This is a genomic window from Bacillus bingmayongensis (assembly GCF_000299035.1).
GTDB classification, from domain to species: Bacteria; Bacillota; Bacilli; order Bacillales; family Bacillaceae_G; genus Bacillus_A; species Bacillus_A bingmayongensis.
The window spans coordinates 917,177-974,847 of record NZ_JH921518.1 but is presented as its reverse complement, the minus strand read 5'-3'; the positions used below and the strand labels follow the sequence as shown (position 1 = coordinate 974,847).

Genomic DNA, 57,671 nt, shown 5'->3' with positions numbered 1-57,671 from the left:
AGAAATGTATTTTATTTCTCTTCTTTTTTATTTTATAGGAAATATTGATTATGGAATATTTGTATAAAAGGAAAGTATACGTTGCGTTTTAAAACCACATGATATATGGTGCGAAATGGCGCTATTTTACGGTGTAACGTATAAGTTGCGTGCTCATGCAACTACAACTATCTTTACTCTTCATCATTCCTTTACTCATACTAGAAATAGAGAGAGGTGATGAACTCATTATGATTTTTAGTGAACGTTTAAAAGAAGAAAGAGAAAAAAGAAATTGGTCGCAAAATGATTTGGCTGAAAAAATTCATGTAAGTCGTCAGTCTGTTTCAAAATGGGAGACTGGAAAGAACTATCCAAGTATTGAAATAATCACTCATTTAAGTGATCTATTTGGCATTACGATTGATGAGTTATTGAGGAGTGATGATGAATTGAAACAAAAAGTAATTCAAGATAGTAAACAGTTAGCGCATCCAAAATGGAAAATGATTTTTGATAGTGTATTTATGTTGGGGTTATTTTTGTTAATATCAAAACTCATTATATTTATGCTAAATAAGTTTGCTGGAACAAATATAACAATTTTAGAAGGTGCACCGTATGTAATGAATTTTTTACCGTTACTACTTATGGTTATAGGCGGTGCGGGATCTGATAAGTTGAAAAAAATATATCAATAAAAGCTACCCCTGAAGTGGGGGCAGTTTTTTATACCGGCGGAAATCATATATATATATCGGCGTTTTGACATAGGATATTGACCGTTCGACAAGGTGCGTCGATGAAGAGAGCTAAAAATTTCTCCTACTAGCTGTTCTTTTTGCCTAAATTGTGTACTATAAAGGGTAGGATGACGTAAAGAAGGGGACTTTTTGAATGGAATTTCATGAACAAAAGATTTTGCCAGCTGTTCGGCAAATAAAAGACTTAGAAAAGTTACTACATAGTTCTTATGAGTATATCGTTATTTTAGATATTCATATCGGTCAATTGAAGAGTGTGGTCGCACTTGCGAAGCAGCATTGTAAAAAAGTGTTCTTACATGTTGATCTTATTCATGGTTTGCAAAGTGATGGTCATGCGACAGAGTTTTTATGCCAAGAGTTTAAGCCATACGGGTTATTGTCAACAAAGGCAAGTGTCATTATGAAGGCGAAGCAAAAGGGTGTTGTTGCAATTCAACGTATCTTTTTAATTGATTCTAGTGCGATGGAGAAAAGTTGTAATCTTTTAGAGAAGACAAAACCTGATTATATTGAAGTGCTTCCAGGCGCTTTAACAGGTGTGATTGCCGAAGTGAAGGAACGGACGGGCGTACCGATTTTAGCAGGTGGTTTTATTCGTACAGTTGAGGATGTAGAAAGAGCGTTAGCAGCTGGTGCGACAGCGATTACAACATCGAAAAAAGAACTCTGGAAACATTACCAAAAAAAGTGACGAAAATGTGAAAAAATTCTGTTGACACCGCTTTCATTTGAGGTTAACATTATAGACAAGTTAATAAACGTGACGGAGAAAAGTAGAGATCCACATTTCATTGTTTCTATATTGTTATATAGAAACGTGCTAGCTGTGGGTCTTTTTCTTTTGAAAAAAACGAATGGCCATTCATTTTATCTCTATCACATTGAAAGCGTTTAAACTGATTGTGGAGGGATTTTATGTCAGCATTTTTAGGTGAGTTAATAGGGACAGCGTTGTTAATCGTTCTTGGTGGCGGCGTTTGTGCTGGTGTAAGTTTAAAGAAGTCGTTTGCAAAGGATTCAGGTTGGATCGTAATTACGATGGGATGGGGCTTAGCCGTTGCCATCGCAGCATATGCAGTTGGATCAATTAGTGGAGCACATTTAAATCCAGCTTTAACAATTGGACTAGCATTTAAGGGAGCGTTCCCATGGAATGATGTACCAGGGTATATCGTAGCCCAAATGATTGGGGCAATCATCGGTGCAATTATCGTATATTTACATTACTTACCTCATTGGAAAGAAACAGAAGATCCATCTGCAAAATTAGGTGTTTTTGCAACAGGACCAGCAATTCCGAATACATTTGCAAACCTTTTAAGTGAAATGATTGGAACATTCGTTTTAGTATTTGGTATATTAGCAATTGGTGCAAATAAATTTGCAGATGGTTTAAATCCATTTATCGTAGGTTTCTTAATTGTAAGTATTGGTTTATCATTAGGTGGAACAACAGGATATGCAATTAATCCAGCTCGTGATTTAGGTCCACGTATTGCACACTTCTTCCTTCCGATTGCAGGAAAGGGCGGATCAAATTGGAAGTATGCATGGATACCGGTTGTAGGACCGATTTTAGGTGGATCACTTGCAGGTTTATTCCATCAGGTTGTATTTGAAGGAAAACAAAATGCAGCACTTATTTATGTGATAATTGCAACTGTGATTGTACTAGCAATCTCTTATATGACAAGCAAAAAGAGCGGAAACGATACAAATAGTAGAAAAGTAGCATAAGGGGGAACCGAATATGAAAAAATATATTCTTTCATTAGACCAAGGAACTACAAGTTCACGCGCCATTCTTTTTAATAAAGAAGGTAAAATTGTTCATGTAGCTCAAAAAGAATTTACACAGCATTTTCCAAAGCCAGGTTGGGTAGAACATAACGCACAAGAAATTTGGGGATCTATTCTAGCTGTTATTGCAACTTGCTTAAGTGAAGCGGATGTAAAACCAGAGCAAATCGCTGGTATCGGGATTACAAACCAACGTGAAACAGCGGTTGTATGGGATAAAGAAACTGGTAAGCCAGTTTATAACGCAATCGTATGGCAATCTCGTCAAACAGCTGAAATTTGCGATGAATTAAAAGAAAAAGGCTATAGTGAAATGGTTCGTGAAAAAACAGGTCTTTTAATTGACGCATACTTCTCTGGTACGAAAGTAAAATGGATTTTAGATAACGTTGAAGGTGCAAGAGAAAAAGCAGAACGCGGCGAATTATTATTCGGAACAATTGATACATGGCTTGTATGGAAATTGTCTGGTGGTAAAGCGCACGTAACAGACTATTCAAATGCATCACGTACATTAATGTTTAATATTCATGACCTGCAGTGGGATGATGAGCTTCTAGAAATGTTAACAGTGCCAAAAAGCATGCTTCCAGAAGTGCGTCAATCTTCTGAAGTATATGGTCATACAGTTGATTATCATTTCTTTAACCAAAACATTCCGATTGCAGGTGTGGCTGGTGACCAACAAGCAGCGTTATTTGGACAAGCTTGCTTCGGTGAAGGTATGGCGAAAAATACATACGGAACTGGCTGTTTCATGTTAATGAATACAGGTGAAAAAGCAGTTGCGTCTGAGCATGGCCTATTAACAACAATTGCATGGGGTTTAAATGGAAAAGTTGAATATGCACTAGAAGGAAGTATTTTCGTAGCAGGTTCAGCAATCCAGTGGTTACGTGACGGAATGCGCATGTTTAAAGATGCAAGTGAGAGCGAAGAATACGCCAATCGCGTTGAATCAACAGATGGCGTTTACGTTGTTCCAGCGTTCGTAGGACTTGGAACACCATATTGGGATAGTGAAGTACGCGGAGCTGTATTTGGTGTAACGCGCGGTACAACGAAAGAACACTTTATTCGTGCAACGCTTGAGTCATTAGCATACCAAACGAAAGATGTACTATGCGCAATGGAAGCAGATTCAGGTATTAAGCTGAAAACATTACGCGTTGATGGCGGAGCAGTTAAGAACAACTTCTTAATGCAGTTCCAAAGCGATATGTTAGATGTGCCAGTAGAGCGTCCAGAAGTAAATGAAACAACAGCTTTAGGAGCAGCATATTTAGCAGGTCTTGCAGTTGGATATTGGGAAAACCAAGAAGAAATTAAGGCGCAGTGGAATATGGATAAAAGCTTTACACCAGCAATGGAAACGGAAACAAGTGAAGAGCTATATGCTGGTTGGAAAAAGGCAATTGAAGCAACAAAAGCTTTTAAATAATCATAAACAGTGTTATAATGATGATAAGTTAATAATTCGGTAGGAGATATGGAGAGACCACAACACGCTATAGAAGCGATTTCTATAGTGATGTTTGTGGTCTCTTTTTTCGTATCAAAGGGAGGAATTACCATGAAATTTTCAAGTAAACAACGTAAAGACGTATTAAACGGAGTAAATAAACAAGAGTTAGATGTGATCGTAATTGGTGGAGGTATTACTGGTTCTGGTATTGCATTAGATGGGGCAACACGTGGTTTATCAACAATTGTGTTTGAAATGCAAGACTTTGCAGCAGGTACATCAAGTCGTTCAACGAAGCTTGTACACGGTGGTTTACGTTATTTAAAACAACTTGAAGTGAAGATGGTAGCAGAGGTTGGGAAAGAGCGTGCAATCGTATATGAGAACGGTCCCCATGTAACAACACCAGAGTGGATGTTACTTCCATTCCATAAAGGTGGTACATTTGGTTCATTCAGTACATCAATTGGTCTTCGTGTATACGACTTCCTAGCAGGGGTAAAACGAAGCGAACGCAGAAAGATGTTTAATCGTGAAGAAACAATGAAAAAAGAACCGCTTGTGAAGCAAGAAGGATTAAAAGGCGGCGGTTACTACGTAGAGTATCGTACAGATGATGCTCGTTTAACAATCGAAGTTATGAAAGAAGCAATCGAACACGGCGCAAAAGCAGTTAACTATGCAAAAGTAGACGGTTTCTTATATAAAGATGGAAAAGTATGCGGTGTACGCGTTATTGATTTATTAGATGGAGAAGTATATGAAGTATACGGTAAGAAAATTGTAAATGCAGCTGGACCTTGGGTAGATACACTTCGTGAAAAAGATAACTCGAAAAAAGGGAAAGTACTACAATTATCAAAAGGTGTTCACTTAGTAATTGATCAAAAACGTTTCCCACTTGGGCAAGCAATCTATTTTGATACACCAGATGGCCGTATGGTCTTTGCGATTCCGCGCGGAGGGAAAACATATGTAGGTACAACAGATACGTTCTATGATAAAGATGCGGCAGTACCACAAATGACAACAGAAGATCGCACTTACATCATTAATGCGATCAACTATATGTTCCCAACTGTGAAGATTACAGAAAAAGATATTGAATCAAGCTGGGCTGGTGTACGTCCATTAATTTATGAAGAAGGAAAGAGTGCATCTGAAATTTCTCGTAAAGATGAAATTTGGACGTCTGAATCTGGTTTAATTACAATTGCTGGTGGGAAATTAACAGGTTATCGTAAAATGGCAGAAATGGTAGTAGATTATGTAACGTCTCTATTACAAAAAGAAGGGCATAGTGCGTATCCGAAAAGTGAAACGAAACATATGCCAATTTCAGGCGGTCATGTAAGTGGATCAAAACAATTCCCAACATTCGTTGCGAAAAAAGCACAAGAGGGAACGAAATATGGTTTAACGACGCAGCAAGCAGAAGAGTTTGCGAAATTCTATGGTTCAAACGTTGATATTCTCTTTAACTTAGCAAAAGGGCTAAAAGCAGATGCAAAAGAATATAACATGCCATTAGACGTGCTTGTACCGCTTGTATACGCAATGGACTATGAAATGACAGCAAAACCTGTTGACTTCTTCGTACGCCGCAGAGGGGCTGTATTCTTCAACATTCACTGGGTATACGATTGGAAAGAAAACGTAATTGCGTATATGGCAGCGAAATTAGGCTGGAGTAATGAAGAACAAATGAAATACACAGCTGAATTAGAGAAAGCATTACAGGACGCTGTAGTACCTGTAGATCAGCAGGAGCAAGCAGCAGCATTAGCATAAACAAATCAACAGTAAAAAGCGCCTAAAGGGAAGAGAGAACCTTTAGGCGCTTTTTCAGCTTGTAAAATATTCAAAGGATATCTTCGTGCATAGAAAGTACATGATGCCTTTGTAAGAAACTAAAATAAGCTGTCAGGAAAGACCTGACAGCTTATTTTATATGAATTATTTTGTCGCATTTTCTGCTTTTGGAGTTTCAAAGATATCTTTTAAGTCTTTATCTTCAATTTTCACGTCAGCTTTTTTAATTTCTTTTTCTTGAAGCTCAGCCATGAGTTGAGGATCTTGTAGTTTCTTCTCAACTAGCTCTTTCTTGATGTTTGCCTTTTCTTCTTCAAATGGTTTTTGTTCTTTAATATCAGTTACTTTAATGATATGGTAACCAAATTCTGATTTCACAGGTTCACTTACTTCATCTTTTTTCAATTTGTATGCAGCATCTGTGAATTCTTTTACCATTTTACCAGGTCCGAAGTATCCAAGATCTCCGCCTTTTTCTTTTGAACCTGGGTCTTCAGAGTATTGTTTTGCTAACTCTTCAAAAGATTTACCTTGTCCAAGTTCTTCTTTTACTTTTTTCGCAGTTTCTTCATCTTTTACAAGGATGTGGCTTGCTTTAATTTCAGGTTTATAATTTTCTTTTAATTCTTTGTCAGTGATACTGCTTTCAATAGCTTTTGTCATTGCTAATTCAGCACGAATGCCCTCTTTAAATGATTTCTCTGTATAGCCTTGTTGTTTTAGAGCTGCATCAAATTGATCGCCAAGTTGCTTTTTGTATTCATCGAATTTTTTGTCAACTTCTTTATCCTCGACTTTATAATTCTTGACAAGTACTTTCTCAAGTACCATGCCACGTAAAATTTGCTTACCAGCTTTGTCTTTCATTTGTGTATAAAGGTCTTCTTTTGTAATGTCACCAGCTTTAGATGTAACAATTTTATCAGCTGATCCACATGCTGATAAGGCAATCAAACTTGTTGCTGCTAAGGCAAGCATAGCTTTCTTCATTCAATAAACACTCCTACTATTATGTATTTTTAATTTATCCCGCACAAATGAACAATCGCCTCATTTGAGGTTATGATTGCTCATAAAAGCCCGATTAAGTCTCACTGGTTTCGCTTCTCTTATAAAGTGAAAAGCCTGCTTAACAGGGCTTACCGAGGCTGAGGATAAAATTCAGCTGAAGGTAATTTTATTCTTTAGTATAAGCAATATGTACAAAATTTAATATATCATATTTCGACGTCTTTTCCTATTGATAAAGAAAAATTGTCCATTTGGTTATAAAGAATGTCAGATTAAAGAGAGAGTACCATAGTAGGCGAATGTGCATATATATATATCCAATTTGATTTTTCAACATTTAAATTGCTGCTATGAAGAATAGAAGGAGACTTCCTCTCATTTTTTCCTTCTGTTTTCGCATGGCATGAGGCTAAAAAGGGTACTGACCGCTTCTATCCATGAGCGGATTTTCTCTTCCACCTAAAAGGAATAGTTTTATATCGGTCTTTCAATCTGTATTTATGATAGAAAAGAGGAGAAGGGATGAGATGGGCGAATGAATTCATCACTTATTATTTTATTGCTTGTACTGTTTATTTTATTAGTTATAATAGGTATAATTTGTTTATAGAGGAAAAAAGTGAGGAAGGGGCTTCCCTTCCTCACTTTCCATGAAATATAATTTCTATATAACTAGAAATTAATAGAATCGTAATACATACATTAATGACTCGAAAAGCGCTCGTTTGGCGTCTCTCGGATAGTTGTTTCCGCTCACACAGTGTATGAGTCAAGAAATTCGTGTAGAATAGAACAATAAGTGCAAATGTGACAAAAACAATTTCTATAAGAGTCACGAGGAGATACCTCCTTTTGGCCAAAATACATATACTTTTATATATTGTATCATACGATATTTTGTTCGTGTTATAAAATTCAGAAATAGAAGACATTGCGTTAGAAAGTGAGGGAGAAAATGGACGTTGTAAAACGACTAGAGCAAGCGGAATATTATGTAGAATTACTTTTTCAAATGATCGACGAAGATAAGTGTCCATTTTATTCTTTAATTATAAAGAAAAAAGCTCGAAAAAAAGATATAGAACGTATATTAGCTTTATGTGAACAGTTGAACAAACAATACATAGTAGAAAAGCAAGAAGGCTTACTTTTGTTTGATGCTCTTTTGGAGCAATTTGAAAAAGCGCTTCCACATCAGCTCGAAGTAAACGAGACTGCAGAAGCGCTACATAAACAAGGTTTATTTCAGCCAATTATGCAAGAATTTTTACGCATAACAGCGAAAAGATAATCGGTATTATTTTTTAACTAATTTTTGATCGTGTTCCGTAAAATTTTCCTCAATATTTTCTAGTGATTTCTCAAAAATATCGATAAAATCTTGTCCATAAATATTTCTTAAAATCGCGATTAATTCGATATTTTCTGGGAACTTACCATAAAAATTGCGAAGAGCAAGAGCGCCATTAAAGACAGAATTATTTTCAGGGTCATACTCCTCCATTAATTGCAGCAGCAATTCTTCCCCTTTTGGTGTAATTTCAATATACGTATTTCGCTTATCATCTTCTTTTTTTGAGAATACAAGATAGCCGCGCTCTTCAAGTTTTTTCGAAAAGTTAAATGCCGTTGATACGTGCATCACGCCAAACTTTGCAATCTCAGAAATAGAAGCCCCTTTTAAATGATAAGCAATGGATAAAATATGGTGCTCATTAATGTTTAGATCATATGGTTTGATCCACTGTTGCCAATCTTTTTCTACACATTTCCATAATGCCTTCGATAATTGAGCAATGCGTTGGCTGAAAATCATTGCTTCTTTGACCGAATAATCTTTTTCTCCACTTTTCATGTACTCACCCACTTTTACATTCTTATTCATTAGTATCTATTATGCCAGTAAAATAAAAATTAATAAAGTCTTTTTGTAAGAATTGTGAAAATTTTTCGGAAAAATTATAATCTTAACAGATCATGCATAATTGTGGAAGCGTTTTAGATGTCATAACTATATGTGTTATCCCCACGTAGTAGAGGATAACATATATTGTAAATGCATAAAAACACGACATATCTATGTGATATGTCGCGATAAGAGAAATATTTATAAAAAATATTTGTTATATGCAAAAACTAAGAATGGAACATCGTTTACGCTTTTTCTGGAACTGTTTGTTGCAATTTTTCAATTGATTTTTGAATGTCTAAAATTTCTTGTTCAATATGACGTTTGTTTTGAGAAATATCTTGTTTCCATGTGGAAAGTGTATCTTGCATATCATCTTTCAATTCTTGAAAAACTTCTTTACCTTCTGAAGCCGTTTCAACAATTTGACGTTTTAATAATTTTGTATCAGCTGTAATATCAGCTAAAGTCTTTTTAATATCATTTCCTTTTTCTTTTAGTTTACTCCGCATATCTTTACCGGAAGAAGGAGTGGAAAAAAGAACGGCTAGTCCAGCGACAGCACTGCCGCAAATTACACCTGTTACAAAGGATTTAGCTTTTGACATAAAAGGAAACCTCCTTATTTTTTTGCTCTTATTCATGATGTATAAAAACATGCATATGCTTAAGACAAGGGGGGAGAAAAGTGAAACTTGTGACAACCATTTGTTTTATCGTAAGTCTTTTCTTTCTTGTACGTGCTATGCATTTACTGTTATTTGTAAAACAAAAAAGATCATATCCTCCAGCATTTTGGGTGAAAAAACAAGCCATGCAGTATATGTCTTTTGGAGGAGTAGGCTTGTTATGTACAATCTTACTTTATATGCTGCTATAGTACATTTTACGTTCCAGCATATGATAAATCGTATTCTTACTCTTATTTTACACCATTTGCAATGGTACTTGCGATGTTTTGTAAATTTTCCGTCGTATATTCATTTTGATGTGATTTCCAAACGGCACCAAAACCATCGTTTTCACCGTAGCGTGGAATTAAATGAAGGTGGAAGTGGAATACAGTTTGTCCAGCTTTTTCACCGTTGTTATTTAATAGGTTAAAGCCGACTGGATTAAATTCAGATTTAATCGCATTTGAGATTTTAGGAACGACAGAAAATATATGTGATGCAATTTCTGGCGTTAAAGCAAAGATATCTTGTTTGTGCACTTTTGGAATTACAAGTGTATGTCCTTTTGTCACTTGGCTAATATCTAGAAATGCAAGTACATGTTCATCTTCATATACTTTTGAGCAAGGAATTTGTCCCTCAATGATTTTACAAAAAATACAATTATCCGCTGTATGATTCATGGTTCTCATCCTTTCAAGTAGGTCTTAGCCGTATTTTACCATAATTACATAGGAGAACAAACACGAAAAACAGGAAGCTGACTCAGCTTCCTGTTTTCTGAAGAGGGATTGAAAAAGCATTTAATTTAATCTACCGTTCACAGACACCTCATTTATTTAGGAATGTGTGGTAATTCGGCTAGTATTCTGCCGTAGACACCTCATTTACAATAAAATGATATTGCAATCCTTTATGAAATGAAATTGTTTATTTTATAAAACAGTATATACTCTCCTCGAGACACCCCGTTTCTAAAATAAAACAAACTATCTGGTTTCGTGTAAATTTTCTTTGTCCATTATGGACACCCCATTTCATGATGATTTTACTTAGTTGTATTCATCAATTTGGTGGTTGCTTTTTCAATGTATTCCTTCTTCACTAATTATGATGTCCCGTTGTGTAAAAGATATGTAAAGAAATTATTTTTTTTTGAAGAAATTCGGTACTATGTAGTATCTTTTATTTTTTGGTAAGATGAATATATACATTTTAATAAAAGATACGCTTATACAAGCGGATGAATATAACGAAGAAAGTGGTGTCATATGGGACAGTTATTACGTGTGGAAAATGTCACAGGAGGATATACGAAGCGGCCGGTGCTGCAAGATGTTTCATTTTCTGTTAATAAGGGTGAGCTTGTTGGCTTAATCGGTTTAAATGGAGCAGGTAAAAGTACAACGATTAAACATATTATCGGTTTAATGGAACCAAAAAAAGGTACTGTAACAATTAACGGAAAAACAATTCGAGAAGATATGACAGCGTATCGCTCTAGCTTTTCATTTATTCCGGAAACACCTGTATTATATGATGAGTTAACTTTAGAAGAACATTTAAAGTTAACAGCGATGGCGTATGGTGTAGATGAGAAACAATATGAAGAACGTGTGCAGCAGCTGTTAAAGGAATTTCGAATGACAAATCGTTTAAAATGGTTCCCAGCTCATTTTTCAAAAGGAATGAAACAGAAAGTAATGATTATGAGTGCCTTCCTTGTTGAACCATCACTTTATATTGTGGATGAACCTTTCGTTGGGCTCGATCCGCTAGCGATTCAATCACTACTGCAAATGATGAACAAAATGAAAAAGAGTGGCGCCGGTATTTTAATGAGTACCCATATTTTAGCGACAGCAGAGCGTTACTGTGATTCCTTCATTATTTTACATCAAGGTGAAGTTCGGGCGAAGGGAACACTATCTGAGTTGCAGTCGCAATTTAATATGCCTGGAGCGACGCTAGATGATATCTATATTGCATTAACAAAGGAAGAAGATTATGAATAGCAGAGCATTGTGGAAAGAACGATTTAGGCATTTTTTAAAAGAAGTTCGTGCATATAGTAAATATGTTTTTAACGATCATTTAAAATTCATTTTCGTATTTATTATTGGAGCCGGTGCGTATTATTACCAGCAATGGTTACAAACATTGACTCCTTCATTTCCGGCCGCGCTTGTTATGGCGGTTTTACTTGGACTTGTATTAACAGCAGGATCCATCCAAACGTTATTAAAAGAAGCGGATCTTGTGTATTTGCTTCCAGTTGAAGAGAAATTAAAGCCGTATTTTACAAAAGCGTTTCTCTTTACGTTTATGATTCAGCTGTATGTGATAGCAATTGCAGCGGCCGCACTTGCTCCGCTATATTTCCAGCAAATGAAGCAAACGGGAGGGACTTACATATGGATTGTGGCCGCGCTTATTTTAGTAAAAGCATGGAATTTATTTGTAGCATGGGAAAAATCATTTTTAACAGATCAAAGTATGCAGCGCGCGGATTGGTTCATTCGCTTTATATGTAACGGATTATTTGTCTACTTCCTTGTAGGGCGCACTTCGGTGATTTACATAGGAGTAATTCTATTTGTAATGGTTATATACCTCGCATTCATGTATCAAAAGGTAAAAGGAAAACCGTTAAACTGGGAATACTTAATTGCAGAAGAAGGCAAGAAAATGATGCTTTTATACCGCATTGCGAACATGTTTGTCGATGTACCGGCGTTAAAGGAACGGGTGTCACGCCGGAAATGGCTTGATTTTGTACTTTCCATGATTGGTGAAAAACGTACATATTTATATCTATATACCCGTACATTTTTAAGATCGGGTAACTATTTTGGTTTATATATTCGTTTACTTGCCATTGGCGGGGTCATTCTTTACTTTATACCATTTTTATATGGTCGTTTTATTGTAAGTATCGTATTTCTATACTTAATTGGTTATCAACTATTAAGCCTTTGGAAACACCATCGTTTAAAACTATGGCTTGATTTATATCCAGTGACTGTAGAAGAAAAGAAAAAGGATTTTCTTCGCCTGTTAAATGCAATTCTATGTATAGGCAGTATTGTATTTACAATCATATTTGTTTTGGCAACAAAAGATATCATCATGACTTGTATTTTATTCGCCGCTAGCATAGCTTTTAGTGTTGGTTTTGTTTATCAATACGGTGCAAAGCGCATCGAGCGTTTAAGCTGAAAGGAATGAACTTATGACTGAATATGAAGAAAAGGTCATAAAAGAATTGCAGCAGTGGAAATATACGATCATGAAAGATTCTTCTATGATGACCAGGTTTTCCAAAAAGGTACAAACGAAAGTACAGCAGCTAATTCCAGAAAAAGTGCAAAATGTATTAACAGAAACAATTAAAAAAATGGTGCAAGGTATTAGTGCAGGATCTCATTTTATAAAACCAAAGTTAAAAGAAACAGATTGGTCCTTGCAAAGAAGAGATGAAGAAGTATTAAAGAAAATGGATGAGTATAAAAAGATTGCCGCAGCAGAAGGCGCTGGAACAGGAGCGGGCGGTTTTCTATTAGGACTTGCAGATTTTCCGCTCTTACTCAGCATTAAAATTAAATTTTTATTTGATGCAGCGACTATGTATGGATTTGATACAAGCAAAGAAGAAGAGCGTTTCTTTATCCTTCATGTATTTCAGCTTGCTTTCTCAAGTGATGATCATCGAAAAGAAATATGGAAAGCACTTGAAACGTGGGATACGCAGAAAGAAAATCATATTGACTGGGAGAAGTTTCAGCAGGAATATCGTGATTATATCGATTTAGCAAAGATGCTCCAGCTTGTACCAGTGATTGGAGCGCCAGTTGGAGCGTATGCGAATTATCAATTGATGCAACGGCTCGGCGAGGTGACGATGAATTGTTATCGCTTGCGGTTGTTTCAGCAAAAGGGAGTATCTATATAAATTCAAATTGAAAAACGATAGAAAACCTTTTTTGTAGGTGGGAGAGAGCGTCCGATCGTGGATAGAAGCGGTCAGTGCTTTTTTAGCTCCATGCCGTGTGAAAACAAAAGGAGAAAATGAGTGGAAATCTAGTTTTGTTTTCATAGCAGCGACTTATATGTCTACAAATCGAAATGAATATATCTGTTTGAAGAAAAGCTTTCACATTTTGTGGAAGCTTTTCTTTCTTTGCAAATTATCTTTTTTTATTTTATAATCTACTTACCGACCGTTAAGTAAAAAGGAGTACATATGACAAAAAATATGCAAACATCAAAAAATATAGTAGAAGCGGCTTTCAAATTGATGGCAGAGCATGGCATTGAAAAGATGAGTCTTTCTATGATTGCAAAAGAGGTTGGAATATCAAAGCCAGCTATTTATTATCACTTCTCATCTAAAGAAGCGTTAATTGATTTTTTATTTGAAGAAATCTTTGCGGATTATTATTTTTCAGCGTACTTTGTAAAAGAGCAGTACACAAAGGAGAATTTTGAAGAGCGATTAATAGAAGACGGTCTGCGTATGTTATCAGAATATGAAGAAGACCCGGGGGCACTTCGCGTATTAAATGAATTCATTTTGACAGCAGTACGAAATGAAAAGTATCAGAAGAGGTTATTTGAAGTGCAGGAAGATTTCTTAAATGGTTTCGCAGATTTATTAAAGAAAGGCGCAGACTTAGGTGTTGTTTCACAAGAAAAAACGGAAGAGAAGGCCCACATGTTAGCGTTAGTTATTGATAATATGAGTAATTCGATGTTGATGGGATTCAAATTAAACTATAAAGACATATGGATTGAAAGTGTAAAGAGTGTGCGAGTAAGCAGATAAGAACAAATTGAAAAGCTTTCTTTTTGGATGAGAGAGAGCGTCTGGCCATGCGTAGAAGCGGTCAGGGCCTTTTTTCGCCCCATGCCGAGTGAGAACAGAAGGAGAAAATGAGTGGAAGTCTCCATTTGTTTTCATAACCGAGATTTAGATGTTAGGAATTGAAAATAGATAAAGTGAAAACTATTTTTTTAGGTGGGAGGGAGCGTCTGGCCATGCGTAGAAGCGGTCAGGGCCTTTTTTCGCCCCATGCCAAGTGAAAAATAAAGAGAGAAAATGAGTGGAGATCTCTTCTTGTTTTCATAGCAGCGACTGATGTGTTGAAAAATCAGATGTATCGAATGAAGTAGTTGGTAGGGAGGAGAGGAAAATATGAAATTTCGAAAAGACTGGTGGCTCGGCTTTCTTGGGCTAATTGGAGTTTATAAATTTCCGAACGTAATCGATGCATTTCAAGGTGAAAAGGACTGGACGGCATTGATTAGCCTCATTTGGTTTATTTGGTTCGGTTATTTCATTCCGGAGAAGAAAGATGATGAAAAGAAGAATTATTAAAGTATTTCTATTTTTTGTAAAACCTTATAAAATAGATAATACGAGAATTTATATATATTAGATTTCTAGATTTGGAGTGATAAAATGCAGCCATTGGAAAAAGAAATTCATCCCGATATGGTCAAAGTTTGGCAAACTCGAGTTTTTATTGAACTGGGCATAAGTGTGTTAGTCATCCTTGCTTATCTCTTTTTCATGATTAAGTTTAATTGGTGGGAGTGGCTTTTTTATGTACTTATTGGGTTGACGGTTGTGTATACACCGTTTGACTACTTTATATTTCCGAAATTACGTCAGCGTTATTACAGCTATCGCTTAAATGAAGAAGAATTAGAGGTTCAACACGGAATGTTTACGGTTAAACGTGTATTAGTTCCGATGATTCGTGTGCAACACGTTACAATTGAGCAAGGTCCAATTATGAGGAAATACGATTTAGCAGAATTACAAATTTCAACTGCCGCTACATCTCATAGTATTCCAGGTTTAAAGATGAGAGAAGCAGAACAATTGAAGCGACAAATTGGAGAACTTGCGAAGGTGAGTGATGAGGATGTATAAGAGGCAGCATCCCATCACCATGTTATTGGAATTAAAGATAACAGACTTTATACCATTCATTATTTTTCTTTTTAGTCTAAAAGGAAAGTTTCCGTTTTGGTATTTGGTGCCTTTAGGTTTTTTAGGGATTTCAGTCGTCTCTGTTATCGTTGGCTGGTACTATAAAGTATATTGGATAGAAAATAATGTACTACACATTAAACAAGGACTATTTGTGAAAAAAGAAAGTTACTTGAATAAAGAACGTGTACAGACGATTAATACAAGTTCAAGTATGTTATATCAAATATTAGGTTTAACGAAGCTCAAAATTGAAACAGCTGGCGGTGGTGGTGAGCCCGAGGTTAGCTTAGCTGGTATTACGGCTGATGAAGCAAAAGCATTAATTGCAATGTTAAATGAATCTACAGAGGAACCTGTGGAAATGCAAGAGGGTTCTTCAAATATTAGTTTGGAAGAGGAAAATAAAACGGAATATAAGCTGACTTGGAAAGAGATTTTATTAGCATCCGTTACATCCGGTCAATTCGGCTTGTTATTTTCTCTATTGTTTTTTGTTTATTCCCAAGTAGATGAATATATCCCAAAATGGATTGAAAAAAGGATAGAAACATATGTGATGGATAATGATGTGTATGGCTGGATTTATATGGTTGCGATCTTGCTTATTGTTTCTTGGATCGTATCAACGATTGGGTACGCCTTAAAGCATGCGAACTTTACCGTTCATCGTAAAAGTGATGAAATTCGCATTTCACAAGGACTTCTTGAAAGAAAAGAACTTGTGTTAAAGCTGCACCGCATTCAAGGGATTACGATAAAAGAAGGGATATTCCGTCAACCATTTGGCTACTGCTCTGTTCATGTAGAAGTGATTCAAAATCATGAAAAAGGTGAGGAAAATGTTATCTTGCATCCAGTCATTCGGAAGGACCGAGTTGCAGAATTGCTTGCACATTTACAGTTGCCATATGAACTAAATCCGACTGTTACAGCACTACCAAAAACGGCACTGCGCCGCTATTTGTTAGAGAGTTTTATTTTCTTTTGTATATTAGCAGTTCCGATTACAGGAGCAAGTATATATTTTGAAAAATACTTTATTATTTGGACACTGTTACCTTTGATTGGATTACTTTTGTCACTCGGATATGCAACGTTCCGTGCAGGTGGCTACAGGGTAGAAGGAGAGCAGCTAACGCTTGTTTATCGTAATATTGCTAAATACACAGGGCTAGTAAGAAGAAGACATGTACAGTCAATAGAGAAAATGCAGTCTTATTTTCAGCGGGGAGCTCATTTATGTTCCTATACTTTCTCTAGTGCATCCACAAATTATAAATTAGAGCATACGCGCTTAGAAGATGCAGAGCGAATGTTAGATTGGTATAAGAATAAGTAGAAACCAAAATTGAAAAAAGACAAACTTTTTTAAAAACTTCTCGACTTCATTTTAAATCTACAGTTTAAAGTTATAGAGCATTTCTTTGTAAGAAGGAATGCTTTTTATCTTTGCATAAAATAAAAAGTTAATTATTAACAATAAAAAAGAGATGAAAAACAATAATGTTTTATTGTAAAACAATAAATTATGTGTTAAATTGAAATCAATAAATTAATTAACGAACAAATGAGGTGTTATTATGAAACGAGGATCGACAACTTTCTTAAAGGTAGTCCTTCTTATTATTGGCATCGCAGTACTTGCTTTGTGTATATTTGCTGTACCTGAGATAGCCAGTAGAGATGCGTCAGCGAATCCAGAGACTTCGTACTTACAATATCCATTTTTAGTATGTACATATGTATTGTCTATTCCACTTTTTATTGCGTTATATCAAGCATTTAAACTGTTAATCTATATAGATAAATGCAAAGCTTTCTCGGAATTATCTGTAAGGGCTTTGAAGTATATAAAATACTGTGCAATCACAATCAGTATCTTCATTGTATTAGGGATTCTATTTGTCATTTTCTTTATTGAGGGTGACAGAGCAGGTATTATTATGTTGGGGTTAATAGGTACGTTTGCTTCAAGTGTCATTGCAACCTTTGCAGCTGTTCTTCAAAAGCTTTTACAAGAAGCTATTGATATTAAATCAGAAAATGATTTAACGATCTGAGGTGATAATATGGCAATAATAATCAATCTTGATGTAATGTTGGCTAAAAGGAAAATGAGCGTCACAGAACTTTCGGAGAAGGTTGGAATTACCATGGCGAATCTTTCTATATTGAAGAACGGAAAGGCAAAAGCGATTCGATTCTCCACATTAGAGGCGATTTGTAAAGCTTTAGAATGTCAGCCTGGAGATATTTTAGAGTATAAATGTGACGAAGACACTCAAGAATAATACTCAATGCTTCTTGCTATTTGGTGGAGCCAGAAGAACAGCTGTCTAGGAGTAAACAGCTGTTCTTTTTGTTATAGTTGTCTTTCGATAAACACCATTATGTTTACTGGTGATGTATACATAATGGTTTTCTTTTCATTTATTACTGCCCGTAAAAGCCCGATTGGTGAGGGCTAATAATCAGTGGGGATGGAGAAAAACCCCACCGATTAAAGTTTCACTTTATTAATGAACTTTAGCCTTGCGGATACCATCAAATACATTGATTGCTGCAGATAATAGAAAGATGAAAATTCCACCGCCAACTATCCATGATTCAAATTGTTTAGTAGTAATAGAGAATAGATCAGCTGTATACGTAATAAAATCTTGGTTCATTACATTTGGATTCGTTACAATCACAATGAATACAATGGTTCCAATAAGCTGGAGAGCTGTATTAAATATTGCGATGCCTTTTGTCCATTGCCTCTTCATTAATTTATAAATAGACAATGCGATTTCCAAAACGATTACAACAAGAACGAGTGGCCAATATTGAAGCAATACATCCTGATTAAAAGCTGAGGTTACAAAGTCGAGTCCATGTGTACTACCTCTATACATACCCACAAGATGATTTGCGTAAAAATACACTGTTGCCCAAATAGCAGTCCATAATAAGCTTCCGAATACTTCACACTTCGTAATAGCTTTTTTCTTAGGAATATAAGATATATTTTTTAAATCGTCCGCAGTCCATTTGGTAAACCTTGTTGTGAATGGGTAACTTGTTTTTGAATGATCGACCCGTTCTATAAGCGCGAAAACAAGTGTCAGCCAGAAAAAGACTTGCATACCTACTTCAACGATGCTCCATATACCAAAACCAATAATATCAAAAACCACATTAATGACTGCTTCTTCGCCATGATACCCTATAAAATATTTGGCAATGAGCGAGATTAGAGAAATAGTAGCAGCAATTGGTAAAATCATTTTTAATAACGTAACATATGTCTCGAAATAGTGAGGACCAATAAGATGCATGGGTCGATCGCGGTATTTACTAGCTAATATAGCGGGATTCCCTAATGTTTCAAGGACCACTTTTATATTTTCTTCACTGTAATTATCAAGTAACATATCCTCAATGGTTGACCTTAATTCGAGAGCTATATCTTCACGATTTTTTTCAGGCAGTCTTCGAGTCACTTCTTGTATATAAATATCAATCAGATTCATCATCTTCCTCCCCTTTTAACACCTCTAATAGTTTTTTAGAATTGTCCATCCATTCCCTTTTTAACTGTAAAAATATCTCTAAACCATATTCACTTAGAACATAGTACTTACGCGGTCTACTCTCAGATGTATCCCAACTACCTGTTACTAACTCTTGTTTTTCTAGGCGGCGTAGCAATGGATATAAAGTACTTTGATCAATGTTAATGCCTGACTGTTCCAACAATTGAACAAGTGAATATCCGTACTGGGGCTTTCGTAATTGACTTAAAACAGCTAACGTCAAAGTTCCTCTCCTAAGCTCTGTTGTTAATGAATTCAATAAAGTACTCATTCATCCACCTCTTTCCTTGCTGTATGTTATACAGTATATGTTTTATACTATGCGTCATACACCATTATTGTTCCAACATCAATGTAAAAAAATAATTCGTTAAGAAGCACATAAAAAATACAACATTCTTTCGAATTATATTTTGGTTGTATTCTACATATTAAGAAAATAACAATCTGAATTTTTACAAAAACTGTTTATTTCACCTTGTTTTGTGTTATTGCGTTTTGTATGATTATGGCATATTGCAATGAAAGGTAAATAGTATACATATTTCATAGATTTCTAAATTTGGAGTGATGAAATGCAGCCATTAGAAAATGAAATTCATCCGAATATGATCAAAGTGTGGAAGATTCATGCTTTAATTGGTGGGGGTGGCTTTTCGGCGTAATTGTCGTTGCGACGATTATATATACGCCGCTAGATTATTTTATCTTTCCGAAATTACGTCATGGAAGACAAGTTTCGATAAATTCCGTATAAAAAATATCGAGTAAATAATAAATTTTAACGATAATATGTATTTGTAAAGGAGGGAAATGAATGTTACAAGAATTCAATAATTTAATGGATTACATCGAAACACATTTAACGGAAGAAATCTCTGGAAAAGATATATCAAAAATTGTAGGACTATCTGATTATCATTTTAAAAGAATGTTTTCGTATATGGCTGGAATGTCATTGAATGAGTATATCAAAAATAGGAGATTATCAGTTGCGAATGTTGAATTAATAAACGGAGCAAAAGTTACAGATATTGCCTATAAATATGGCTATCGATCTATAGAAGGATTTTCAAGAGCCTTTCGTGAATGGAGTGGTTTTTTACCTTCAGAAGTAACTAAAAACAAAATCCAAAAATCATTTCCCAAATTTTCATTCTTTATAGATATAAGAGGAGGAATATCTATGGAATTCAAAATTGAAAAAAAAGAGAAGTTTAATATAGTAGGTGTATCGAAAAGAGTGCCAATTCAATTCGAAGGTGAAAATAATGCTATCTTAGAACTAGCCCAGTCAATTACCGAACAACAAAGAAATGAAATGCATCAATTAGCTGATTTATATCCTCATCAAGTCTTGAATGTATCTTATGATTTTGATGATGGTTTCTTGGAAGAAAAAGGCTACTTAACTCATATGATTGGTTTTGCAACTACAAAAGAAAATCCATTCGATGATTTAGAGCAAATTTCTATTGAAGAAAGTTTATGGGCAATTTTCCCTAATCAAGGACCATTTCCTGCTACGCTTCAAGAAACTACCGCAAAAATTTATTCTGAATGGTTGCCTTCTTCAGATTATGAAGTAGCAGATATACCTGGAATTTCTTTTACAAAGCACAATGGTACATCGGAAAATGTATATAGCGAAATTTGGATGCCAGTAAAGAAAAAAGTTAGCGATAAACTTGGATGATTATTATATTTACAGAAGTGTTATTCCGTTAAATCTTCATTTACCATATTAGACCAGTCAGTAGATATTGACTGGTCTTTTTGAATTTGATGAAAAATCAACACTTATCACTAACAGAGCCTTAAATAAAGTGGAAGTCATTCAAAGCATAGACACCAATAATATGAATGTCCTCTTGCATCCGCTTATGAAGAAAAAGGATGTGCAAGAGTTGCTGACATATTTAGCGTTTCCTTTTTTACGCTAACACATCAAACGTCGTCACAAAAGATGGTCTTGAAAAAATACTTTTTTGCGGCTCTGCATTTGCTTGTGCTTGTGCAGGGCGTTTTTTATGTGCATTTTCGAAAGAACGTGATTCCGTCCAGTCTTTAAAGTTTTGTTCTGTTTCCCACATTGTCATAATGACATATGTATCATTGCTTAATGGGCGAAGAACGCGGATTGCTTGGAAGCCAGGTTCATTTTCAATAAGACCTGCGCGGTTTTTAAAGCGATTTTCAAAAACGGGACGGCCTTCGTCTGTAACGGAAATGTTGTTACAAACAATAAAGCCAGGTTGTCCTTTAAATTCCCCAACAGCATCTAGCACGTCATATTGAAGAGATCCTTCTACAGTTTCTTCCGTATTTTCTTTATAAAACATATCTTTTTCATTATTTTTTGCAGTGAAATGTGGTTGCTTGAGAGGTGTTTCGTATGAAATAATTGCTTTCATTTGTAATGCCTCCTTTATGAGTTTGACTTCATTATAGCAACTCTTATCAAAAACTTCGAAGATTATATACATAAAGATAATTCTTTTTCAAATAATAAATGTACCATCATTTGGAAAGAAGGACGATGTATGAAGAAAATAAAGTGGACCTTAATAAGCGGCGTGGCAGTGTTTGTAGTTGCGATTGTACTCTATAAACTCATTGTGTTAGCTGGTAGTTATATGATGGATGAAAAAAAACTGGTTTTCCACTCTTCATCACGTATCGTTGATCAGCGAGGGAAAGAGATTACAAAACTATATGTAGAAAATAGAGATCTTGTACCGATTGAACAAATTCCGAAACATGTGCAGCAAGCATTTATCGCTGTAGAGGACGCGCGGTTTTATGACCATCATGGAATTGACTACCCTTCTGTATTTCGGGCATTGTATAAAGATATTTTAGCGAGAGAAAAAGCTGAGGGCGGTAGTACCATTACGCAACAACTCGTCAAGAATGTTTTTTTAACTCATGAAAAAACGTTTACACGTAAATTAAAAGAAGTAGCGATAGCACTCCAGTTAGAACAAAAATACACGAAAGAGCAGCTTCTTGAAATGTATATGAATCATATTTATTTCGGTCATGGTGCCTACGGAATTCAGGCGGCGGCAAAATTGTATTTTAATAAAGATGTAGAACAGTTGACAGTTGAAGAAGGCGCGATGCTTGCGGGGCTTCCGAAAGCACCAAATGGATATTCGCCCTTTTTATATCCAGAAAAAAGCAAGGAACGCCGTGATTTAGTATTGTCGCTTATGCATAAACAAGGCTATGTATCAGCGGAGGAAAGCGTTCGCTATCAAGGGAAAACAATCGCGCTTTATAAAAATTTAGATGAGCGAGAACTAGCTTATATGCCCTATGTAGATATGGTAGTAGAAGAGGCGGCACGTTTATACGGACTGTCACATCAGGAAGTTCTGCGCGGAGGTTATACATTTGTTGTCTCGCTGGATGAAAAAATTCAAAAAGTAGCCTATGATCAATTTCAAGATGCGCGGAATTTTCCAGGTAAAGAGGACGGGGCACAAGGGGCCTTTTTATTAATGGATAATGCGACGGGAGGAATTAAAGCAGCAATTGGCGGACGAGAGTATGTGCCAAGAGGATTTAATAGAGTGTTTGCGAAAAGGCAGCCAGGGTCTGTTTTAAAGCCGCTCATTGTGTATGCACCAGCGCTAGAAACGAAAAAATATAATCCGTATTCTTTATTAACAAATGAGCGAGTCTCTTTTGAAGGGTATGAACCACGAAATTATAATCATCGGTATTCAAAAGAAGTAACGATGTATGATGCGCTCTTAGAATCGTCGAATGTACCAGCTGTATCTTTATTGCATGAAATGGGAGTAGAAGAGGGAAAGCAATATTTAGAGAAGGGAAATATTCATATTGCAGATGCTGGTTTAAGTACGGCACTTGGTGGACTGAAAGACGGAGTCTCTCCATTTGAACTTGTAAAGATGTACCGTGCGTTCTTAGCGAATGGAAAAATTATTGAGCCACATGTGATTGAAAAGGTACTCGATCGACACGGAAAGGTGATTGGCGAATCACCTAAAAGCGAAACGAAAGTTTTTTCAAAACAAACAGCATGGTATATGACAAAAATGTTAGAAGGGGTTGTAAAAGAAGGAACAGCAAAAACGGGAGAATATAAAGGCGCACTAGCAGGGAAAACAGGTACAACGTCACTCCCTAATCAAAGTGAAGGTGCTAGGGATGTTTGGTTTGTTGGATATACTCCAAGTTTAGTAGGCGCGGTATGGATCGGATATGATCGTACGGATAAAGAACATCAATTACAAGATGGAAGTGCGTCTGCAACAGAATTGTTTAAAAAGATTTTAACGAAAGCGAATGTACAAGATAAAACGAAGTTTAAGCAGCCAAAAGGTGTCGAGACAATTGGGAGACCAATTCATCTAAGTAAAATTGAAAATATAGAGGCGAAATTATCCTTTAATCCATTTGGTTTATTTACTACGAAATTGAGCTGGAAACCACTTCAAGATAAAAGGGTTATATATCGCATCTATAAGGTTGAGAACGGAATCCATACTCATGTTGGAACAGTAAAAGGTACTGGTGAGTATGAAGAAAAGTTTACTAATATATTCGCTAAACCAAGCTTTTATGTTGTTCCGTATAATCCACAAACAAATCGAGAAGGTGAAAAGACAAAAGTAGCTAAACCGTAGTTTTTGCTTATGATATAATAAGAATGTTGCGAAAATAACAAGCGATTTTACGAACGTTTGTGTCAATTTCATGAACAACGTACATAATGGTATGCATTTTGTTTTTACAAGCTGTATAGTAAAAAAAGATAAATATCGGATAGGATTCGTTAGAAGCATTGGTAAGGAAGGGAGCAAGGGTCTTGGTAAGAAATATAAATGAGACATTTTTAAAAGCATGTAGAGGGGAAAAAACAGAATATGTACCAGCATGGTATATGAGGCAAGCAGGTCGTTCACAGCCTGAATATAGAAAGATAAAAGAGAAGTATTCTCTATTTGAAATTACACATAACCCGGAGCTATGTGCGTATGTTACAAAGCTTCCAGTTGATCAATATAATGTAGACGCGGCGATTCTTTATAAAGATATTATGTCACCGCTTCCAGCAATTGGTGTTGATGTAGAAATTAAATCGGGTATTGGACCGGTTATTGATAACCCAATTCGTTCTTTACAAGACGTAGAGAAGCTTGGTGAAATTCATCCGGAAGAGGATGTTCCATACATATTAGATACAATTCGCTTATTAACAAACGAGATGTTAGATGTTCCGCTAATTGGTTTTTCGGGGGCACCATTTACATTAGCGAGTTACATGATTGAAGGAGGGCCTTCTCGTAACTATCATAAAACAAAAGCATTTATGTATGCAGAGCCGAAAGCTTGGTTTGCGTTAATGGATAAGCTTGCAGATATGGTAATTACATATTTGAAGGCACAGATCAAAGCAGGAGCAAAAGCAGTACAAGTCTTTGATTCTTGGGTTGGAACGGTGAATGTAGCAGATTACCGTATATTTATTAAACCTGCAATGGAGCGTATTTTCACGGAAGTTCGCACGATGAACGTACCGATGATTATGCACGGCGTTGGAGCAGGACATTTAGCAAATGAATGGAATGAATTGCCTCTTGATGTAGTAGGACTTGACTGGCGCCTGTCAATTGAAGAAGCGCGCGGACGCGGTATTCATAAAGCAGTACAAGGCAATATGGATCCTTCTTTCTTACTTGCGCCATGGGATGTTACCAAGGAACATGTAAAAGCAATTCTTGACCAAGGAATGAAGCAGCCAGGTTATGTATTTAACTTAGGTCACGGTGTATTCCCAGAAGTAAATCCAGACACATTAAAGCGCTTGACGGCATTTATTCATGAGTATTCTAAAGGACAGTTAGCGAAGTAAAGGAGAATAGGTGTATGAAAAAGAAAATTGGTTTGCTTGTAATGGCATACGGAACACCATATAAAGAAGAAGATATTGAACGGTACTATACGCATATTCGAAGAGGGCGAAAGCCAAGTCCAGAAATGTTAGAGGACTTGGCGGAACGTTACCGTGCGATTGGTGGTATTTCTCCTTTAGCTACAATTACATTAGAACAAGCGAAAAAGTTAGAACAACGTTTAAACGAAATACAAGATCATGTGGAATTCCACATGTATCTTGGTTTAAAACATATTGAACCTTTCATTGAGGATGCTGTACAAGCTATGCATAACGATGGGATTGAAGAGGCAATCGCCCTTGTTCTTGCTCCGCATTATTCTACGTTCAGCGTAAAATCATATGTCGGCAGAGCACAAGAAGAAGCAAGTAAGCTTGGAAACTTAACTATTCATGGGATTGATAGTTGGTATAAAGAGCCGAAGTTTATCCAGTACTGGGTAGATGAAGTGAAAAAAGTATATAGTACTATGTCAGAAGAAGAACGCGAAAAAGCAGTTTTAATTGTATCTGCGCATAGTTTACCAGAAAAAATCATTGCTTTAGGTGATCCTTATCCAGAACAGTTAAATGAAACAGCTGATTATATCGCAAGAGGTGCGGAAGTTCGAAATTATGCGGTTGGTTGGCAAAGTGCCGGCAATACACCGGATCCATGGATTGGGCCAGACGTACAAGATTTAACGAGAGAATTAAACGAAAAATATGGTTACACTTCATTTGTATATGCACCGGTTGGATTTGTAGCTGAACATTTAGAAGTGTTATATGACAACGATATTGAATGTAAAATCGTTACAGAAGAAATTGGAGCGAAGTATTATCGTCCAGAGATGCCAAATGCATCAGATGCATTTATTTCTTGTTTAGCAGATGTCGTGTTAAAGAAACAAACAGAAGTTTCGTAAGACCATAGGAGAGGAGGAGCCTTTTTGAAAAAGAAAGTTGTTATCATCGGTGGTGGAATTACAGGTTTAACAACAGCGTATTACTTACAAAAAGAAATTCGCGAAAAAGGATTACCGATTGATACATTGTTAATAGAAGCATCGGGCAAGCTTGGAGGGAAAATTCAAACCGTTCGAAAAAATGGGTTTACAATTGAGCGTGGTCCAGATTCTTTCTTAGAAAGAAAAGAGAGTGCAGCTAGACTAGCAAGAGAACTTGGACTGGGAGATGAGCTTGTAAACAATGCAACTGGTCAATCATTTGTTCTAGTGAACAATCGATTACATAAGATGCCGAGCGGATCAATGATGGGAATTCCAACGCAAATTGCCCCGTTTCTATTTTCAGGATTGTTCTCTCCGATTGGTAAATTAAGAGCAAGTTTTGATTTTGTCTTACCACGTTCAAAGCCTGTTTCTGATCAATCACTTGGTGAGTTTTTCCGTCGTCGTTTAGGAAATGAAGTGGTTGAAAATTTAATCGAACCATTGTTATCTGGAATTTATGCAGGGGATATTGATCAAATGAGTCTAATGGCGACATTCCCGCAATTTTATCAAGTAGAGCAAAAATATCGTAGTATTTCACTCGGTATGCGTAATTTGGCTCCGAAAAAAGCAAAAGATGCAGCAGTAAAAGGAATCTTTTTAACATTAAAAACAGGTTTGCAATCTATTGTGGACACGATAGAAGAGCGACTCGATGCGGGAACAGTTGTGAAGGGGACTCGTATTGAAAAAGTCGCAAAAATAGGCGACGGTTATACAATTACACTGAGCAATGGAAAAGAAATTGAGGCGGACTCCATTGTGGTTGCTGCGTCTCATAAAGTATTGCCAGCTATGTTTGCGCAGTATAAAGACTTCCGCTTCTTCCGCAATATTCCATCAACATCAGTTGCGAATGTTACACTCGCTTTTCCGAAAGAATCGATTCAGCGTGATATTGATGGTACAGGCTTCGTTGTATCTCGCAATAGTGATTTTTCTATTACAGCATGTACGTGGACACATAAGAAGTGGCCGCATACAACGCCGGAAGGAAAAGTATTGCTTCGTTGTTACGTTGGGCGTCCTGGTGATGAAGCAATCGTGGAACAAACAGACGAAGAAATTGTTCAATTTATATTAGAAGATTTGCAAAAAACAATGGATATTAAGGCAAATCCAGACTTTACTGTTGTAAGCCGCTGGAAAGATGCGATGCCGCAATATACAGTGGGACATAAAGAGCGAATGAAAAAACTAACAACATTTATGGAGCAAGAATTACCGGGTGTTTATTTAGCAGGTAGTTCTTATGCTGGATCTGGTCTTCCTGATTGTATTGATCAAGGTGAGGCGGCTGTAAAGCGTGTGTTGTCTTATTTAGAAAAAAGAGATGAAACGGAATTAATTGCGCAATAATGAAAGTGATACTGCATAGAGGAAATGATAGATAATTTATTTTCAAAAGAGAAACAGCTTGGCGATTGACCAAGCTGTTATTTTTATATTCTCATAACACAGGTTCTTGCTTAAATACTTCATTCTACTCAATTCCACAGCAGCCGCATTTTTAACTGAGTATTACGTTTAGCGTCGCAGCCGCTTTTGGCCATCCAATGTAAAAGGCTAGATGGGTTATTAAAGCAATTATTTCTTGTTGGTTCATTCCATGTTTTTCAGCTAGTTGTAGATGAAATGGTAGTTGTTCCGTATTACCGATACTAATTAAAGCAGAAAGTGTAATGAAACTCCTTTCTTTTGGTGTTAAAGCAGGGTCTCTCCATACCTTTTCGAATAACACATTTTCGCTATAATCAACAAAATCTGGAGCAATATCTCTCATTTTCTTTGGTATATTGCATTCGATACGGTCATTCATGAATATTCTCCTTCTCTATAGTAACCATTTGTGCTATTCCTTGACCAAATGACCAGTTTTCAGCAGGCGTTTCGTTTAATGTAATAAAAATATCGGTTGTAGAGATATTTAAATGGTTATAAAAAGATTCTGAGATGGATTGATACAAATTCCTTTTTTGATCTATTGTTCTCCCAGGTCCACATGTAATAGAAACATGTATCATTTTCTCGGACCTCTTTTTCTCTTCTTCTAAAAGATAATACGAATTATAGAAAAATTGATGAGATGGATAGGGTAAAAACAGGTGAAAGTAATCATCTTTTGGAATTTGAAAATGTTCAATTAATGCAAGATGAATACCATTACTTACCTTTTTTAACTCTTCTCTATTCGATTGACTTTCTGGGTAATAAACAGTAACAAATGGCATATCTTCACTCCCTTTCGCATGGATTTATTTTACTCCGGTGATTTTGATTTGTATAATTGAAAAAATATCATATAATTATCAATAAAACCGATAGAGATTAGGTGTGAAAATGGAAATAAAAGAGTTAAAAACGTTCAAAATGATTGTCCAGGAAGGAACTTTTTCACTTGCAGCCAAAAAATTAAACTATGCTCAATCAACCGTAACAACACATATAAAAAAACTTGAAAAAGAACTTGGTTTTCTTCTATTTGAGCGAGGTTGGGATGCCAGGTTAACAGATGAAGGCATTTTATTTGAAGAGGAAGTAGATAACTTGTTAATGCATTGGGATTATTCAATATCTCAAGCGCAGCGTATAAGCAATGAAGAGAACGGAACAGTAAGAATCGGGTTATTAGAATCTGTTGCAGAAAAATTAATGCCTCCCATATTAAAATATTTAAACGAGGAGAAACCGTACATACATTGTGATTTTGTTGTAGGAAATACAGCGCTTTTATCACAAATGATGGAGCAAAATAAGATTGATTTTGCTGTTTGTGCAAACAACGAAAATATTTCCAATCTAAATTTCACTCCACTTAGCAAAGAACAAATCGAATTTATAGTTAATAACCCGAATCATCCAGTATTACAAAAAGAGTCAGTTGAAATATCTGATATCATTCAGTATCCAATCTTGATTGGAGAAAATAGTTGTAATTATTATAAAGCTGTAAACTCTTTCTTAGAAGAAAACAATGTATCCTTTCAAAGAGTCTACAATTGCAGTGCGGTACATCTCATTCCACAAATGGTTTTTGAAAATGCCATAGGTATTATCCCTAAGGGAACGGTCTTAAAACAAAGTAATATATCATTTAAGATTAAAGAATTTGATCCTAAAGTGCCTATAGGATTATTAATTTCTTCTAAAAAAAGAAACTATTTGAGTCAAATAAAACAACAACTTATGAAACGAATTGAATCGGTGTTGTTATAAATACAGAATGTTTATTTATGAATAGGGAAAAACTTATCTTCTGTTCAAGTGAGATTTACATAACTTTATTCATCAGCGATTACTATATCTAGAAATCTTGAAAAGCCCCTTTTGAAATTCGAAGGGGCTTTGTTTTGCACTTATAACTCTTGCAAAAAACGAATAAATTTCTTTAAGCCTTGCGGTTGCTGTTTTCTGCGTTTAATCACGAAGTCAATTTTGACTGTTTCGGGCAGTTCTTCATAATGAATTGTTTTTGGCTTATTTCGGCTATACGCAACATTAGCTGGTAGTATACTAATACCAAGTCCATCATGAGCAGCTTGCATAATAGACTCGAGTGAATCAAATTCCATTATCGTTTTCTGATCAAAGTCGCTTTTATTACAATAATCTAATAGTTTCTTTCTATAGATACAATTTGGATCACTGTTCACGAGTAAAGTTTGATGATGTTGCTTTTCAATTTGAGTGCGCTTTTGCGAAATGAGTATGATATTTTCAAAATAACTGTACACAGTCTCGAAATGTGATTCATTATATGTACCGCTTAAAAAGATTCCATCAAGTTCCCCGTATAAAAGCATTTCTTGTAATTTTACGTTATTATTTGTTTTTAACTTTAAGTCAATATTTTTATCGGATTCCAAAAAAGAAGAGAATAGTTGAGGAACTTTCACAGCAGAAATTGTTTGAGATGCTCCAATTATTAAAGATTCTCTCCATTTCTTAGGGTTTATTTTTGATTTAGCCTCATTCATTAAAAACATAATTTCATTTGTATAATCTAATAACACTTTTCCTTGTTCAGTTAAGGTTACTCCTCTGTTATTACGCTTTAATATTTTAACGCCTAGTTCATCTTCTAAATTTTTTATTCGCTGGCTTATATTCGGTTGTACATATCCTAATTTTTCAGCAGCTCTAGATATTGATTGTAGTTCTGCAACATGTTTAAAAATCCATAAGTCATGTCTTTCCAAGAATAGATCCCTCCACTAGGTATCATTTAAAGTGATATCGGCTTCATTATTCAGTATTATACTCCGTAAATGAACGAAGATAAAATGAAATCAGATCAGGTAAAGTGAGGAGATTTTAAAATGGATGTAAAAGATAAAGTAGTCATTATAACAGGTGGTGGCACTGGTATTGGAAAGGCTGTTGCTTTGAAGTTAGCTAGTGTAGGAGCCAAAGTAGTGATTAATTATAGTCGTTCAGAAAAAGAAGCATTAGAAACTGTTAATGAAATTAAACAGCGAGGAGGTACGGCAATCGCCGTTAAAGCAAATGTAGCAAAAAAAGAAGAAGTTGAGGCTATGGTATCTCAAACTGTTAACCTTTTTAGAACAGTCGATTGTTTAGTGAATAATGCGAGTATAACAGCTCAAATACCTATGGATGACTTAGAATCTGTAACTGATCAAGTGTGGGATTCGCTTTTCAGCGTAAATGTGAAAGGAATGTTTCATTGTATAAAAGCTGTTGTTCCTTATATGAAGAAGCAAAAATCGGGTGCTATCGTGAATATGGGAAGTGTTGCAGGGATAACAGGACTCGGATCATCTGTACCGTATGCAGCAACAAAATCAGCAATTCATACGATGACAAAATCGCTCGCTATTGCATTGGCACCTGAAATTAGAGTAAATAGTATTTCGCCTGGTGCAGTTCATACGAGATGGTGGTTAGGTAATGAGGATAAGATGTACCAGCTTGCTGGAAATCTACCACTTCAAAGAATTTCAACACCGAATGATATTGCGGAGGCGATTCTTTTTCAATTAACCCAGGAATCTATTACGGGACAAATTTTTACAATTGATAATGGACAGACGCTTTAATAGTATCAGCAACTTAATAGAAAGAGGTATATTAAGGGGTGGGGGGGAAGTGTGTTATCTTATTTAGAAAAAATAGATGAAATAGAATGAATGGCGCAATGATGAAAAGCACTCTTAACGCATAAGAGTGCTTGTTATATTGTAATAATCTCGCTCATATTCACGAGGTTGCCTCGTAGGTTGATCATTCACTGCAAGAGCTGGTAATAAATTTGCATCAAAGATAAGGTCGTAGAGAAAAGATAAGATTAAAACGCTACATAATATATAAATTAACATTTCACTTCACTTCTTTCTGTATGGTTCTTACTTATAGTGTAAGAAAAATAAATGTGAATAAAATCCATAAAAAGAGCGGAAGTATTGTAAGAAAATAGTGGGGGAATCGTAATAGAAATCTCATACGGAAGTATGAGGTTAAATTTTTGTAAAATTTGTCGAATTTTAAGTTCTTTATAAAGAATTTTTTGTTATGATAGTACATGCTGAGAGAATATAAAATTAGGGGAGGAAGATGAATTTGAAGAAATTAATGAGTATCTTTCTATCATTGATACTACTGGTTTCATTTACTGGTACGGTAACAAAAGCGGAAGAAAATACTCCGTTATCAGTGCTTGCTGCCATTCAAATGTTTCAGCAGCAAGGAAGCAGCAAAGGGGTAGTGGAGGGGTATATTGTTGGATATACGCAAAGTCCTTCTACATACACGAAAGATCCAGCGAAGTTTGGAGATACGAATGTTGCCATTGCCGATTCTCCAAATGAGACAAATCCTGAGAAAATCATGCCTATTCAATTACCAAAAGGTGACGTGAGAACGGCAGTGAATGTAAAAGACCATCCTGAAAATGTTGGGAAGAAAGTTCAATTAACAGGAACACTTGAGTTATATTTTAGTAGCCCTGGGCTAAAATCCGTAACAGCATATAAGTTTCAAGGGGAAACAGAAAACCGTGTGAGCGATGTGACTGCATCACCAAACGGTAGAGAAATTGAAAAAGGAACAGCAGTGACATTAACAACCAGTACAGAAGGAGCAACAATCTACTATACGTTAGATGGATCAGTCCCAACAGATAAAAGTATTCATTATAATGAACCGATTGTGTTAAATGAAAATAGTGTTATAAAAGCAATCGCAGTGAAAGAAGGTCTTGAATCTTCAGCAGTTTCTACTTTTTCTTTTACGGTTGTAAAAAGTGAGCAAGTTCGTATCCATGATATTCAAGGAAAATCACATATTTCTCCTTACGATGGGAAGAAAGTACGAAGTGTAGAAGGTGTTGTAACGGCATTAGATAAGAATGGTTTTTATATGCAAGACGTGCAGCCTGATGAAGACCCGGCAACTTCAGAAGGGATTTATGTTTATAAAAAAGAAGCGAATGTAAATGTCGGAGATCTTGTTCAAATTGATGGAGAGGTTGAAGAATATATTGGAGCGGGATATGCTGATAGGTTCGATACAGATTTATCCATCACAGAAATTAAAGCGAGCAATATCGCTGTGAAAGCCAGTAATCAACAGTTGCCAGAAGCAACTGTATTGGGTGAAAACGGTGTAAAGATTCCTGATCAAATCATTGATAATGATGCGTTTGGTGTATTTGATCCAAATGAAGATGCAATTGATTTTTATGAAAGTCTAGAAGGTATGCGTGTTACAATGCCGACTCCTCAAATTATTGGACCGCAGAAAAATGGGGATTTATATGTAACAGTTGCAAATGGTGGAGATAAAGTAACTACGAAATATGGAACGCCGTTATTAGACGAGAACCAATTCAATCCTGAGCGTCTATCTTTAAAAGTACCTCGTGATTATGTAGCGAAAGCAGGAGATACGTTTAATGGAGATATCATAGGCGTAGTAGGGTATGATTATGGTGCATATCGTATTTCACCGGTAACAGAACTACCATCTGTAACAGATGGCGGATTTAAACAAGTAGGGGCAAACATTCAGCCGCGACTTGGAAAATTAACAGTAGCAACATATAATATCGAAAACTTTTCAGCGAATGCAAAAGAAACGTCTGATGAAAAGGTAAAAGCAATTGCATATTCTATTAAATATAATTTAAAGATGCCAGATATAATTGGTGTACAAGAAATGCAAGATAATAATGGATCAACGAATGATGGAACAACAGATGCTTCATTAAGTGCAAAGCGCATTATTGACGCTGTACAAGAAATTCGTGGACCTAAGTATGAATATGTAGAAGTTGCACCTGGGAACAATCAAGACGGCGGGGCACCGGGAGCGAACATTCGCGTTGGTTTTTTCTATAATCCATCACGTGTGAAATTAGAAAAGAATCCAAAGCTGTTAGAAACAAACCCGATGCGCATTGGACAAGATAATCCGTTATTTGATAATACTCGTAAACCGCTAGCTGCGGAGTTTAAATTCCAAGGGCAAAATATTGTTGTTATTTCAAGTCATTTAAATTCAAAACTCGGTGATGCGACGCCGTTTGGGAAAATTCAACCTCTTGTATTAAAGAGTGAAGAGAAACGCGTTCAACTCGCGCAAGAAGTAAATAGCTTTGTAAAAGGTATTCAAAAACGAGATACGAATGCACCCGTTGTTGTAGTTGGTGATATGAATGACTTTGAATTCTCTAAACCATTGCAAGCATTAAAAGGAAATACAATGCAAGATATGTTAGAAACGGTTTCGAAAGAAAATCGTTACACATATATTCATGACGGAAATGCACAAGTATTAGATCATATTTTAGTAACAAATAATATTGCACCGCACACAGTTGTAGATCCGGTACATTTAAATTCAAACATTATGAAGGAACATGGCCGTGTAAGTGACCATGATCCAGTTCTTGCACAAATTGATTTGAAAAAAGCTTCCTAAGTATAAATATCCCTCAGCATAATTGCTGAGGGATATTTTACATTATATACTAACTGATTTTTGAAGCGATTTTTTACATCGCATTCTTTTTTGAAGTCTCCGCATATATTTCTTCCGATCTTTCTGTACGCCTTTCATATACATAAATAAGCTAATTCCAAAAAATAAGGTGCATTGCATGATTAAAATGTAAGGCGACATTCCTTGGAGCGGCTGTTTTGGGTCGTATAAATGAATAGGTGCTCCTCCAATCGTAGGAAATACGATATTTAAAATAACATATGGTAGAGAGGCTATAGCAAAAGGGAATAGAATTGCCATGTAATCTTTTCTAGACCATATGGATGCAGAGAGACCCAATACCGCCATAAGACCAGCAAACAAAAAATTAATCCCAATATATAGAGAAATATAAGTAATTGGAGAAGAGAAATACAATGATGCAAACATGCTATTGTCCTTAATAATACCTAAGGCGGGTGTAGGAGTGCCATCTTGGATTGTCAGCTTACAAAGTAACAATGAAAATGCGAATGGGAGAATATAAAGAAGCCCCCCAATTAGGAAGGTAACGATATATTTCGTACATACATAGGAAAAAAAGGGAATCTCCTTACTTACAAATGATTTGAATTTATCAGCTTTATCAGAGTTATAGCTGGTACTAAAAGGGAGTGATGCTAGTACAGGCATTAAAAGTAAATACACATCCATTTCGTTATCACGAAAGCCGATCCATTTATAAGCCGTTGCTAAAAGCTCGTCGGGTACACCGCCTAAATATTGTAAAATATAGAAATAATGATAAATTGAAACAAGAATCAGCCAACTAAACAAGAGCGTGAGAGAAATCTTACTTAAAAAGGCTTGTTTTATATGTAAGCTAAGTGCGCGCATCATGATTGAAAGAGCCTCCACTATTTTTAATAAATATGTCTATGTTCTATATTACTATCAATTGTAAAAAATTTCTTGGTTTTTCAATTGATAATTTAAAAAAGAGGGAAAATTCATGAAAGGAATTGGTTTTATTCACTATATAAAAATTTCTAAAATATGGTTGACAATTAAGTATTACATTTGTAATCTATTATTAAGATTACAAATGTAATACAAGAGGTGAAACTGAATATGGCAAACAAATTACCCAAAATATCTGAAGCCGAATTAGAAATTATGAAAGTCCTTTGGTCAAAATCTCCCCAAACAGCAAATGAAATAATTGAGGAACTAGAGACAACAATGGATTGGAAACCGAAGACAATTCGAACACTTATTAATCGATTAGTTCAAAAGGAAGCGGCTTCTTATCATCAAGATAAAGGACGTATGTATGCATATTATCCATTAGTATCACAAGATAATTACTTACAAGTGGAAACAAAATCTTTACTGAAACGTTTCTGTGGTGCAGCATTCAAACCATTACTTGTAAATTTCTTAAAAGAAGAAAAATTATCTTCAGAAGATATTAATGAGCTGAAACGGATTTTGGATGAAAAGACAGAAGAGAATGAGAGAAAAGGTAGATTATGATGATAGATATAGTTGTAAATACCTATCTCTCTCCCTTTTTTGATTGGCTGATAGAAACATCGCTGATGGCAAGTGTATTAGTTGGCATAATTTTATGTGTGAAAGTTGTGCTTAGAAATAAGTTAACTCCTAGATGGCAATATATGTTATGGATAATACTGATTGTAAGGCTTCTCTTGCCGTGGTCACCGGATAGTTCTTATAGTATTTATTCGCTTATGTCATATAGCTCTGGTGTTTCTGAGATTTTTCAAAAGAATGATTCTCCTGAAACGTCACAAGAATTTGTGCAGGAAAATAAAAATATAGATGCTACTACATTCAATACAAAAGAGGATAGTTCGGTATCTAACGCAGTACATACAGAGAAAGAAAATAAAGAAATATACAGTAAGAAAACGGAAACAGATACTACATTCTCATTTTATAAAATTGCATTATATATTTGGTTGTTGGGAGCTATTATGTTAGCGGTTATAACTTACATTATGAATGGACGGTTACTCTTATACATAAAAAAACAACCTAGTATTACGGATGAAAAAATTGTTAGGATTTTTGAGAACTGCAAGAAGTCGCTAGCTATCAAACAGCAAATTCCATTACGGTTAGCGGGGAAAATTTCAAGTCCAACTGTTTTTGGGTTCTTTCGCCCAATAGTACTATTGTCAACGAGACATATGAAAGTATTGGATGAGAAGCAGCTACAATATATTTTCTATCATGAGTTATCTCATATTAAACGAAGAGATGTCGCTATGAATTGGCTTATGTACGGTTTACTTATTTTAAATTGGTTTAATCCAATTCTTTGGTATGCCTATTCCTGTATGCGAGAAGATCAAGAACTAGCATGTGATGCATTTGCTCTTACCTTTATAGATTCAGAGGAACAAATTGCATATGGCCACACAATTATTGCTCTTTTAGAACATTATTCAAGTTATTATCAAGTACCGAGTCTAGCGAATTTAAGTAGAAATAAGCGTACACTAAAAAGGAGAATTCTTATGATTAAGAAATTCCAAAAGAAATCGTATCGCCTGTCTGCACTTGGAGTTATTGTGATAGTGGCTGTTGCATCTATTTCTCTACTAAATGCACGTGCAACGGAAGTGGATGAAAGACAGAAAGGACAAGCGGTAGAAAAAAAACAGCAATCGAAAGAAGCTTTTGAAGATGCTATAGAAATAGTACTAGGTACACCAGAAAATGCAAGTAGAGAGTGGGGGATGTCAATAAAGACGTATAAAAAGAATACGGATTTCTTGTATTTGGCCGAAAAAAGTTTAACAAAAGAGGAATTTAAGCAGTATATTCAATTATTTAAGGAATCCCTCCAGATTCGTAAAAAAGCAATGGTCAAGAAAAATGTAGGCGAGAATTATGAAGGAGATACAAAAGAATTTAAACAGGAGCGCTTGAGTCAAGCTGATAATGAAAAATTAGCTAGTATTGAGAAAAAATCCAAACCATTTGAAGATAGAGTAGCTGAATCTTTAAAGTTCACTGTAGAGGAAGCACAAAATCATGTTAAGTTTCCAATTAAGAAACCGTCTTATAAGAGTGCTGGCTATGAACTGAAGAAAGAATGGGCAGATTCATATTTTGGAAGAGATATAGAATTAGTTGTTAAATCAGAATATACGAAAGGGCAATATGGGTATACGATTTATCAATCGAGGGTTTATGTAGATAATAAGGACCCACTTCATTACATGCTTCCCTGGAAAGAAAATATGGAAACCTATGATTTAGAGGGGAATCAAATTGTATTTGTTGCACCACCTTCTTACAGTAATAGTAGATTAAAAGGTATGAAGGTGTTTGTCCCTGCAAGTGAAAAGAATAGTGAGTATCAAATTGTGATTGTTAATGATATTTTTACTAGAGATGAAGCTAAATACAAAGAAAGAATTGATGATGATTTAACGAAGAAAGAAATGGAGAAAATACTGCTTTCTATGTTGAAATAGGAAAAAGTGTTCTTGAGATACATATCTCAAGAACACTTTTTTGATACGAATAGATAGTAGAGGAAGAGCCCGATTGCAAAGGAAGTAAAAGTATTGTTCCAATTTCAAGTGAATAAAATTACTTAATATTGCTAATGTATTTTACTAAGTTTCTTGACCTTTTCATTTCCTCCCTTTTTTTGATACACTATGACAGTAGAATCGTAAATAAAGGTCAATATATAGATTGTAACTTTTTATACTTGGAAATAAATAAAAAGAGAACTTGTAATGGGCGGGAAACCGTGATAATATCAAAAATGTACTAATTGACTATATTATCCAAATGGTCATTTTGGAGGTGGAGACGTGGCAGTAGATCGAAAACGTTCTATTATTGAAGCTGCAACAAAATCTTTCTCAGCGTTTGGCTATAAAGCAACAACAATGGACCAAGTTGCAAAATTAGCGAATGTTGGAAAAGGAACGATATATACTTTTTTCAAAAATAAAGAGGAATTGTTTGGAGAAATTATTTCTAACTTAATTACTGAAATGAGACAAGTTGCAAAAGATGCAATCCGTCCAGATGTTTCATTTTTTGAAAATGTACATAAAGCATTATATAGTATTTTAGAATTCAGAAAAGAACATCAACTGATGATTAAACTCATTCAAGAAGAAAGAGATATGGGCACGAAAGAAGTACAAGATGGCATGCAGCAAGTGGAGGCTGAAATTGTATCTGTTATTCAATCTTATTTAGAAATCGCTATTGAAAAGGGCGAGATTAGTAAATGTGACCCAGAAATTACAGCTTTTATCATGCTTCGTCTATACGTATCACTTATTTTTGATTGGGAAAAAAATCATGAACCACTAGATAAAGAACGAATCGCAGAACTTTTTGAACTTTATTTATTAAAAGGATTGTCAAATTAAGATAATCCTTTTATTATAATAAAATATGACCAAATGAATAAAGTGGTCATATTTATAAAGGAGGAGGATATAGGACAATAACTAATTACGTATGTGAGATTGTCAAAAGATAATCTTTTTAATCTGTTCGCATTGACCAAGTAAACTATATAGTCATTTAGAATAAAAGGGTGCATAGTATATAGAGAAGATTATAAAAGTTAGGGTTAGGTAATATGTATAACATATAGCCTTTTTATTTGCTTTAAAATGACTAAATGAATAAAGTGGTCAGAATCAAAAAGGAGGAGAGATAATGAGAGGATTCACGTTGCTTGGTAAAGAGTTTACAGCACTTATAAAAAGTAAAAAAATTTTAATTCCAATTATTGCAGTTTTATTTGTCCCGATTTTATATGCGGGTATGTTTTTATGGGCATTTTGGGATCCATATAAACAGTTAGATGATTTGCCAGTTGCGGTAGTCAATTTAGATAAAGGTGCTGTTTTTGACGGGAAACCAATTGAGGTTGGCAAAGGGTTAGTTGATGAACTAAAAGATAATGAAAGTTTTAAATGGGAATTTGTTAGTGAAAAAACAGCAAAAGAAGGAATGGAAAATCGAAAATATTATATGTTAGTTCGTATTCCAGAAAACTTCTCAAACAATGCAACAACGCTGTTAAAGGATAATCCGAAACCATTAAACTTAGAATATATTCCAAATGAAAGCTTAAACTTCTTATCTTCACAAATTGGTGGAACAGCTATCGAAAAAATTAAAAGTGAAGTATCGAATACGTTAACCAAAACGTATGCAGAGAAAATGTTTGATTCATTAAAAGATGTTTCACAAGGATTTGCTGAGGGAGCGGACGGTGCGAATAAGTTACATGACGGAGCTGGGGAATTACAAGACGGTTCTGGAAAAGTAACAGATAGTTTGCATACGTTGCAAGGGAAGTCTGAAGAGATGAAAAATGGCGTATCAGAATTGTTAAATGGTTCAAATAAATTATTAGATGGATCTGGTCAAGTATCTGGTGGCTTAAACTTACTAAATAGTAAGACTGGAGAATTAAAAAATGGAGTAGGACAATTACTAGATGGGTCTGGTCAAGTATCTGGTGGCTTAAACTTATTAAATAGTAAGACTGGAGAATTAAAAAATGGAGTAGGTCAACTACTAAATGGATCTGGTCAAGTAACACATGGTTTAAATAAAATGCTTGGTGAATCAGATAAATTGAAAAAGGGAACATCAGAATTAGCCACTGGGATGAATAGCCTTGCAGAAGCACAAAATGGATTAGAAGCAGGAGCAAAGAAAGTTCAAGAAGGTATTCATAATCTAAATAGTAATGTACAAACTTCTATAACTGAGTTAGAGAAAATAAGTCCTAAGTTGGAAGGAGTGAAAAACTTAAATCAAGTATCACAAGAAAATGTGACAGCAACCAAGGAAACGATGGATCATTTAGCTGCTTTGCAGGAGGCAATTAAAACTTTACCGCAAGAGGAACAAAACAAATTACAACCTCTTATAAAGAATGCTAGCGATAGCATGACCATAACTCAAAAACAATCAGCTGCAATTGCAGGTGGTATGGCAGAGTTAAATAAGACGGTAAATAGTTTACAAGATACAAATCAAATAAAAGGTTTAGTAGCAGGGATCAATGAGTTAGAGAAAGGGCAAAATCAATTTGTAACTAATTTTAATAAATTTGGTGAAAAGCTAGATATAGCAAAATCAGGGGCAAACGAATTGTCAACAAAATCTGTTGAGTTAATTGATGGCGTAAACAAGCTAGCAGGTGGCTCTAATCAGGTGACGGATGGTCTAGGACAATTGTCGACGAAATCAAATGAAATGATAGGGGGAATAAGTAAATTAGCAGACGGTTCAAATCAAGTAACAAATGGTTTGGAACAATTGTCAACGAAATCAAATGAAATGATAGGCGGAATAAGTAAGTTAGCAGATGGTTCAAATCAAGTAACAAATGGTTTGGGACAATTGTCGACGAAATCAAATGAAATGATAGGGGGAATAAGTAAATTAGCAGATGGTTCAAACCAAGTGACAAATGGTTTAGGTACGCTAAATGGTGGCTTAAACAAAATGTCAAACGGTTCCGGTCAATTAATCGACGGAGTAAACAAATTAGCAGACGGCTCTGGAAAAGTAACAGACGGTTTAGTCAAAGTAAATGACGGAACTGGTGAACTAGCTGAAAAACTTGGTGAAGGTGCTGAAAAAACAGGTGAGGTAAAAGGAACGGATAAAACATACGATATGTTTGCAGATCCAGTAAAAGTGCAAACTGAGAAGATTTCAGAAGTTCCAAACTATGGAACAGGATTTACACCATACTTCTTATCTCTTGGTCTATTCGTTGGGGCACTTTTATTATCTATTGTGTATCCATTACGTGATACAGTTGGAGTTCCGAAATCAGGATTTAGCTGGTTTATTAGTAAATTCGGTGTTTTATTATCAGTAGGAATTATTCAAGCTTTAGTGGCTGACCTGGTATTACTATTAGGATTAGGCGTTGAAGTACAGAGCGTTCCGTATTTCATCCTGTTCAGTGTTCTTACGAGTCTATCATTTATTACATTAATTCAATGTTTAGTAACAGCATTTGGAGATGCAGGACGATTTATTGCGATCTTAACATTAATTCTGCAATTAACAACAAGTGCAGGAACATTCCCACTTGAATTAATTCCGAAGTTCTTACAATATTTTAACGCTTGGTTACCAATGACATATTCTGTATCTGGATTTAAAGCAGTTGTATCAAGCGGAGACTTCAGCTTTATGTGGCAAAATGCAGGTATATTAATGATCTTTATTGTTCTATTGTCACTTGGAACAATTGGTTCGTTAACTTGGATGCATAAACGGCAGTTTCGAAATTTAGTAGAAGAGAAATCTATAGAAGCCTAGAGGAATGATCCTCTAGGTTTTTTAATACGTAAAAAAATGATGGAGAAACGCGGCTTATCCGTGGCTCACACAACGATTATGCGTTGGGTTCATCAATATGGACCTGAATTAGATGAAAGAGTACGGCGTCATCTCAAGCAAACAAATGACTCATGGAGAGTCGATGAAACCTATATAAAAGTAAAAGAACAATGGATGTACTTATATCGTGCAGTCGATTCGAGAGGAAATATGATTGACTTTTATTTAAGTAAATCCAGAGATACAAAAGCAGCCAAGCGCTTTTTCAAAAAAGCCTTGGCTGTTCGTCATTCTACAACACCACGTGTCGTTACGGTTGATAAAAATCCAGCGTATCCTTTAGCAAAATTGTAGAATGCGCATTTACTTGTGTACCAAATGGTGTACCTACAAAAGCGAAGCAAATAAAAAAGCAACTCCAAAATCAACTTATATTGTTAATTTCGGAGTTGCTTTACGTTTTTTAGATTTAGATTTCGAATCAAATAAGTAATCACGCTACACTGCGATAACCTTCTTCTTTTTCTTTATTCTGATTAGGTGCTTTAATTAAAATTGAGATAATAAGTGACACGACACATAATATACCGATCACCATGAAAGTTGGTTTAAATCCGCCTAAAATCGCACCGATAAAGGAACCTGCAAGTGCTCCAAAACCGAAGCCTTGATACACGATTCCATAGTTTTTACTATGATGCTTCATACCGAAGAAATCACCAACGATAGCTGGGAAAATAGTGATATTTCCACCGAAGCAAAACGCTACACTCGCTACACAGACGAAATAAATACCATAATTCAAATCTACAAAACTTAGAACAAAGATTGATATAGCCATAACAACAAACGTGCCAGTAACAATTTTTAAACGACCAATTTTATCTGATAACGGTCCCAAAATGATTCGACCAACTGTATTAAAGATAGCAACCATAGCGACTGCGTTAGCTGCTGTTGTTGCGCTAAGTCCTACAAGTTGAACACCGATGTCTTTTACCATGCCAATTAAGTATAAGCCACTCATACATGACGTAAATAGCATAATAAATAAAAGGTATACGTGTTTTGTGCGTAGCATTTCTTTTGTTGTATAGTTCTTGCTATTTGTTTTGTTCACTGCACCTTGTTCAGCAGCTTGATGGATCAAACAAGCGCCAAGTACTATCATAGCTGTAACAATTAAGCCCCAGTATATAAATGCTTGCGATACACCAACTGAATCAATCAACATTGCGTTAATGTATTTAAAAATTAAACTACCTGTCCCATATGCGGATACAGATATACCAGCAATTAAACCTTTACGCTCCGGGAACCACTTAATTAAATTAGATAGTGAAGTGATATATGCTGTTCCATCTGCATATCCCACAACAACTCCTGCAAGTACATAAAGCATTATTAATGATGAAGCTTGTGAACTAAGTATCAAGCCGATTCCTAAAGCTAATCCTGCTATCATAATGAGTTTATGAAGTCCCCATTTCTCTTGTAACTTACTAGCAAACAAAGTTGAAAATGCTAAAGAAAGGCTAGTGATTGAGAAGGTTATAGCAACAGCGTTAAGACTCCAACCATATTTACTCACTAAAGGCTGATTAAATAAGCTCCATGTATATATCGTTCCAAGTCCCATTTGTACTATAACTGTACCTAATACTATAAGCCATGGATTAACAGATGTTTTTTTCATAGGATTCCTCCCTCTCTTTTTGTTTCAACGCTATTCGATAATCGTCTACTTACGGATTTTTTCACCACAATACAACACTTTTGAAAATTGTATACTTTTTTTGTGCGCATATTCGCCACCTCTTTCGATTTAACACCTTTATTGTATAGGATGTATCAGTTTATGTAAGCGATTACAAGGCAGAGCGTCAAATATATGAAATCAGTTACAGAAAATGCAGGATGAAATACAAAAAACCTCTTGTAACATACGAAGCAGATTCTTCAATTTTGCATAATGGTTCTATTTCAGAATTACGTGTAACATATACAATTAAAAAAGTACCCTAATTAATAGGGTACTAATATATATAACTTATTTTCGGAGCAGCGCAAGGTTCAATTACACCCTTGTTGTTGTTGTTGTTGTTTGAAATCAAGCAAGGGAACCCCTTATTATTGAGTTCCCTTGTTCCACCCACTAAAGTCCTTAATCGCGGAATAATGAGTATTTTAAAACCATACTCTGTTCCAATCTTTCTTTTTGACGAAGATGATGTGCAAAATGCATATAAATCAACTGAAACCACTCTACAGCATTTAAATACCCAAGTCCTGGGTGCTCCACCTTATAATTATTTGGAATCGAAGAGAGTTTTGGCTCAACCTCTTTCATTTTCTCAATAAGCTGTAACAATGCTTGTTTAATCTCTTCTTTATCTGTGGGATTTTCAGGTTTTGATCCTGGACGATTAGGTAGTTTTATTTGTATTGGAGGAAAAGCACCCACCTTATATACTTTTTCACCCATTTCTGTTTTCTTACCATCTATAGTTGCAGAACCAGTTGTACACTCTGCAATGGCATCTAACTGCCTAGATGTAGCTGCAAGTAAATGATTATACATTTGTCCGAGAGACCATTCGTCTTCGGAAGGTTTCTTTGTAAATTGTTCAAGTGAGTATTTTTCTAATTCATTCACGTAATCCATTGCTAAACTTTCGAATTTCTCTAAAATGACATTTGTATTCATCGTGTTAACTCCTTTTCTTATATAAGATTTCGTTCTTAAGGATGATTATAAACAGGTAATGTTGACACCATTATGTCAGTAGGAAAAGAAAAAATTAAATTTGTAGCATTTTCTTTGCCTCTTCTCGAATTTTTTCAGAAAGAATATTCGGTTCTAGTACCTTTACTTGACTTCCCCAGCTTAGCACCCATGGAAATACTTCATCTATGTTTCTTGATTTTAAAAGTACATGAAATCCATCATCTTTTTGTTCATATGAATCTAAATAAAAGTAGCGAGATTCAATAACTTTGTGAGCAATCGTAGATGGAAATAGTAAATGGATGGTAATGGTCCGATTATTTGTCGGTTGATAGTCTGGTAAATAAAATGCTTCTGGCTTTTGAAAGAAATTCTGTTCTTGGTGTAAGTCGCTCATACGATCTAAACGGAAATGCCGTATTTGTTGACGAAGAAGACAATGGGAAACAATGTACCAAATTCCTGAAATATTGACTAAACCATAAGGATTCACGGTGCGTTTTGTTTTGTCTGTTTGATTCGGTTTACGATAAGAAAAAGAAACACATTGCTGTTTTTGAATGGCTTTTTGTAAAAGAAACAGCTGTTTTTCGAGTTGTTTTTGATTAAATTTTTGATGAGAGAAAGTACCAGAGAGGAAGCGGAAAGTTCCTTTTAGTTCCTTAACTTTCTTTTTCTGTTCTTGAGGGAGAATGGCCTCTAATTTTTCTTTCGCAGACTTTGCGTGCATAGAAAAAGCTGAATCGAAATTTTTCTCAACATAATCGCTCCCTAATAAAAGAGATACAGCTTCTTCTGGTTTTAATTGAATAGGCGGCAAGAAATACCCATCCATTAAAGAATAACCTTGTCCAGGCATTGAAAATATCGGAACGCCTGATTCACTAAGTGCCTGCATATCTCTGTATATTGTTCTTTTGCATATTTCAAATTTTTCCGCTAAGCTTTTGGCCGTAACAAGCTGTTTTCTCTGTAATTCAATGAGAATAGAAAGTAAGCGATCTGTTCGATTCATAATCTATCATCCTTATTCATGTAATAAATACTCAATCATGAAGTGTTCGAAAGCCACAATTATTTCTCCTGCAAATACAGACTTTTTCCTATGAATAATATCAATATAGTAAAATCATAAGAACTCATATTGCAGTTTCCAATAATATACTATATAATCTAACTAAGAAAACGTTTTCATACAAAGGGGGAGAATTTCGTGTCAACGATCGAGGACGTGGCGAAATTAGCGGGGTTATCAAGAACAACGGTTTCTCGGGTGATTAACAACCATCCGTACGTATCAGATGAGAAGAAAAAGAGGGTTCAATTGGCGATGAAACATTTAGGGTTCGTTCCTAATTCTGCAGCAAGGAGACTTCGTAAACAGAAAACAGAAACAATTGCAGTTCTTGTTCCAAGGATTACAAATCCTTTTTTCAGTAGATTTATTGAAGCGATTGAGATTGCTGCTTCTGAACATAAATATAAACTGATTATTTGCCAAACAAGATACTTACCGGAAAAAGAGATGGAATACTTACAACTGTTATCAACAAAACAAGTTGATGGTATTATTTTATGTTCGCTTGAGAATCCATGGGAGAACGTGGAGCCATACTTACAACACGGTCCAATCGTGTTATGCAATGAATATATTGAAGAAGCAAATATTCCAACGGTTAAATTTGATCATGCGCAAGGGGCTTACATAGCTGCAAAACATGTATTAGAACAAGGTTATCGCCACCTTATTTTTTGCCGTGGAAATGAAACGAAAGTAGTAAGTCAACAACGAAAAATGGGCTTTTTACGTGCAATCACTGAGAAGAGCAGACAAGTAGAAGCAATTGACTTTCTTGAAAACGCTTTCTCTTGGGAGGATGGAAAAAGAATATTCCATGACGTGTTAAAAGACAAAAAAAACCCTACCGCTATTTTGGCAGGAGGCGATGAAGTAGCAGCTGGAATTATCGCAGAAGCAAAACGCCACGACTGGAGTATTCCAGATGATCTAGCTGTAATAGGCTTTGATAATCAAATTTTATCACAGATTACAGAGCCAGGTATTACGACAATTGAACAGCCAATTGATGAAATGGCCCGAAAAGTTGTCGATTTAATGATGGATAAAATCCATACGAAAAATTATCGCAAAAAAGAATTGTATGAGTTTGAACTGGAGCTCTTGGTGAAAGGTTCAACGATGAAAGATACGATGTTACTAGCCTAGTAGACGATGTCTGCTAGGTTTTTCTTATGTTTAGAAACTACTATTCTTCGTGAACGCAATCGTCACATTTGTTATGATATGCTTCGTGTTGCTCATCAATTTCCTTCCCGCAGTGTGCACAAGTTTTTGTTGGTAAATTTCTGAAAAATTCCATCGGTTGATCGATCATGTAGATCCCTCCATTTCCATTTCTTACTAACATTGTATTAGTACAAATCGATAATGTCAACAACTGTTTTATAACAAAGTGAAAAATAATGAAAAAGTTTAGGAAATGAATTATAGTTAACAATGTAGAGTGTAAGTAAAAATCTTTCTCATTAGAGGAGGAATACTGCATTTCTAGCGGTTTAGAAAGGATGGATACATATGAAAATGACTGTTGTTGGCTTTTGGGGGGGCTTTCCAGAAGCGGGAGAAGCAACGTCGGGGTATTTGTTTGAACACGATGGTTTTCGTTTACTTGTTGACTGTGGTAGCGGTGTACTAGCACAGCTTCAAAAATATATAACACCATCTGATATAGATGCAGTTCTGCTGTCACACTATCATCACGACCATGTTGCTGATATTGGGGTATTGCAATATGCAAGGTTAATTACGAGTGCGACAAAAGGACAATTACCAGAACTACCGATTTATGGACATGGGTTTGATGTACAAGGATTTGCTTCCTTAACGCATGAACCGCATACGAAAGGGATTGTGTATAATCCGGAAGAACTACTTCAGATTGGGCCGTTCTCGATTTCATTTTTAAAAACAGTACATCCTGTTATATGCTATGCGATGCGTATTACAGCGGGAGATGAAGTAATCGTATATAGTGCTGATTCCAGCTACATTCCTGAATTTATTCCATTTACAAAAGATGCAGATTTATTTATTTGTGAGTGTAATATGTATGCACATCAGGAAGCTGCAAAAGCAGGGCATATGAATAGTACAGAAGTAGCAGACATTGCAAAACATGCAAATGTAAAGGAATTACTGTTAACGCATCTGCCGCACGCAGGAAACACATCTGATTTAGTAGAAGAAGCAAAACAAATTTTCGGTGGCCGCATTACGCTTGCACATAGCGGTTACGTTTGGAATTCATGAGGTGATAGAATGTTATTTATTGATAATAAAGGGATTACAGATCCTACAATTAACTTAGCAATTGAAGAATATTGTGTGAAAAATTTAGATATTAACGAAACGTACTTATTGTTCTATATTAATGAGCCTTCCATTATCATTGGGAAAAACCAAAACACGGTGGAAGAAATTAATGCTGATTATGTAAATGAAAAAGGAATTCATGTCGTAAGACGCTTGTCTGGTGGCGGCGCTGTATATCATGATTTAGGAAACTTAAACTTTAGCTTTATTACGAAAGATGATGGAGATAGTTTTCATAACTTTAAAAAGTTCACAGAACCTGTTACGAAAGCACTTGGAAAATTAGGTGTAAATGCAGAATTAAGTGGGCGTAATGATATTTTAGCAGAAGGTAGAAAAATTTCAGGTAATGCACAGTTTTCAACGAAAGGTCGTATGTTCAGTCACGGTACATTATTATTTGATTCTGAAATCGATCACGTTGTATCAGCATTAAAAGTTAAAATGGATAAGATTCAATCAAAAGGGATTAAGTCAATCCGTAGCCGCGTGGCAAACATTACGGAATTTTTAAATGAAAAAATGACAACAGAAGAGTTTAAACAGCTTCTTCTTGCGACGATTTTTGAAGGAGAAACAGAAGTTCCGACATATGAATTAACAGAAGAAGATTGGAAAGAAATCTACAAAATCTCTGAAGAGCGTTACCGTAATTGGGATTGGAACTATGGTAAATCTCCTAAATTCAACTTACAACATTCACACCGTTTCCCAGTTGGACAAGTTGATGTTCGCCTAGAGGTAACAAAGGGAACAGTGACTGAATGCAAAGTATACGGTGATTTCTTCGGCGCCCTAGATGTTCATGATATTGAAGAGCGTTTAACAGGCGTACAGTTTGATAAAGAAGCGTTTGCCACGGCTCTAGAAGATGTGGACGTAAAACGCTACTTTGGTAATATAACAAAAGAAGATTTCTTAGCATTATTCTTTTAAATGGTAAAAACAGTCATATTGTATGTATGACTGTTTTTTATTTTGTTGCAAAAAAGCGCATAAAAACAACGGATAGAGTCTCTAATTGAAAAATGAATGAATGCTCATTTATATGCGGTTATTTGAATGTTACTTGCTACTTGAATTTTCTTTTAATATAATGTATTTAGAATTTTTAAAATTTCTAAATTTTATAAAGGTGGGATTTGTGTGAATCTCGTTCAATCTTTGGCTGAAACAGCAAAAAAGAAAGGAGAGAAACCGGCGTATATATTTATGGATCAGTCGGTCTCGTATGACCAATTAAACAAAATGGTCACGAGGTTTTCTAGTAATTTAGCAGAAATGGGCATTGGAAAAGGGGACAATGTCGCATTAATTGTTGGTAATTCACCACATTTTTTAGTTGGATTATATGGGACGATGAAAGCGGGAGCAACTGTCATTCCAATTAATCCAATTTATACGGCAGACGAAATGCATTACATTTTACAAAATGGAGATGTAAAAACAATCATCACACTCGACGTTCTTCTACCTGTTATACAATCTCTTACAACAAGACTTCCTTCTCTCGAACATATCATCATATGTGAAACCTCATCAGATTTCAATCATACAGAAACCGAAAAAATGAAAACGTTTACTGGTCTAGTCGGAACCGGTGACCTATCTTATGAAGGTCCAGAGCTAGATGAAGAGGATGTAGCGGTTATTTTATACACTTCAGGCACAACCGGAAAACCAAAAGGGGCTATGTTAACACATAAAAATTTATATAGTAATGCTGGAGACGTAGCGGCGTATTTACAATACACTGCGGATGATCGCATTGTTGCGGCACTCCCGATGTTCCATGTATTTTGTTTAACAGTTGCAGTGAATGCTCCAATCATTAACGGTGCCACGATTTTAATGTTACCAAAGTTTAGTCCGAAAGAAGTATTTCGTATTTGTCGTACGTATGAGCCGACAATATTTGCTGGCGTACCAACAATGTACAATTATTTATATTTATATGAGGAAGCAAGCGCAGAGGATGTTCAGACGCTCAGGTTATGTATTTCTGGCGGTGCTTCTATGCCTGTTGCGCTTCTGAAAAACTTTGAAAATCGCTTTGGTGTTATTGTTTCAGAAGGATATGGGTTATCAGAGGCTTCACCAGTTACTTGTTTTAACCCACTAGATCGCCCGCGTAAACCAGGATCAATTGGAACGAATATTTGGCATGTAGAAAATAAAATTGTGAATGAGCTTGGGGAAGAAGTTTCCGTAGGCGAAGTAGGCGAATTAATTGTTCGCGGGCCAAATGTTATGAAAGGATATTATAATGCACCGGAAGATACAGCGGCAACGCTTCGTAATGGATGGCTATATACAGGGGACTTAGCAAAAATGGATGGTGAAGGTTACTTTTATATCGTTGACCGAAAAAAAGATATTGTACTTGTAGGTGGATATAACGTATACCCTCGTGAAGTAGAAGAGGTATTATATCAACATGAGGCAGTTGCAGAAGTTGTTGTAATTGGTGTTCCAGATGAAAATTTAGGAGAAGCTGTACGCGCTTATGTTGTTCTGAAGAATGGGGCAGTCACAGAAGAGGAATTAACGCATTACTGTTCTTTACATCTTGCAAAGTATAAGGTACCAAAGAGCATAGAGTTTTTGGAGGAGTTACCGAAGAATACAACCGGAAAACTGCTTAGAAGAGCATTAAGAGAGAAGGCAATGCAGGTATAATAATAGATTGTGGAAATAGAGTTTTTAACAAGATAATATATGTTTCTATAAAACCATACATTCATTATTTAGGAATGTATGGTTTTATTTGTATGATGGACAGCGCTCACTTCATTTTGTTAACAGAAAATAAAATTAGTAACCTTTGTTATATTTTGTACTTAACATGAATTGGTTAAGCTGCAAAGCCATATATTTAAACCGTATAAAGTGAAACTTTAATCAGTGGGGGGTTCTCCATCCCCCACTGATTATTAGCCCTCACCAATCGGGCTTTTACGGGCAGGTTATCTCCCACCTAACTTCTTTAGAAAAGCGGAAGCGGCTCGCTCAAAATCGCAGGACGTTGGAGCACCCGACAGAGAGGCGCTTTTTGCCTCGTCCGAGGGAGTATTTACTGCCCGCGAATAGCGGGATAAATTGTATATGAACGAGGAGGAGGCTTTTTTTGAAGAGGAAAGAAATGCGCTTGCGCAAAGTACAACATCTTGTTTATGACATTATGGATGAAATGCATGTGAAAAATGAAGCGAGGGATCCAGAAACTTTACAAAAGGTAATTGATCATCTCTCAGGAGCAATTGGTGATTTAGCGGATCCTTCAGGGACGTATTCACTAGATTACTTAGAGAAAAAGGTTAATAGTGCGTATGATTTATTATTTAAAAACAAGAAGAAAGTACAATTACATTATTAGATGTGGGGAAAGTAAAAACACTAAGTAAAATCTGTTTAGTGTTTTTACTTTTACTATTATCAAATATTTCGTAATGCGTAATATTCACAGTATGAACAGGTTGCAGGTTATAATGAAAGAAATACAAGAGGAGGCATACTGTGAAAAAGCGTCGATATTTTAATAAAGTTACTATTTTTATCATATACACATTACTGATGTTTTACATCGGATGGAATGGCTGGGTTTGGTTTCGAACGACTTTTGGTTGGCAATCTTGGGGATATTATGCATTGTTAGTTGGATTGCTTTCATATGCATATTTGATCGTCCAAGTTTTTAAATTCATCCCTTTCTTAAGGACAATCGGCTCCTATTGGTTTGCCGTTATACAATATGCACTTATATTGTTACCACTAGCTGATGTAACAGTGTTTATCTTACAACTGTTATCAGTACCGATAGATACAGCTATTATTTGGACAGGAATTGTTACTCTTAGTATGTTTATTTTTATTTTTGGTTATGGGACATTTAATGCTTATAGTCCGGTTGTTCGAAAGTATGAGATTCATATACCGAAAGAAGTGAAAGGACGTAAAACCCTTCGCATTGCAATGGCTTCTGATATGCATTTTGGTAAATTATCAGGCATGTCTCATTTAAAAAGGTTAGTGCATCATGTAAATGAAATGAATCCCGATATCATCTTGCTGCCAGGAGATATCATTGATGATCATCCAGGAGAGTTTATTAAGAAGAACATGGGACAAGTTATGAAACAAATGCAGGCGCCTCTTGGTGTGTATGGAGTGCTCGGAAATCATGAATATTATGGAAGGGCAATTCCGGAGTTTCTGCAAGAGATGAACAAGATTGATATCCATATCATGTTAGATGAAGTGATTAAAATTGAAGATAGTTTTTACCTTGTTGGAAGAAGAGATAAAACAGAGCGAGATCGTCAAAGCTTCGAAGAGCTAATGAGCACAGTAGATAAATCGCTTCCTGTTATAGCGATGGATCATCAGCCATTCGAATTAAAGCAGGCAGAGGCGTCTGGTGTTGATTTACTATTATCGGGTCATACACATAGAGGACAAATGGCACCGAATCATCTTATTACGAGAAGAATGTATGAATTGGACTGGGGATACGTACAGAAAGAAGCATTCCATGCAATTGTTTCTTCTGGATTTGGATTTTGGGGGCCGCCATTAAGAATTGGGAGCCGGTCAGAGATTATTCAGATAGAGGTTACTTTTGAGTGATTAAGGAAAGCAGCTACCGTGTTGGTAGTTGCTTTTCATATGCTTTCGTTCCCAATTGGATATTTTAATAGTCTCTTTAAAATAAAAGCAAAAAACGTCAAGAAAAGAATTGTATTCTCTTTTATCATAATACATATAAGGCGGGTGAACAGAGATGGAAAGCTATGAAACACAAATTCAAAAAGCAATTGATTATATTGAAGAAGATGTAATGGAGAAACAAACATTAAGTAATTTGGCTCGTATTGCAGGATTCTCGGAGTATCATTTTCACCGTGTTTTTCAAGCGATGGTTGGTGATTCTGTAATGGAGTATGTTCGTAAGAGAAGGCTCGCCCGGGCAGCTTATCAGCTTTCTCATTCAGAAGAAAAAATTCTGGATATCGCATTAGAACATGGCTTTCAATCTCATGAAACGTTCACCCGGGCTTTTAAAAAGCTGTTTCAGATGACACCAAGTAGCTACCGAAAGCAAGGAATTAAGACGCCGATGTATTATAAAGCAAATGTGAGGCAGCGGAAGTTCAATCCATATTTAGGGGGAATAAAAATGGAATTTCGTATTGAAAAAAAGCCAGCGTTTCATGTAGCGGGATATGAAATGAAGACAACTAGTAAAGAAGGAAAAAATCATAAAGATATTCCAACATTCTGGGATCAATATTTAAAAAACAATCTTGCAGATCGCATTCCGAACCGTAAACATACAAATCAATATGTAGAGCTTGGAATGTGTACGGATTTCAATTTAGAAACAGGAGATTTTACTTATATTATTGGAATGGAAGTAACAAACTTTGATGGGATATCAAATGAATTAGCACAGCGCACGTTCCCAGAAGCAACGTACGCTGTATTTACAACACCAAAAGTACCACATAAAGATATGGTGTCTTCCATTCACCAAACATGGAATGCAATTTTCTCAGAATGGTTCCCGCATTCAGGCTATGAGCATGCTGGAGTTACAGAGTTTGAGTTATATGATGAACGTTGTCATGAAGATAAGAGTGAATTTGCGCAAGTTGAAATTTGGTTGCCAGTGCAGAAAAAACAACAGTAAGAAGATAAAAGAGCTTCCTAGATTTATACACTAGGAAGCTCTTTTATCATTAGATGAGAATGGAAATACCATCGTAATGGTTGTTCCTTTCTCAAGCTCACTTTCAATCGAAATTGTACCGTTATGCGCAAGAACGAGTTGTTTTGTGATTGCTAAGCCGAGGCCTGTTCCAGCATTATTTTCTTCAGTATTTGTACCGCGGTAATATCGTTCAAATAAAAGTTCTTTCGTTTGTTCATCCATTCCTTTTCCATTGTCAGAAATAGAAAGTGTAAAAGAATGTTTATCCTGTCCAAGGCTTACAATGACATTTGTGGTTTCATTATTATGTTTTACTGCATTTGCTAATAAGTTCTCAATGATACGCCTGAACCATTTTTCTTCAATGGAATAATGAATGGCATTGGAACTAGGAACAAATTCAATGTTTTGATTTTGTAGTGTCGGGTTGTTAATAAATTGTAACAAGACTTTTTGGACGAATTGATTAATCTCAACTTTAACGTGTTGAGAGGGAATCGCATTGTTTTTTAATTGATACGTTAAGCTTAAGTCATCAATTAATGTTGTCATATATTGAGATTTTTCTTGTATAACACGACCAAACTCTTGAATGTCGTGTTCATTCCAGTTATATTGTTTCGATTCTAGTAAGAGAGAGTACCCGTAAATGGAACTGAGCGGTGTTTTTAAATCATGTGTGAGACCAGTAATCCATTCTTCACGTGTTTGTTCAATCACTTTTCGGATGGACTCATTTTTTTTGAGTGTAATAGAAAGGTGTTCTAAAGCGTTTGTTACGTCTTTAAACAGCCTGAATGACCATTTTTCTTTACCAGATTGCCGAAATCGAATGGCTTTTCCTTTTTTACTTACTGGTTCTTCGTATGTTCCACTAGCTATATTTTTGAGCCAGCGCATTGCATGTAATAATGGTTTGCCAAACTTTCTTCCGTACCAAATAGAGAGAATAACTAAGTAGACAAACACGACAAGAAAAATAGATCCAAATCCAGTGAATACCTTTGTGGTTAATGCATCTTCATTCATATCAGATGGGTAGTAATAATCATTTTTCACGGTTATGGTAAATAGTGTTTGATCCTCTGGATTATAAAAACTCGATATATTTTCTTTATGATTCCAAGGCTCTTTATCAGAGAGTGCGGCTTGGATCGCTGAAAATGCTTTTCCCTTTTTTTCTGGGTATGAAAAAATTTCTTCTCCTTTTGCATTAAACAATTGTAGTGTAGCACCTTCTGCGGTAAGGTCCTTTTTTTCTTTTTCAGTTAAAGAAAATTCAGCTGTTAATGGAGAACCGTGTTCTTGTTTTAATCTTTGAAGTATTACATTACTTTTTATTGTATCACCATAAATGACAATTGCTTTCTTTTCCTCTAATTCAATGTCCCAATAAGTAAATTTATAAGAGCTTTCTATATGATTCTGTAGATAAGCAACTAATGATGTTTTTGTATAAGAAGTGGGAACATCTTCAGGAGTATTGAAGTGATAGAGAACTTTTCCTTTTTCATCTACAATTTGAAGCCAATCATTTTGGTTCTTAATGATTTCTTTTACCTCAGATCCTAATGTAATGCGTCCATTTTCTGAAGAAACGTAATGAGAAAGAGTGAAATTATCAAATTCAGGTACATTTGGTTCGTAAAGAGTTGTACTGACAAGATAAGCTAAATATCCAAATGCGATTATTACTGCAATTAGTAAAGTAAATAAGACGAAAATATGCTGTATAATAAATTGGATAATAAGTCTTCTACTTAAATTCATAGTCGTTACCTACTTTGCGATGAACTTATAGCCAAGTCCGCGAACCGTTTTTATATACTTTGGGTTACTTGGATCAAGTTCAATTTTTTCACGTAGTTTTCGAATATGAACCATAACGGTATTGTCATCACCATTATAGGCAGGAGCACCCCATACTTTTTCGTATATTTCTTCTTTTGAAAACACGTAATTAGGATGTTCACAGAAAAAGAGTAGTAGTTGAAAGAGCTGAGCTGAACATTCCACAACTTTTCCATCTACATTTAATTCAGCTGCATGTTTATCGACTTGAAATCTTCCAAATGAAATAAAGTATGTTTCTTTCGCAGGTTGCGAGATTTGTTTCATATGTCTTCGAAGCTGAGCTTTTATACGGGCGACAACTTCCAGCGGATTGAATGGTTTTGTAATATAGTCGTCTGCGCCATATAAGAAACCAGAGACTTTATCTAAATCAGATGATTTAGCTGTTAGAAAGAAAATTGGACAATCTGTTTTTTGACGGATGATTGGACAAATATCAAAACCGGATTGTCCTGGAAGCATCACGTCTAAAATCATTAAATCATAACGATTATGTTCCACAAATTGTAAAGCTTCTTCTGCGGATGTGGCAGTTGTAATATGAGAAAATCCTTCTTTTTGTAGAATCGTAGTTAATAGTTGTAAAATTGCTGTTTCATCATCGACAAGTAAAATATTTGCATTATACAATCTGAATCGCCTCCTATTTTCATCGAATATCATAACATTTTCTTGTAAGTTATGGGATTTTTAAGGAAAATTTAAGGTTTTCTTAGCTTAAAAATAAGATTGGAGTGATATGATAAATGTAACATAGGGGAGGAGATGAGTTTGAATCCGTTTTATTCGATGCGAGCACGATATTTTTTGATTGTATATACACTACTTATTTTAATTGAACATACTAGTAAACAAGTGCTAGAAAATACATTTCATATATCACTTTCTTCTTTTACAAGCATACTTGTACTATATGTATTTCCATCCGTTTGGTTATTGTATCAATGTAAGCGTCATCGTGTACCGTTTACTATATTTATGAATAAAAGAGAATCATTTAATCTTGTACATGTTTTAATGATTACAGGAATGTTATGCCTTTTTAGTTATGGATACCTTGTATTGTATATGTATAGCTTTGCATGGATTACACCGGATTTTATTATGAATATATTACATGAACCTATTATAGGTAGTACGGGTGGATACGTATATCAATTTATAATAATAGTACTGGTAGCTCCAATTATAGGTGAATTCGTATTTAGGGGATTTCTATTTCAGCGCTTTGCGGCGAAATGGGGAACCGGAAAAGCGATGGTTATGGTAGCGTTTCTTTTTGGATGTTTGCATATTGATTTTCTCGGTGCTGCCATATTTAGTATCGTCCTATCAATAGTATACGTTCGTACGAAAAGTTTACTGATGCCAATTAGTATCCATATATTAAATAATGCGATCGTACTCATTACATCTCTTATTTTGAGTGAGGAAGAAATGATAAGCCTTGCGGATTTTTCCAATCAAACTTCATTTTTTACAGGACTTATTATCTTTATCATTGGATTAAATTTAGTACTCGTCTTTTTGTTTATTAATCGTCGTTATATGAACAAAGAGGTGCTAGTAGTATATACAAATAAAATGAGAGAGTTATAGCTTGGGCTTGAACTCTTTCATTTAAAGTGAAATATATGTAATGAATAAAGAAACAATATAGAAAGGAATGTGTATGATTCTATGAATGGGACAATACAATCAAATAAACTATTTTATTTGATTATGGTGAGTTTAATTGTAATTACAACAGTGAATGTAGGTTTTCGCTGGGATGAACCATACTTTTTTGTTTATTTAGCACTTCATCTTCTAGGGCTGCTGTGTATTGGGGGCGGAATTGTAGTTGAGAAAAGAAGTGAAGATGGGATTAACTATATATGTGTGCTTGGTCTTATACTACTTTTAACAGTACAAGGAATTATGAAATATAGTTCTATTTCTTTTCAGGATTTCAATTTCTTCGTCAACATTTTTCAATAAAGGGTGCTGATTGATATTTTCGAAAAAACAAGTTGGATATGTAGTTGTTTTACTTTGGTTTATCTTAATTATTGTAGGGAAAGTGTATCTAAACCATTATGAATACGGGAAATATATAAGTGGGTTCGGTCTTATTTGCTGGATTGCGAGTGCGTTTCTTATTCCAACATATGAGCCGAAGAAATATATATAGAAATAAATAGAAAGTGTAGAATGGATAGGACTTAATTTTCGTAGCATAATTTATATAGAATTAAAAAGCCTCTTCGAATTATGAAGAGGTTTTTTATAATGCATCTTTAATTTTCTCAAGCACTTTTTTGCTGTTAAACCCGCGTTCTCCCATGCCGAAGACTTCAATTAAACGATCATGTTCATCGAGCAAATAGGAGTTAGAAGTGTGAATATAGAGCCCGCTTCCAGGGTCGCGGTACTGGAAGTTAAATGTATCTGCTAGTTTTTTCGTTTCATCTTCATCGCCACGTAGTAAATGCCAGCCCTTTGTTTTTTTCATTTCAAACGTGTTGGAATATGTAGTTAATATTTCTTTTGTATCGAACTTAGGATCAATGGTAATTGTAATAAATTCAATCTTTTTACCAAACAATTTATCCTTCTCTAATTCGTCTCGTAAATGTTTCATTTTGTATGTAGTAACTGGGCAAATATCAGGACATTTTGTATATATAAATTCTACGATTTTTAGTTTCTTCGGTAGTTGATCAAAAGATAACGTTGTACCATTTACATCT

57 protein-coding genes and 2 pseudogenes (1 of these 59 cut by a window edge) are annotated in these 57,671 nt (G+C 35.4%); 40 read left to right on the top strand and 19 right to left on the bottom strand.

Annotated elements, in window-relative coordinates; translation table 11 throughout:
- Nucleotides 1-230 precede the first annotated feature (230 nt).
- The 5 genes from Y7E_RS0119580 (at nucleotide 231) to glpD (ending at nucleotide 5,802) form a co-directional block, all read left to right on the top strand.
- Nucleotides 231-680, top strand: a complete 450-nt coding sequence (locus Y7E_RS0119580) for a helix-turn-helix domain-containing protein (protein ID WP_017152960.1) — start codon at nucleotides 231-233, stop codon at nucleotides 678-680.
- Between the two features lie 196 nt (nucleotides 681-876).
- Nucleotides 877-1,437, top strand: coding sequence for a glycerol uptake operon antiterminator GlpP (gene glpP / locus Y7E_RS0119575; RefSeq protein ID WP_017152959.1), 561 nt, complete (start codon nucleotides 877-879; stop codon nucleotides 1,435-1,437).
- A 224-nt stretch (nucleotides 1,438-1,661) separates the two neighbouring features.
- Complete coding sequence (glpF, locus tag Y7E_RS0119570) at nucleotides 1,662-2,483, top strand: glycerol uptake facilitator protein GlpF (protein WP_017152958.1); 822 nt, start codon at nucleotides 1,662-1,664, stop codon at nucleotides 2,481-2,483.
- A 13-nt stretch (nucleotides 2,484-2,496) separates the two neighbouring features.
- Nucleotides 2,497-3,987 carry a glycerol kinase GlpK gene (glpK, locus tag Y7E_RS0119565; RefSeq protein ID WP_017152957.1) on the top strand — a complete coding sequence of 497 codons (1,491 nt, stop codon included), beginning with the start codon at nucleotides 2,497-2,499 and terminating at the stop codon, nucleotides 3,985-3,987.
- A 132-nt stretch (nucleotides 3,988-4,119) separates the two neighbouring features.
- The gene (gene glpD, locus Y7E_RS0119560; RefSeq protein ID WP_017152956.1) at nucleotides 4,120-5,802 is read left to right on the top strand and encodes an aerobic glycerol-3-phosphate dehydrogenase; all 1,683 of its coding nucleotides are present in this window, start codon (nucleotides 4,120-4,122) and stop codon (nucleotides 5,800-5,802) included.
- 165 nt (nucleotides 5,803-5,967) lie between these two features.
- Here glpD and prsA read toward each other — a convergent pair whose 3' ends face one another.
- On the bottom strand, nucleotides 5,968-6,813 hold the full coding sequence (prsA, locus tag Y7E_RS0119555; protein ID WP_017152955.1) for a peptidylprolyl isomerase PrsA: 846 nt from the start codon (nucleotides 6,811-6,813) through the stop codon (nucleotides 5,968-5,970).
- 662 nt (nucleotides 6,814-7,475) lie between these two features.
- Nucleotides 7,476-7,670 carry a hypothetical protein gene (locus tag Y7E_RS30095; RefSeq protein ID WP_017152953.1) on the bottom strand — a complete coding sequence of 65 codons (195 nt, stop codon included), beginning with the start codon at nucleotides 7,668-7,670 and terminating at the stop codon, nucleotides 7,476-7,478.
- A gap of 119 nt (nucleotides 7,671-7,789) precedes the next feature.
- Between Y7E_RS30095 and Y7E_RS0119545 the strand changes: the two genes are divergently transcribed.
- Nucleotides 7,790-8,125 carry a DUF1878 family protein gene (locus tag Y7E_RS0119545; protein WP_017152952.1) on the top strand — a complete coding sequence of 112 codons (336 nt, stop codon included), beginning with the start codon at nucleotides 7,790-7,792 and terminating at the stop codon, nucleotides 8,123-8,125.
- A 6-nt stretch (nucleotides 8,126-8,131) separates the two neighbouring features.
- On the opposite strand, the gene Y7E_RS0119540 is transcribed toward Y7E_RS0119545, so the two are convergent.
- Both Y7E_RS0119540 and Y7E_RS0119535 read right to left on the bottom strand, forming a co-directional pair.
- Nucleotides 8,132-8,689, bottom strand: a complete 558-nt coding sequence (locus tag Y7E_RS0119540) for an HTH-type transcriptional regulator Hpr (protein ID WP_017152951.1) — start codon at nucleotides 8,687-8,689, stop codon at nucleotides 8,132-8,134.
- 299 nt (nucleotides 8,690-8,988) lie between these two features.
- Nucleotides 8,989-9,351, bottom strand: coding sequence for a YtxH domain-containing protein (locus Y7E_RS0119535; RefSeq protein ID WP_017152950.1), 363 nt, complete (start codon nucleotides 9,349-9,351; stop codon nucleotides 8,989-8,991).
- 80 nt (nucleotides 9,352-9,431) lie between these two features.
- Between Y7E_RS0119535 and yhzF the strand changes: the two genes are divergently transcribed.
- Nucleotides 9,432-9,623 carry a membrane protein YhzF gene (gene yhzF / locus Y7E_RS0119530; RefSeq protein WP_017152949.1) on the top strand — a complete coding sequence of 64 codons (192 nt, stop codon included), beginning with the start codon at nucleotides 9,432-9,434 and terminating at the stop codon, nucleotides 9,621-9,623.
- 42 nt (nucleotides 9,624-9,665) lie between these two features.
- On the opposite strand, the gene Y7E_RS0119525 is transcribed toward yhzF, so the two are convergent.
- Complete coding sequence (locus tag Y7E_RS0119525) at nucleotides 9,666-10,100, bottom strand: HIT family protein (protein WP_017152948.1); 435 nt, start codon at nucleotides 10,098-10,100, stop codon at nucleotides 9,666-9,668.
- 588 nt (nucleotides 10,101-10,688) lie between these two features.
- On the opposite strand from Y7E_RS0119525, the gene ecsA reads away from it, so the two are divergent.
- The 9 genes from ecsA (at nucleotide 10,689) to Y7E_RS0119480 (ending at nucleotide 17,709) form a co-directional block, all read left to right on the top strand.
- A complete protein-coding gene (gene ecsA / locus Y7E_RS0119520; protein WP_017152947.1) occupies nucleotides 10,689-11,432 on the top strand; it encodes an ABC transporter ATP-binding protein EcsA in 744 nt (247 codons plus the stop codon).
- The gene (locus tag Y7E_RS0119515; RefSeq protein ID WP_017152946.1) at nucleotides 11,425-12,636 is read left to right on the top strand and encodes an ABC transporter permease; all 1,212 of its coding nucleotides are present in this window, start codon (nucleotides 11,425-11,427) and stop codon (nucleotides 12,634-12,636) included. Before ecsA ends, Y7E_RS0119515 begins: the two co-directional genes overlap by 8 nt.
- A 13-nt stretch (nucleotides 12,637-12,649) precedes the next feature.
- Complete coding sequence (locus Y7E_RS0119510) at nucleotides 12,650-13,369, top strand: EcsC family protein (protein ID WP_017152945.1); 720 nt, start codon at nucleotides 12,650-12,652, stop codon at nucleotides 13,367-13,369.
- 291 nt (nucleotides 13,370-13,660) lie between these two features.
- Entirely contained in the window at nucleotides 13,661-14,242 is a 582-nt protein-coding gene (locus Y7E_RS0119505; protein WP_017152944.1) for a TetR/AcrR family transcriptional regulator, read from the top strand.
- A 369-nt stretch (nucleotides 14,243-14,611) separates the two neighbouring features.
- A complete protein-coding gene (locus Y7E_RS0119500) occupies nucleotides 14,612-14,794 on the top strand; it encodes a hypothetical protein (protein ID WP_017152943.1) in 183 nt (60 codons plus the stop codon).
- A gap of 84 nt (nucleotides 14,795-14,878) precedes the next feature.
- Nucleotides 14,879-15,355 carry a PH domain-containing protein gene (locus tag Y7E_RS0119495; protein WP_017152942.1) on the top strand — a complete coding sequence of 159 codons (477 nt, stop codon included), beginning with the start codon at nucleotides 14,879-14,881 and terminating at the stop codon, nucleotides 15,353-15,355.
- Nucleotides 15,348-16,757, top strand: coding sequence for a PH domain-containing protein (locus tag Y7E_RS0119490; RefSeq protein ID WP_017152941.1), 1,410 nt, complete (start codon nucleotides 15,348-15,350; stop codon nucleotides 16,755-16,757). The genes Y7E_RS0119495 and Y7E_RS0119490 overlap by 8 nt, the downstream gene beginning before the upstream one ends.
- Before the next feature lie 241 nt (nucleotides 16,758-16,998).
- Complete coding sequence (locus tag Y7E_RS0119485) at nucleotides 16,999-17,478, top strand: DUF2975 domain-containing protein (protein WP_017152940.1); 480 nt, start codon at nucleotides 16,999-17,001, stop codon at nucleotides 17,476-17,478.
- A gap of 9 nt (nucleotides 17,479-17,487) precedes the next feature.
- A complete protein-coding gene (locus Y7E_RS0119480; RefSeq protein WP_017152939.1) occupies nucleotides 17,488-17,709 on the top strand; it encodes a helix-turn-helix domain-containing protein in 222 nt (73 codons plus the stop codon).
- A gap of 225 nt (nucleotides 17,710-17,934) precedes the next feature.
- Here the strand turns inward: Y7E_RS0119480 and Y7E_RS0119475 are convergent, their stop codons facing one another.
- On the bottom strand, nucleotides 17,935-18,933 hold the full coding sequence (locus Y7E_RS0119475) for an HAAS signaling domain-containing protein (RefSeq protein ID WP_017152938.1): 999 nt from the start codon (nucleotides 18,931-18,933) through the stop codon (nucleotides 17,935-17,937).
- A complete protein-coding gene (locus tag Y7E_RS0119470) occupies nucleotides 18,920-19,267 on the bottom strand; it encodes a PadR family transcriptional regulator (protein ID WP_017152937.1) in 348 nt (115 codons plus the stop codon). Before Y7E_RS0119470 ends, Y7E_RS0119475 begins: the two co-directional genes overlap by 14 nt.
- Nucleotides 19,268-19,571: 304 nt before the next feature.
- On the opposite strand from Y7E_RS0119470, the pseudogene Y7E_RS35145 reads away from it, so the two are divergent.
- Both Y7E_RS35145 and Y7E_RS0119460 read left to right on the top strand, forming a co-directional pair.
- Nucleotides 19,572-19,720 (top strand): annotated as a pseudogene (locus Y7E_RS35145) (PH domain-containing protein); the annotation flags it as partial.
- A gap of 93 nt (nucleotides 19,721-19,813) precedes the next feature.
- Nucleotides 19,814-20,692, top strand: a complete 879-nt coding sequence (locus Y7E_RS0119460; protein ID WP_017152936.1) for an AraC family transcriptional regulator — start codon at nucleotides 19,814-19,816, stop codon at nucleotides 20,690-20,692.
- Between the two features lie 238 nt (nucleotides 20,693-20,930).
- On the opposite strand, the gene Y7E_RS0119455 is transcribed toward Y7E_RS0119460, so the two are convergent.
- On the bottom strand, nucleotides 20,931-21,410 hold the full coding sequence (locus tag Y7E_RS0119455; RefSeq protein WP_017152935.1) for an antibiotic biosynthesis monooxygenase family protein: 480 nt from the start codon (nucleotides 21,408-21,410) through the stop codon (nucleotides 20,931-20,933).
- 129 nt (nucleotides 21,411-21,539) lie between these two features.
- Here Y7E_RS0119455 and Y7E_RS0119450 point away from each other — a divergent pair, with 129 nt between their 5' ends.
- From Y7E_RS0119450 to hemY, 4 genes are all read left to right on the top strand, one after another.
- Entirely contained in the window at nucleotides 21,540-23,657 is a 2,118-nt protein-coding gene (locus Y7E_RS0119450; RefSeq protein ID WP_017152934.1) for a transglycosylase domain-containing protein, read from the top strand.
- A 182-nt stretch (nucleotides 23,658-23,839) separates the two neighbouring features.
- Nucleotides 23,840-24,886, top strand: a complete 1,047-nt coding sequence (gene hemE, locus Y7E_RS0119445; RefSeq protein ID WP_017152933.1) for a uroporphyrinogen decarboxylase — start codon at nucleotides 23,840-23,842, stop codon at nucleotides 24,884-24,886.
- Between the two features lie 14 nt (nucleotides 24,887-24,900).
- Complete coding sequence (gene hemH / locus Y7E_RS0119440; RefSeq protein ID WP_017152932.1) at nucleotides 24,901-25,836, top strand: ferrochelatase; 936 nt, start codon at nucleotides 24,901-24,903, stop codon at nucleotides 25,834-25,836.
- Nucleotides 25,837-25,860: 24 nt separating this feature from the next.
- Nucleotides 25,861-27,282 carry a protoporphyrinogen oxidase gene (gene hemY, locus Y7E_RS0119435; protein WP_017152931.1) on the top strand — a complete coding sequence of 474 codons (1,422 nt, stop codon included), beginning with the start codon at nucleotides 25,861-25,863 and terminating at the stop codon, nucleotides 27,280-27,282.
- Between the two features lie 151 nt (nucleotides 27,283-27,433).
- On the opposite strand, the gene Y7E_RS0119430 is transcribed toward hemY, so the two are convergent.
- Nucleotides 27,434-27,742, bottom strand: a complete 309-nt coding sequence (locus Y7E_RS0119430) for a carboxymuconolactone decarboxylase family protein (RefSeq protein ID WP_017152930.1) — start codon at nucleotides 27,740-27,742, stop codon at nucleotides 27,434-27,436.
- The gene (locus tag Y7E_RS0119425; protein ID WP_017152929.1) at nucleotides 27,735-28,154 is read right to left on the bottom strand and encodes a tautomerase family protein; all 420 of its coding nucleotides are present in this window, start codon (nucleotides 28,152-28,154) and stop codon (nucleotides 27,735-27,737) included. Before Y7E_RS0119425 ends, Y7E_RS0119430 begins: the two co-directional genes overlap by 8 nt.
- 109 nt (nucleotides 28,155-28,263) lie before the next feature.
- Here Y7E_RS0119425 and Y7E_RS0119420 point away from each other — a divergent pair, with 109 nt between their 5' ends.
- Nucleotides 28,264-29,139 carry a LysR family transcriptional regulator gene (locus tag Y7E_RS0119420; protein WP_017152928.1) on the top strand — a complete coding sequence of 292 codons (876 nt, stop codon included), beginning with the start codon at nucleotides 28,264-28,266 and terminating at the stop codon, nucleotides 29,137-29,139.
- Nucleotides 29,140-29,279: 140 nt separating this feature from the next.
- Here Y7E_RS0119420 and Y7E_RS0119415 read toward each other — a convergent pair whose 3' ends face one another.
- The gene (locus Y7E_RS0119415; protein WP_017152927.1) at nucleotides 29,280-30,122 is read right to left on the bottom strand and encodes a LysR family transcriptional regulator; all 843 of its coding nucleotides are present in this window, start codon (nucleotides 30,120-30,122) and stop codon (nucleotides 29,280-29,282) included.
- Between the two features lie 120 nt (nucleotides 30,123-30,242).
- Here Y7E_RS0119415 and Y7E_RS0119410 point away from each other — a divergent pair, with 120 nt between their 5' ends.
- Nucleotides 30,243-30,983 (top strand): SDR family NAD(P)-dependent oxidoreductase, encoded by a 741-nt coding sequence (locus tag Y7E_RS0119410; protein ID WP_017152926.1) that lies wholly within the window; start codon nucleotides 30,243-30,245, stop codon nucleotides 30,981-30,983.
- Nucleotides 30,984-31,497: 514 nt separating this feature from the next.
- Entirely contained in the window at nucleotides 31,498-33,864 is a 2,367-nt protein-coding gene (locus tag Y7E_RS0119405) for a DUF6359 domain-containing protein (RefSeq protein ID WP_026049273.1), read from the top strand.
- Between the two features lie 42 nt (nucleotides 33,865-33,906).
- On the opposite strand, the gene Y7E_RS0119400 is transcribed toward Y7E_RS0119405, so the two are convergent.
- The gene (locus Y7E_RS0119400; RefSeq protein WP_017152924.1) at nucleotides 33,907-34,764 is read right to left on the bottom strand and encodes a hypothetical protein; all 858 of its coding nucleotides are present in this window, start codon (nucleotides 34,762-34,764) and stop codon (nucleotides 33,907-33,909) included.
- Nucleotides 34,765-34,995: 231 nt separating this feature from the next.
- Between Y7E_RS0119400 and Y7E_RS0119395 the strand changes: the two genes are divergently transcribed.
- The 5 genes and pseudogenes from Y7E_RS0119395 to Y7E_RS30090 form a co-directional block, all read left to right on the top strand.
- Complete coding sequence (locus Y7E_RS0119395) at nucleotides 34,996-35,400, top strand: BlaI/MecI/CopY family transcriptional regulator (RefSeq protein WP_017152923.1); 405 nt, start codon at nucleotides 34,996-34,998, stop codon at nucleotides 35,398-35,400.
- The gene (locus Y7E_RS0119390) at nucleotides 35,400-37,376 is read left to right on the top strand and encodes a beta-lactam sensor/signal transducer (RefSeq protein ID WP_026049272.1); all 1,977 of its coding nucleotides are present in this window, start codon (nucleotides 35,400-35,402) and stop codon (nucleotides 37,374-37,376) included. Before Y7E_RS0119395 ends, Y7E_RS0119390 begins: the two co-directional genes overlap by 1 nt.
- Nucleotides 37,377-37,724: 348 nt before the next feature.
- Nucleotides 37,725-38,297: a TetR/AcrR family transcriptional regulator gene (locus Y7E_RS0119385; protein WP_017152921.1), complete on the top strand. Its 573-nt coding sequence runs from the start codon at nucleotides 37,725-37,727 to the stop codon at nucleotides 38,295-38,297.
- Between the two features lie 295 nt (nucleotides 38,298-38,592).
- Nucleotides 38,593-41,232 (top strand): YhgE/Pip domain-containing protein, encoded by a 2,640-nt coding sequence (locus tag Y7E_RS0119380; RefSeq protein WP_017152920.1) that lies wholly within the window; start codon nucleotides 38,593-38,595, stop codon nucleotides 41,230-41,232.
- Between the two features lie 33 nt (nucleotides 41,233-41,265).
- Nucleotides 41,266-41,598: pseudogene (locus tag Y7E_RS30090) on the top strand (IS6 family transposase); the annotation flags it as partial.
- A gap of 148 nt (nucleotides 41,599-41,746) precedes the next feature.
- Here the strand turns inward: Y7E_RS30090 and Y7E_RS0119370 are convergent.
- The 3 genes from Y7E_RS0119370 to Y7E_RS0119355 form a co-directional block, all read right to left on the bottom strand.
- Nucleotides 41,747-42,949 carry an L-lactate MFS transporter gene (locus Y7E_RS0119370; protein ID WP_017152918.1) on the bottom strand — a complete coding sequence of 401 codons (1,203 nt, stop codon included), beginning with the start codon at nucleotides 42,947-42,949 and terminating at the stop codon, nucleotides 41,747-41,749.
- Between the two features lie 468 nt (nucleotides 42,950-43,417).
- Nucleotides 43,418-43,960 (bottom strand): DinB family protein, encoded by a 543-nt coding sequence (locus Y7E_RS0119360; protein WP_017152916.1) that lies wholly within the window; start codon nucleotides 43,958-43,960, stop codon nucleotides 43,418-43,420.
- A 94-nt stretch (nucleotides 43,961-44,054) separates the two neighbouring features.
- A complete protein-coding gene (locus Y7E_RS0119355; RefSeq protein ID WP_017152915.1) occupies nucleotides 44,055-44,996 on the bottom strand; it encodes a helix-turn-helix transcriptional regulator in 942 nt (313 codons plus the stop codon).
- Nucleotides 44,997-45,194: 198 nt separating this feature from the next.
- Here Y7E_RS0119355 and Y7E_RS0119350 point away from each other — a divergent pair, with 198 nt between their 5' ends.
- Nucleotides 45,195-46,208, top strand: coding sequence for a LacI family DNA-binding transcriptional regulator (locus Y7E_RS0119350; protein WP_017152914.1), 1,014 nt, complete (start codon nucleotides 45,195-45,197; stop codon nucleotides 46,206-46,208).
- A 40-nt stretch (nucleotides 46,209-46,248) separates the two neighbouring features.
- On the opposite strand, the gene yhfH is transcribed toward Y7E_RS0119350, so the two are convergent.
- A complete protein-coding gene (yhfH, locus tag Y7E_RS31025) occupies nucleotides 46,249-46,377 on the bottom strand; it encodes a protein YhfH (protein WP_000567010.1) in 129 nt (42 codons plus the stop codon).
- Nucleotides 46,378-46,577: 200 nt separating this feature from the next.
- On the opposite strand from yhfH, the gene Y7E_RS0119340 reads away from it, so the two are divergent.
- The 6 genes from Y7E_RS0119340 (at nucleotide 46,578) to Y7E_RS0119315 (ending at nucleotide 53,064) form a co-directional block, all read left to right on the top strand.
- Nucleotides 46,578-47,312 (top strand): MBL fold metallo-hydrolase, encoded by a 735-nt coding sequence (locus tag Y7E_RS0119340; protein WP_017152913.1) that lies wholly within the window; start codon nucleotides 46,578-46,580, stop codon nucleotides 47,310-47,312.
- Between the two features lie 9 nt (nucleotides 47,313-47,321).
- Complete coding sequence (locus tag Y7E_RS0119335) at nucleotides 47,322-48,311, top strand: lipoate--protein ligase (RefSeq protein ID WP_017152912.1); 990 nt, start codon at nucleotides 47,322-47,324, stop codon at nucleotides 48,309-48,311.
- A 210-nt stretch (nucleotides 48,312-48,521) separates the two neighbouring features.
- Complete coding sequence (locus tag Y7E_RS0119330; protein ID WP_017152911.1) at nucleotides 48,522-50,054, top strand: fatty acid--CoA ligase family protein; 1,533 nt, start codon at nucleotides 48,522-48,524, stop codon at nucleotides 50,052-50,054.
- Nucleotides 50,055-50,502: 448 nt separating this feature from the next.
- Nucleotides 50,503-50,751 (top strand): hypothetical protein, encoded by a 249-nt coding sequence (locus Y7E_RS0119325; protein ID WP_017152910.1) that lies wholly within the window; start codon nucleotides 50,503-50,505, stop codon nucleotides 50,749-50,751.
- A gap of 140 nt (nucleotides 50,752-50,891) precedes the next feature.
- Complete coding sequence (locus tag Y7E_RS0119320) at nucleotides 50,892-52,001, top strand: metallophosphoesterase (RefSeq protein WP_017152909.1); 1,110 nt, start codon at nucleotides 50,892-50,894, stop codon at nucleotides 51,999-52,001.
- 154 nt (nucleotides 52,002-52,155) lie between these two features.
- Complete coding sequence (locus tag Y7E_RS0119315; RefSeq protein ID WP_017152908.1) at nucleotides 52,156-53,064, top strand: AraC family transcriptional regulator; 909 nt, start codon at nucleotides 52,156-52,158, stop codon at nucleotides 53,062-53,064.
- Nucleotides 53,065-53,094: 30 nt separating this feature from the next.
- Here the strand turns inward: Y7E_RS0119315 and Y7E_RS0119310 are convergent, their stop codons facing one another.
- Entirely contained in the window at nucleotides 53,095-54,855 is a 1,761-nt protein-coding gene (locus Y7E_RS0119310; protein WP_017152907.1) for a sensor histidine kinase, read from the bottom strand.
- 9 nt (nucleotides 54,856-54,864) lie between these two features.
- Entirely contained in the window at nucleotides 54,865-55,569 is a 705-nt protein-coding gene (locus Y7E_RS0119305) for a response regulator transcription factor (RefSeq protein WP_017152906.1), read from the bottom strand.
- Between the two features lie 141 nt (nucleotides 55,570-55,710).
- Here Y7E_RS0119305 and Y7E_RS0119300 point away from each other — a divergent pair, with 141 nt between their 5' ends.
- The 3 genes from Y7E_RS0119300 (at nucleotide 55,711) to Y7E_RS0119290 (ending at nucleotide 57,112) form a co-directional block, all read left to right on the top strand.
- A complete protein-coding gene (locus Y7E_RS0119300) occupies nucleotides 55,711-56,538 on the top strand; it encodes a CPBP family intramembrane glutamic endopeptidase (RefSeq protein WP_017152905.1) in 828 nt (275 codons plus the stop codon).
- Between the two features lie 81 nt (nucleotides 56,539-56,619).
- Nucleotides 56,620-56,919 carry a hypothetical protein gene (locus Y7E_RS0119295; RefSeq protein WP_017152904.1) on the top strand — a complete coding sequence of 100 codons (300 nt, stop codon included), beginning with the start codon at nucleotides 56,620-56,622 and terminating at the stop codon, nucleotides 56,917-56,919.
- Nucleotides 56,920-56,932: 13 nt separating this feature from the next.
- Nucleotides 56,933-57,112, top strand: coding sequence for a hypothetical protein (locus tag Y7E_RS0119290; RefSeq protein WP_026049271.1), 180 nt, complete (start codon nucleotides 56,933-56,935; stop codon nucleotides 57,110-57,112).
- 93 nt (nucleotides 57,113-57,205) lie between these two features.
- Here Y7E_RS0119290 and Y7E_RS0119285 read toward each other — a convergent pair whose 3' ends face one another.
- A protein-coding gene (locus Y7E_RS0119285; RefSeq protein WP_017152902.1) for an SCO family protein crosses the window boundary here: on the bottom strand, nucleotides 57,206-57,671 show its 3' portion. It continues 119 nt past the right edge of the window; 466 of the gene's 585 nt are visible here — the last part of the coding sequence; the start codon falls outside the window, past its right edge; the stop codon is at nucleotides 57,206-57,208.

Coding starts and splice junctions, on each gene's coding strand:
- Y7E_RS0119405 (WP_026049273.1), top strand. CDS start 31,498: ATGAATTTGAAGAAATTAATGAGTATCTTTCTATCATTGATACTACTG.
- Y7E_RS0119510 (WP_017152945.1), top strand. CDS start 12,650: ATGACTGAATATGAAGAAAAGGTCATAAAAGAATTGCAGCAGTGGAAA.
- Y7E_RS0119360 (WP_017152916.1), bottom strand. CDS start 43,960: ATGAATACAAATGTCATTTTAGAGAAATTCGAAAGTTTAGCAATGGAT.
- hemH (WP_017152932.1), top strand. CDS start 24,901: ATGAAAAAGAAAATTGGTTTGCTTGTAATGGCATACGGAACACCATAT.
- Y7E_RS0119455 (WP_017152935.1), bottom strand. CDS start 21,410: ATGAAAGCAATTATTTCATACGAAACACCTCTCAAGCAACCACATTTC.
- Y7E_RS0119450 (WP_017152934.1), top strand. CDS start 21,540: ATGAAGAAAATAAAGTGGACCTTAATAAGCGGCGTGGCAGTGTTTGTA.
- Y7E_RS0119480 (WP_017152939.1), top strand. CDS start 17,488: ATGGCAATAATAATCAATCTTGATGTAATGTTGGCTAAAAGGAAAATG.
- glpP (WP_017152959.1), top strand. CDS start 877: ATGGAATTTCATGAACAAAAGATTTTGCCAGCTGTTCGGCAAATAAAA.
- glpK (WP_017152957.1), top strand. CDS start 2,497: ATGAAAAAATATATTCTTTCATTAGACCAAGGAACTACAAGTTCACGC.
- Y7E_RS0119460 (WP_017152936.1), top strand. CDS start 19,814: ATGTTACAAGAATTCAATAATTTAATGGATTACATCGAAACACATTTA.
- Y7E_RS0119525 (WP_017152948.1), bottom strand. CDS start 10,100: ATGAATCATACAGCGGATAATTGTATTTTTTGTAAAATCATTGAGGGA.
- Y7E_RS0119390 (WP_026049272.1), top strand. CDS start 35,400: ATGATAGATATAGTTGTAAATACCTATCTCTCTCCCTTTTTTGATTGG.
- Y7E_RS0119535 (WP_017152950.1), bottom strand. CDS start 9,351: ATGTCAAAAGCTAAATCCTTTGTAACAGGTGTAATTTGCGGCAGTGCT.
- glpF (WP_017152958.1), top strand. CDS start 1,662: ATGTCAGCATTTTTAGGTGAGTTAATAGGGACAGCGTTGTTAATCGTT.
- Y7E_RS0119475 (WP_017152938.1), bottom strand. CDS start 18,933: ATGAATCTGATTGATATTTATATACAAGAAGTGACTCGAAGACTGCCT.
- glpD (WP_017152956.1), top strand. CDS start 4,120: ATGAAATTTTCAAGTAAACAACGTAAAGACGTATTAAACGGAGTAAAT.
- Y7E_RS0119500 (WP_017152943.1), top strand. CDS start 14,612: ATGAAATTTCGAAAAGACTGGTGGCTCGGCTTTCTTGGGCTAATTGGA.
- ecsA (WP_017152947.1), top strand. CDS start 10,689: ATGGGACAGTTATTACGTGTGGAAAATGTCACAGGAGGATATACGAAG.
- Y7E_RS0119410 (WP_017152926.1), top strand. CDS start 30,243: ATGGATGTAAAAGATAAAGTAGTCATTATAACAGGTGGTGGCACTGGT.
- Y7E_RS0119540 (WP_017152951.1), bottom strand. CDS start 8,689: ATGAAAAGTGGAGAAAAAGATTATTCGGTCAAAGAAGCAATGATTTTC.
- Y7E_RS0119545 (WP_017152952.1), top strand. CDS start 7,790: ATGGACGTTGTAAAACGACTAGAGCAAGCGGAATATTATGTAGAATTA.
- Y7E_RS0119505 (WP_017152944.1), top strand. CDS start 13,661: ATGACAAAAAATATGCAAACATCAAAAAATATAGTAGAAGCGGCTTTC.
- Y7E_RS0119515 (WP_017152946.1), top strand. CDS start 11,425: ATGAATAGCAGAGCATTGTGGAAAGAACGATTTAGGCATTTTTTAAAA.
- Y7E_RS0119295 (WP_017152904.1), top strand. CDS start 56,620: ATGAATGGGACAATACAATCAAATAAACTATTTTATTTGATTATGGTG.
- Y7E_RS0119380 (WP_017152920.1), top strand. CDS start 38,593: ATGAGAGGATTCACGTTGCTTGGTAAAGAGTTTACAGCACTTATAAAA.
- Y7E_RS0119315 (WP_017152908.1), top strand. CDS start 52,156: ATGGAAAGCTATGAAACACAAATTCAAAAAGCAATTGATTATATTGAA.
- Y7E_RS0119355 (WP_017152915.1), bottom strand. CDS start 44,996: ATGAATCGAACAGATCGCTTACTTTCTATTCTCATTGAATTACAGAGA.
- Y7E_RS0119335 (WP_017152912.1), top strand. CDS start 47,322: ATGTTATTTATTGATAATAAAGGGATTACAGATCCTACAATTAACTTA.
- Y7E_RS0119400 (WP_017152924.1), bottom strand. CDS start 34,764: ATGATGCGCGCACTTAGCTTACATATAAAACAAGCCTTTTTAAGTAAG.
- Y7E_RS0119495 (WP_017152942.1), top strand. CDS start 14,879: ATGCAGCCATTGGAAAAAGAAATTCATCCCGATATGGTCAAAGTTTGG.
- Y7E_RS0119395 (WP_017152923.1), top strand. CDS start 34,996: ATGGCAAACAAATTACCCAAAATATCTGAAGCCGAATTAGAAATTATG.
- Y7E_RS0119580 (WP_017152960.1), top strand. CDS start 231: ATGATTTTTAGTGAACGTTTAAAAGAAGAAAGAGAAAAAAGAAATTGG.
- Y7E_RS0119420 (WP_017152928.1), top strand. CDS start 28,264: ATGGAAATAAAAGAGTTAAAAACGTTCAAAATGATTGTCCAGGAAGGA.
- Y7E_RS0119340 (WP_017152913.1), top strand. CDS start 46,578: ATGAAAATGACTGTTGTTGGCTTTTGGGGGGGCTTTCCAGAAGCGGGA.
- yhfH (WP_000567010.1), bottom strand. CDS start 46,377: ATGATCGATCAACCGATGGAATTTTTCAGAAATTTACCAACAAAAACT.
- Y7E_RS0119310 (WP_017152907.1), bottom strand. CDS start 54,855: ATGAATTTAAGTAGAAGACTTATTATCCAATTTATTATACAGCATATT.
- Y7E_RS0119490 (WP_017152941.1), top strand. CDS start 15,348: ATGTATAAGAGGCAGCATCCCATCACCATGTTATTGGAATTAAAGATA.
- Y7E_RS0119470 (WP_017152937.1), bottom strand. CDS start 19,267: ATGAGTACTTTATTGAATTCATTAACAACAGAGCTTAGGAGAGGAACT.
- Y7E_RS0119425 (WP_017152929.1), bottom strand. CDS start 28,154: ATGCCATTTGTTACTGTTTATTACCCAGAAAGTCAATCGAATAGAGAA.
- Y7E_RS0119370 (WP_017152918.1), bottom strand. CDS start 42,949: ATGAAAAAAACATCTGTTAATCCATGGCTTATAGTATTAGGTACAGTT.
- prsA (WP_017152955.1), bottom strand. CDS start 6,813: ATGAAGAAAGCTATGCTTGCCTTAGCAGCAACAAGTTTGATTGCCTTA.
- Y7E_RS0119485 (WP_017152940.1), top strand. CDS start 16,999: ATGAAACGAGGATCGACAACTTTCTTAAAGGTAGTCCTTCTTATTATT.
- Y7E_RS0119430 (WP_017152930.1), bottom strand. CDS start 27,742: ATGAATGACCGTATCGAATGCAATATACCAAAGAAAATGAGAGATATT.